General features: G+C 67.4%; 50 protein-coding genes and 1 tRNA gene (1 of these 51 only partly in view). 37 read left to right on the top strand and 14 right to left on the bottom strand.

Going from position 1 to position 57,671, the window contains the following annotated elements:
- From WEB06_18040 to WEB06_18020, 5 genes are all read left to right on the top strand, one after another.
- Window positions 1–318, top strand: part of the annotated coding region (locus tag WEB06_18040) for a branched-chain amino acid ABC transporter permease (protein ID MEX2557517.1) (this coding region is incomplete at its 5' end). The annotated region extends 174 nt beyond the left edge of the window; 318 of its 492 annotated nt are in view.
- Window positions 318–2,090, top strand: coding sequence for a branched-chain amino acid ABC transporter ATP-binding protein/permease (locus WEB06_18035; GenBank protein ID MEX2557516.1), 1,773 nt, complete (start codon window positions 318–320; stop codon window positions 2,088–2,090). The genes WEB06_18040 and WEB06_18035, both read left to right, overlap by 1 nt.
- Window positions 2,083–2,913, top strand: coding sequence for an ABC transporter ATP-binding protein (locus WEB06_18030; protein ID MEX2557515.1), 831 nt, complete (start codon window positions 2,083–2,085; stop codon window positions 2,911–2,913). Before WEB06_18035 ends, WEB06_18030 begins: the two co-directional genes overlap by 8 nt.
- A 118-nt stretch (window positions 2,914–3,031) precedes the next feature.
- On the top strand, window positions 3,032–4,261 hold the full coding sequence (locus WEB06_18025) for a hypothetical protein (GenBank protein ID MEX2557514.1): 1,230 nt from the start codon (window positions 3,032–3,034) through the stop codon (window positions 4,259–4,261).
- 52 nt (window positions 4,262–4,313) lie between these two features.
- Entirely contained in the window at window positions 4,314–4,580 is a 267-nt protein-coding gene (locus tag WEB06_18020) for a hypothetical protein (GenBank protein MEX2557513.1), read from the top strand.
- A 44-nt stretch (window positions 4,581–4,624) separates the two neighbouring features.
- Here the strand turns inward: WEB06_18020 and WEB06_18015 are convergent, their stop codons facing one another.
- Entirely contained in the window at window positions 4,625–6,904 is a 2,280-nt protein-coding gene (locus tag WEB06_18015; protein ID MEX2557512.1) for a DEAD/DEAH box helicase, read from the bottom strand.
- A 77-nt stretch (window positions 6,905–6,981) separates the two neighbouring features.
- On the opposite strand from WEB06_18015, the gene WEB06_18010 reads away from it, so the two are divergent.
- Window positions 6,982–7,605, top strand: a complete 624-nt coding sequence (locus WEB06_18010; protein ID MEX2557511.1) for a cation transporter — start codon at window positions 6,982–6,984, stop codon at window positions 7,603–7,605.
- Window positions 7,606–7,620: 15 nt separating this feature from the next.
- Here WEB06_18010 and WEB06_18005 read toward each other — a convergent pair whose 3' ends face one another.
- The 5 genes from WEB06_18005 to WEB06_17985 all read right to left on the bottom strand — a co-directional run bounded on the left by WEB06_18005 (window position 7,621) and on the right by WEB06_17985 (window position 14,665).
- The gene (locus WEB06_18005) at window positions 7,621–8,667 is read right to left on the bottom strand and encodes a TerC family protein (protein ID MEX2557510.1); all 1,047 of its coding nucleotides are present in this window, start codon (window positions 8,665–8,667) and stop codon (window positions 7,621–7,623) included.
- 160 nt (window positions 8,668–8,827) lie between these two features.
- A complete protein-coding gene (locus tag WEB06_18000; GenBank protein ID MEX2557509.1) occupies window positions 8,828–11,131 on the bottom strand; it encodes an ATP-binding protein in 2,304 nt (767 codons plus the stop codon).
- A gap of 6 nt (window positions 11,132–11,137) precedes the next feature.
- Complete coding sequence (locus WEB06_17995) at window positions 11,138–12,841, bottom strand: S8 family peptidase (GenBank protein ID MEX2557508.1); 1,704 nt, start codon at window positions 12,839–12,841, stop codon at window positions 11,138–11,140.
- Between the two features lie 211 nt (window positions 12,842–13,052).
- The gene (locus WEB06_17990; protein ID MEX2557507.1) at window positions 13,053–14,006 is read right to left on the bottom strand and encodes an LCP family protein; all 954 of its coding nucleotides are present in this window, start codon (window positions 14,004–14,006) and stop codon (window positions 13,053–13,055) included.
- Entirely contained in the window at window positions 14,003–14,665 is a 663-nt protein-coding gene (locus tag WEB06_17985; GenBank protein MEX2557506.1) for a hypothetical protein, read from the bottom strand. The genes WEB06_17990 and WEB06_17985 overlap by 4 nt, the downstream gene beginning before the upstream one ends.
- A 160-nt stretch (window positions 14,666–14,825) precedes the next feature.
- On the opposite strand from WEB06_17985, the gene WEB06_17980 reads away from it, so the two are divergent.
- Window positions 14,826–17,120 carry a sodium-translocating pyrophosphatase gene (locus WEB06_17980; protein MEX2557505.1) on the top strand — a complete coding sequence of 765 codons (2,295 nt, stop codon included), beginning with the start codon at window positions 14,826–14,828 and terminating at the stop codon, window positions 17,118–17,120.
- A 94-nt stretch (window positions 17,121–17,214) separates the two neighbouring features.
- Entirely contained in the window at window positions 17,215–17,589 is a 375-nt protein-coding gene (locus WEB06_17975) for an OB-fold nucleic acid binding domain-containing protein (protein MEX2557504.1), read from the top strand.
- Here the strand turns inward: WEB06_17975 and WEB06_17970 are convergent.
- From WEB06_17970 to WEB06_17955, 4 genes are read right to left on the bottom strand one after another with little or no spacing between them, the layout of a single operon-like run.
- Entirely contained in the window at window positions 17,586–18,272 is a 687-nt protein-coding gene (locus WEB06_17970; GenBank protein MEX2557503.1) for a TrkA family potassium uptake protein, read from the bottom strand. The genes WEB06_17975 and WEB06_17970 overlap by 4 nt on opposite strands.
- Entirely contained in the window at window positions 18,272–18,931 is a 660-nt protein-coding gene (locus WEB06_17965) for a TrkA family potassium uptake protein (GenBank protein MEX2557502.1), read from the bottom strand. Before WEB06_17965 ends, WEB06_17970 begins: the two co-directional genes overlap by 1 nt.
- Before the next feature lie 57 nt (window positions 18,932–18,988).
- A complete protein-coding gene (locus WEB06_17960) occupies window positions 18,989–21,313 on the bottom strand; it encodes an APC family permease (protein MEX2557501.1) in 2,325 nt (774 codons plus the stop codon).
- Window positions 21,310–21,483 carry a hypothetical protein gene (locus tag WEB06_17955; GenBank protein MEX2557500.1) on the bottom strand — a complete coding sequence of 58 codons (174 nt, stop codon included), beginning with the start codon at window positions 21,481–21,483 and terminating at the stop codon, window positions 21,310–21,312. Before WEB06_17955 ends, WEB06_17960 begins: the two co-directional genes overlap by 4 nt.
- Before the next feature lie 146 nt (window positions 21,484–21,629).
- Between WEB06_17955 and WEB06_17950 the strand changes: the two genes are divergently transcribed.
- Both WEB06_17950 and WEB06_17945 read left to right on the top strand, forming a co-directional pair.
- On the top strand, window positions 21,630–23,054 hold the full coding sequence (locus WEB06_17950; GenBank protein MEX2557499.1) for an ATP-binding protein: 1,425 nt from the start codon (window positions 21,630–21,632) through the stop codon (window positions 23,052–23,054).
- Window positions 23,051–23,740 (top strand): response regulator transcription factor, encoded by a 690-nt coding sequence (locus tag WEB06_17945; GenBank protein MEX2557498.1) that lies wholly within the window; start codon window positions 23,051–23,053, stop codon window positions 23,738–23,740. The genes WEB06_17950 and WEB06_17945 overlap by 4 nt, the downstream gene beginning before the upstream one ends.
- On the opposite strand, the gene WEB06_17940 is transcribed toward WEB06_17945, so the two are convergent.
- Window positions 23,733–26,012, bottom strand: coding sequence for an APC family permease (locus WEB06_17940; GenBank protein ID MEX2557497.1), 2,280 nt, complete (start codon window positions 26,010–26,012; stop codon window positions 23,733–23,735). The genes WEB06_17945 and WEB06_17940 overlap by 8 nt on opposite strands.
- A gap of 110 nt (window positions 26,013–26,122) precedes the next feature.
- Between WEB06_17940 and WEB06_17935 the strand changes: the two genes are divergently transcribed.
- Genes WEB06_17935 through WEB06_17925 form a run of 3 tightly spaced genes read left to right on the top strand, consistent with a single transcriptional unit; the run spans window position 26,123 to window position 29,020 of the window.
- Window positions 26,123–26,536, top strand: coding sequence for a secondary thiamine-phosphate synthase enzyme YjbQ (locus tag WEB06_17935; protein MEX2557496.1), 414 nt, complete (start codon window positions 26,123–26,125; stop codon window positions 26,534–26,536).
- A gap of 2 nt (window positions 26,537–26,538) precedes the next feature.
- Window positions 26,539–27,084, top strand: a complete 546-nt coding sequence (locus tag WEB06_17930; GenBank protein MEX2557495.1) for an HD domain-containing protein — start codon at window positions 26,539–26,541, stop codon at window positions 27,082–27,084.
- Window positions 27,085–27,139: 55 nt separating this feature from the next.
- A complete protein-coding gene (locus tag WEB06_17925; protein MEX2557494.1) occupies window positions 27,140–29,020 on the top strand; it encodes a hypothetical protein in 1,881 nt (626 codons plus the stop codon).
- Here the strand turns inward: WEB06_17925 and WEB06_17920 are convergent.
- The gene (locus WEB06_17920; protein ID MEX2557493.1) at window positions 28,920–29,540 is read right to left on the bottom strand and encodes a DedA family protein; all 621 of its coding nucleotides are present in this window, start codon (window positions 29,538–29,540) and stop codon (window positions 28,920–28,922) included. The genes WEB06_17925 and WEB06_17920 overlap by 101 nt on opposite strands.
- A 146-nt stretch (window positions 29,541–29,686) precedes the next feature.
- On the opposite strand from WEB06_17920, the gene topA reads away from it, so the two are divergent.
- The 5 genes from topA (at window position 29,687) to WEB06_17895 (ending at window position 35,901) form a co-directional block, all read left to right on the top strand.
- Entirely contained in the window at window positions 29,687–32,038 is a 2,352-nt protein-coding gene (gene topA, locus WEB06_17915) for a type I DNA topoisomerase (protein ID MEX2557492.1), read from the top strand.
- A gap of 45 nt (window positions 32,039–32,083) precedes the next feature.
- Window positions 32,084–34,147 (top strand): dTMP kinase, encoded by a 2,064-nt coding sequence (gene tmk, locus WEB06_17910; GenBank protein MEX2557491.1) that lies wholly within the window; start codon window positions 32,084–32,086, stop codon window positions 34,145–34,147.
- Complete coding sequence (holB, locus tag WEB06_17905; GenBank protein MEX2557490.1) at window positions 34,147–35,307, top strand: DNA polymerase III subunit delta'; 1,161 nt, start codon at window positions 34,147–34,149, stop codon at window positions 35,305–35,307. Before tmk ends, holB begins: the two co-directional genes overlap by 1 nt.
- A 55-nt stretch (window positions 35,308–35,362) precedes the next feature.
- On the top strand, window positions 35,363–35,836 hold the full coding sequence (locus WEB06_17900; protein MEX2557489.1) for a cyclic nucleotide-binding domain-containing protein: 474 nt from the start codon (window positions 35,363–35,365) through the stop codon (window positions 35,834–35,836).
- Window positions 35,827–35,901 (top strand) — tRNA-Thr (locus tag WEB06_17895). Before WEB06_17900 ends, WEB06_17895 begins: the two co-directional genes overlap by 10 nt.
- A 104-nt stretch (window positions 35,902–36,005) precedes the next feature.
- Here the strand turns inward: WEB06_17895 and WEB06_17890 are convergent.
- A complete protein-coding gene (locus WEB06_17890; GenBank protein ID MEX2557488.1) occupies window positions 36,006–36,275 on the bottom strand; it encodes a WhiB family transcriptional regulator in 270 nt (89 codons plus the stop codon).
- 221 nt (window positions 36,276–36,496) lie between these two features.
- On the opposite strand from WEB06_17890, the gene WEB06_17885 reads away from it, so the two are divergent.
- The 7 genes from WEB06_17885 to folE all read left to right on the top strand — a co-directional run bounded on the left by WEB06_17885 (window position 36,497) and on the right by folE (window position 42,883).
- Window positions 36,497–36,769, top strand: coding sequence for a hypothetical protein (locus WEB06_17885; GenBank protein ID MEX2557487.1), 273 nt, complete (start codon window positions 36,497–36,499; stop codon window positions 36,767–36,769).
- A gap of 47 nt (window positions 36,770–36,816) precedes the next feature.
- Entirely contained in the window at window positions 36,817–37,878 is a 1,062-nt protein-coding gene (locus WEB06_17880; GenBank protein ID MEX2557486.1) for a zinc-dependent metalloprotease, read from the top strand.
- A gap of 4 nt (window positions 37,879–37,882) precedes the next feature.
- Window positions 37,883–39,262, top strand: a complete 1,380-nt coding sequence (tilS, locus tag WEB06_17875) for a tRNA lysidine(34) synthetase TilS (protein MEX2557485.1) — start codon at window positions 37,883–37,885, stop codon at window positions 39,260–39,262.
- The gene (gene hpt, locus WEB06_17870) at window positions 39,259–39,807 is read left to right on the top strand and encodes a hypoxanthine phosphoribosyltransferase (protein MEX2557484.1); all 549 of its coding nucleotides are present in this window, start codon (window positions 39,259–39,261) and stop codon (window positions 39,805–39,807) included. The genes tilS and hpt overlap by 4 nt, the downstream gene beginning before the upstream one ends.
- A gap of 24 nt (window positions 39,808–39,831) precedes the next feature.
- Entirely contained in the window at window positions 39,832–40,101 is a 270-nt protein-coding gene (locus WEB06_17865; protein MEX2557483.1) for a hypothetical protein, read from the top strand.
- A gap of 254 nt (window positions 40,102–40,355) precedes the next feature.
- Complete coding sequence (gene ftsH, locus WEB06_17860; GenBank protein MEX2557482.1) at window positions 40,356–42,242, top strand: ATP-dependent zinc metalloprotease FtsH; 1,887 nt, start codon at window positions 40,356–40,358, stop codon at window positions 42,240–42,242.
- A complete protein-coding gene (gene folE, locus WEB06_17855; GenBank protein MEX2557481.1) occupies window positions 42,239–42,883 on the top strand; it encodes a GTP cyclohydrolase I FolE in 645 nt (214 codons plus the stop codon). The genes ftsH and folE overlap by 4 nt, the downstream gene beginning before the upstream one ends.
- Window positions 42,884–42,965: 82 nt before the next feature.
- Here folE and WEB06_17850 read toward each other — a convergent pair whose 3' ends face one another.
- On the bottom strand, window positions 42,966–44,138 hold the full coding sequence (locus WEB06_17850; GenBank protein MEX2557480.1) for a hypothetical protein: 1,173 nt from the start codon (window positions 44,136–44,138) through the stop codon (window positions 42,966–42,968).
- Window positions 44,139–44,202: 64 nt separating this feature from the next.
- Between WEB06_17850 and folP the strand changes: the two genes are divergently transcribed.
- The 12 genes from folP (at window position 44,203) to WEB06_17790 (ending at window position 57,598) form a co-directional block, all read left to right on the top strand.
- On the top strand, window positions 44,203–45,390 hold the full coding sequence (gene folP, locus WEB06_17845; GenBank protein MEX2557479.1) for a dihydropteroate synthase: 1,188 nt from the start codon (window positions 44,203–44,205) through the stop codon (window positions 45,388–45,390).
- 16 nt (window positions 45,391–45,406) lie between these two features.
- Window positions 45,407–45,808, top strand: a complete 402-nt coding sequence (gene folB / locus WEB06_17840) for a dihydroneopterin aldolase (protein ID MEX2557478.1) — start codon at window positions 45,407–45,409, stop codon at window positions 45,806–45,808.
- A 4-nt stretch (window positions 45,809–45,812) separates the two neighbouring features.
- A complete protein-coding gene (gene folK / locus WEB06_17835; protein MEX2557477.1) occupies window positions 45,813–46,310 on the top strand; it encodes a 2-amino-4-hydroxy-6-hydroxymethyldihydropteridine diphosphokinase in 498 nt (165 codons plus the stop codon).
- 141 nt (window positions 46,311–46,451) lie between these two features.
- Window positions 46,452–47,651, top strand: coding sequence for a hypothetical protein (locus WEB06_17830; GenBank protein ID MEX2557476.1), 1,200 nt, complete (start codon window positions 46,452–46,454; stop codon window positions 47,649–47,651).
- 194 nt (window positions 47,652–47,845) lie between these two features.
- On the top strand, window positions 47,846–48,946 hold the full coding sequence (locus tag WEB06_17825) for a hypothetical protein (GenBank protein MEX2557475.1): 1,101 nt from the start codon (window positions 47,846–47,848) through the stop codon (window positions 48,944–48,946).
- 601 nt (window positions 48,947–49,547) lie between these two features.
- The gene (locus tag WEB06_17820) at window positions 49,548–50,438 is read left to right on the top strand and encodes a Rossmann-like and DUF2520 domain-containing protein (GenBank protein MEX2557474.1); all 891 of its coding nucleotides are present in this window, start codon (window positions 49,548–49,550) and stop codon (window positions 50,436–50,438) included.
- Complete coding sequence (gene panC, locus WEB06_17815; protein ID MEX2557473.1) at window positions 50,435–51,349, top strand: pantoate--beta-alanine ligase; 915 nt, start codon at window positions 50,435–50,437, stop codon at window positions 51,347–51,349. The genes WEB06_17820 and panC overlap by 4 nt, the downstream gene beginning before the upstream one ends.
- A 2-nt stretch (window positions 51,350–51,351) precedes the next feature.
- Complete coding sequence (gene panD, locus WEB06_17810; GenBank protein MEX2557472.1) at window positions 51,352–51,747, top strand: aspartate 1-decarboxylase; 396 nt, start codon at window positions 51,352–51,354, stop codon at window positions 51,745–51,747.
- An 8-nt stretch (window positions 51,748–51,755) separates the two neighbouring features.
- Window positions 51,756–52,598: a carboxylating nicotinate-nucleotide diphosphorylase gene (gene nadC, locus WEB06_17805; GenBank protein ID MEX2557471.1), complete on the top strand. Its 843-nt coding sequence runs from the start codon at window positions 51,756–51,758 to the stop codon at window positions 52,596–52,598.
- The gene (locus tag WEB06_17800; GenBank protein ID MEX2557470.1) at window positions 52,582–53,352 is read left to right on the top strand and encodes a type III pantothenate kinase; all 771 of its coding nucleotides are present in this window, start codon (window positions 52,582–52,584) and stop codon (window positions 53,350–53,352) included. Before nadC ends, WEB06_17800 begins: the two co-directional genes overlap by 17 nt.
- A 40-nt stretch (window positions 53,353–53,392) precedes the next feature.
- Window positions 53,393–54,871, top strand: a complete 1,479-nt coding sequence (gene lysS / locus WEB06_17795; GenBank protein ID MEX2557469.1) for a lysine--tRNA ligase — start codon at window positions 53,393–53,395, stop codon at window positions 54,869–54,871.
- A 240-nt stretch (window positions 54,872–55,111) separates the two neighbouring features.
- Window positions 55,112–57,598, top strand: coding sequence for an ATP-dependent Clp protease ATP-binding subunit (locus tag WEB06_17790; protein ID MEX2557468.1), 2,487 nt, complete (start codon window positions 55,112–55,114; stop codon window positions 57,596–57,598).
- The last annotated feature ends 73 nt before the right edge of the window (window positions 57,599–57,671 follow it).

The raw sequence follows: 57,671 nt of genomic DNA, 5'->3' as shown, positions 1-57,671 counted from the left end.
CGCACCATGGTGATCGCCTTTGGGCTCTCGGCCGGGCTCGGAGCGCTCGCCGGGATCATGTTCTCGCCGCTGACGTTCGTGCAGGTTCAGCTGGGAGCGCTGTTCACGTTCAAAGGCCTCGCCGCCGCAGTGATCGGCGGGCTCGGTTCGGCCCGCGGCGCGTTCCTCGGCGGGCTCGTGCTCGGGCTCGTCGAGCAGGAGGCGTTGATCTATGTGCGCGCGGGTTACCGGGACGCGATCGCGTTCGGCGTCCTCATCCTCGTGCTCATGGTGCGGCCGGCCGGGATCATGGGGCGCGTCGTCGAGGAGCGGCACTGATGCGCGCCGACGCGCGACGCCGCCTGTGGTTCCTCGCGCTCCTCGCGCTTCCGCTCGTGCTGCGCGACGAGCTCACGCAGTTCGCCCTCGCGCGGGTGGGAACGTTCGCGGCTGCGGCCACCGGGCTGGCGCTCGTCAGCGGCGTCGCGGGACAGATCTCGCTCGGTCACGCCGGACTCATGGCGGCCGGCGCGTACACCTCGGCCGGGCTCGCGGTGCACGCCGGCTGGCCGTTCGCCGCGGCGTGGGCCGCAGGCACCGCGCTCGCGGCCGCCGTCGGCCTCGCGTTCGGCGTGCCCTCGCTCCGCGTGCGACGTCAGTACCTGGCGCTCGCGACGCTCGGCGGCGGGTTCATCATCTGGCAGATCATCCGGGAGACCGGATCGCTCACGGGAAGCGACTTCGGCCTGGCCGGCGTGCCGCCCCCGAGCGCGGCCGGCCACCCGTTCGGTCCGTTCGGTTCCGCCGTGCTCGCGATGGCTCTGCTCGCGTTCGCCTTGTTCGCCGCCGGAAACATCGAGCGATCCCGCGCCGGGCGTGCGTTCCGCGCGGTGCGCGACGGCGAGACCGGCGCCCAGGCGTCGGGCATCTCGATCTTCTCCGCGAAGCTGTCGGCGTTCGTCCTATCGGCCGGGATCGCCGGCGCGGCCGGCGCGCTCTTCGCCCATGCCGAGGGGTTCATCGCGCCGGGACAGTTCGACCCGCGCGTCTCCTTCACGCTCCTGCTCGCCGTCGTGCTCGGTGGGCTCACTTCTCCGTACGGGGGCGCGCTCGGCGTGCTCATGATCCTCGGTCCGTCGGAGCTGTTCCCTTCCGCGTTCGACTGGCTGGAGCAGTACCAGATCGTGGCGTGGGGACCGGTTGCGCTGCTCGTGGTGTTCCGGTGGCCGGACGGAGTGGCCGGCGTCGTCTCCGGGCTCGTCCGGAGGATGCGCGGGCGTTCGAGTTTCCGGGACGTACCGAGTGCGGCACCTGAACCACCGGTCCTTCGGGCGCCCGCCGAGCGAGCCGGTGAGCCGATGCTCGTCGTCCGGGGCCTCGGGAAGTCGTTCGGCGGGCTGCGCGCGCTCCACGACGTGTCGTTCCAGGTGCGCGCCGGCACGATCCACGCGCTCATCGGTCCGAACGGGAGCGGCAAGACGACGCTGCTCGATTGCGTGACCGGCCTGCTGCGGCCCGGCGACGGTGAGATCGCGCTCACCGGGCGCCGGCTCGACGGGCTGGCTCCGCACAAGGTCGCGGCGCTCGGGGTCGCGCGTACCTTCCAACAGGTCGCGCTGTTCGGCTCGATGACCGCGGAGGAGAACGTGCTCGTCGGCGCGCATCTCCGCATGCGCGGCGGCCTCCTCGTCGGAGCGGTGGGGTTGCCGACGGTGGGGGAGACGGACGCGATCCGAGAAGCGTGGTCCCTGCTCTCGACGGTCGGACTCGAGGGCAAGGAGCGCGACCCGGCGCGGGCGCTCTCCTACGGGCAGCGCAAGCGTCTGGAGCTGGCCCGCGCGCTGGCGCTCCATCCGCGGCTGCTGCTGCTCGACGAGCCGGCGGCCGGGCGCAACGAGCCGGAGATCCTGGAGCTCGGCCGCTTCCTGAAGCGACTCCGCGCCGCGGGGCTCACGATCCTGCTCGTCGAGCACCACATGAACTTCGTGCTGTCGCTCGCCGACACCGTGACGGTTCTCGACGAGGGTCGCGTCGTCGCCGAAGGACCTCCGGCGTCCGTGCGTACGGACCCGGCCGTCGTCGAGGCCTACCTTGGAGCGACCGGTGCCTAGCGCCGCACCGAAACGGAAGCGCGCGGCGCCCGAGCGCGTCGAAGCCGCCGCGCCCCCGGAGATGGTTGCCCTCCCGCCGTTCGAGCTCCTCCGCGTCGACGGGTTGCACGCCTCCTACGATGGGCTCACCGAGGTGCTGCACGGCGTCTCGATCGAGGTGCGCGAGCACGAGGTCGTCACGGTCCTCGGCTCGAACGGCGCCGGCAAGACCACGCTCGTCGCCGCGGTGATGGGCCTGGTGCCGCACGTACGCGGTCGCATCCGCTTCCAGGGGGAGGACATCACCGCCCTGCCGCCGCACGCCGTCGTCGGTCGCGGGATCATCGAGGTGCCGACCGGCCGGGAGGTGTTCCCCGACCAGACGGTCGAGGAGAACCTCCTCCTCGGCGCACACTCCTACCGCCGGGACCGCGCCCGCATGCGCCGCAACCTCGAGGACATGAAGCAGCGGTTCCCCGTGCTCGGCCGCCGGGCCGGCCAGCTCGCCGGCACGTTGTCGGGCGGCGAGCAGCAGATCCTGTCGATCGCGCGGGGCCTGATGGGACGTCCACGGTTGATGATCCTCGACGAGCCTTCGATGGGCCTCGCGCCGATCGTGGTCGGCCAGGTCTTCGAGCTCCTCCGCGAGCTGTGGCGGGAGGGCACGACGCTCCTCCTCATCGAGAAGCTGGCGCGCCTCGCGACCTCCATCAGCCATCGGCTCTACGTTCTCGAGCTCGGTTCGCTGACGCTCGAAGGGTCTGCGGCGGAGCTGGCCGGCGATCCCCGGGTCGAGGAGGCCTATCTCGGCCGCCGCGCGTGGGCCGAGGAGCTGGCCGACTGAATCGGGATGTTTCGGGGCGTATCGGAAGAGACGGGAGGGGGGAGAACCGCATAACCGTTCGGGTCGTCGAACGTTATACTCTGCGAGGCCCCCAAAACCCCTGGTCAATGTACTCATGATGACGCGAAAGACACGTATCGCGCGGACCGCAGCGGTGATCTTCGCCGCCGCGGTTGCTGTGTTCGTGGGTGTCATGCCGGCTACGGCCGACGTCAACACATCGAGCGTGAAGGTGACGGATCCGACCGATGACGAGGTCATCGACGGGTCGTTCGACTCCGACGGGACGCCCAGCGGGTTCAAGTTCACCCTCAAGGGCCAAGCCACGACCACATGCGAGCAGGGGTGGCAGACGATCAAGTTCACTATTACGGGGCCTTCTTCCGTGCCGGCTTTCTCTACGCTCTCATCCAGCGATCCGAGCTGGGCTGGAAGCCATCCGACCCAATGGAACACGCAGCCGCTCAAAAACGGGATCTATACGGTCAGACTCGATGTGACAGAGAAGACCACCACTAACCTCCTCGACAAGTGTCCCAGCGACAAACCGGGGTCAGGCAGCCACTCCGTCAAGGCGAAGGTCGCCAACCCCGCCGTGGCGCCGGAATGGTCCTCCGCCCCGGTCGCCGCATCCGACGGCTCGGCCAGCGTGACGCTGCGCTGGAAGAAGAACGCGGAGGACGACGTCCTCGAGTACCACATCCTGCGCAGCGGGCCCGACGGCCTCAAGATCGCGCCGGTGTCGGCGTCCAACCCGGTCGGGTCGGGCTGCTCGCCGCTGGAATCGAACGTCTACACATGTCAGGACAACGCGTTCCCCGAGGCATACACCGGCGATTACAACTACGGCGTCGTCGCGCTCCGTGAACGACCGGCGTACAACTCGAGCGAGGACGAAAAGATCGAATGCCAGATCTCGTCCAAGCCGTGTGTTGTGTCCAAAGGCAGCCAGATCCAAGGCGTCTCGCTGGTAGCACCCACGCCTACCCCAACCCCCACGGACCAGCCGAGCACACCACCGCCCGGAACGACTGCACCCGGAACTCCGTCGAGCAAGCCCGGCGCGAGCGGTGGTGGCAGCAGCGGCTCGGGCGCCCCGCGGGTACTTTCGTTCGGCAGCTCTGGCGGGTTCTACTCAGGCACCTACTCCGAGACGCTTCCGTACCAGCCGCGCACGATGATCCTCGGCGGCGGGAGCGCGACTTCCTCGCCGCAGGCCGACGGTTACCAAGGTGAGGTCGTGAGCGAGACGGCTCCTGATTTCCGTACCGTCATGTTGCCGGTGGCCGGCGGGCTCCTCGCGTTCCTCTCCGCAGCCCACGTCCGCAGGCTGCTGCTCCATCTCTAGCGCAGTGCCGGGCCTCCCGGCGCCGGCGCCGACCCCCCGTTAGGCTTGCGATATGGCCTTGGATTGCCGTTGCGGCGCTCCGTTGCTCGACGACCTCTCGCAAGGAGGCGTCACTCCTGTCGGCGGCGACCCGATCAGCTTCCGGCGTAACACGGACTACGTCGTGTGCGCGTCGTGCCATTCCGTGTACCGCATCGGCGACCTGCAAGCCGGCCGGACGCTCGAGGAATCCTTGATGGGCTCGCAGGAGGAGGGAGAGTCGCTCGTGGAGTCGCTCGAGCGCTTGCTCGACGGCGGTAGCGAGGACGAGTCCGGCTAGCCGACCCGCTCGAGCGCCAGCCGCACCGCGTCCTCCGGCGTCGCTCATCGTCGCGGTCCTGGATCGCCGAGCACCGCGGCGAGAAGCCGCCCCGCGCCGCCCTTGTCGAGGGGCTCGTTGCCGTTCCCACATTTCGGCGACTGCACGCAGGACGGGCAGCCACGCTCGCATCGGCACGCGCGGATCGCGTCGAGCGTCGCGCGGTGGTGGTCGGCGCCGGCATCGAACCCGCGTTCCGAGATCCCCGCACCGCCCGGGTATCCGTCGTAGATGAAGATGGTGCACAGGCCGGTGTCGGGATGCTCGGCCGTCGAGACGCCGCCGATGTCCCACCGGTCGCACATCGCGAACAACGGCAGGATCCCGATCTGCGCATGCTCGGCTGCATGCGCCGACCCGCCGACGTCGGCCGGCGCGATCCGCGCCGCTTGCAGAAGCTGTTCTGGAACCGTGTACCAAACCGAACGGGTCTCGAGCCGCATCTCGGGAAGATCGAGCGGGACGATATCGAGCACTTCGCCCGTGTACAGACGCTTCCGCACGTACGACACGACTTGGGACGTCACGTCGACGCTCCCATAGAAGAGGTCGGCCACGCCGACGCGGGCCTTCCGCTCGATCTCCAAGATCCGGATGTCGGTCACATCGCGGGCCTGCGTGTAGCAGTCGTCCTCCGTCGGCCGGACCAGCGCGACACGGGCGTCGAGATCCAGCTGCTCGACCAGGTACTGCCGGCCCTGATGCAGATAGATCGCTCCGCGATGGACCGCGAAATGCGAACGCGACTCATCGACCGTGCCGAGCAGCGCGCCGGTATCGGCGTCGGCGATCTGAACGATGCCGCCGGCCGACCGGATGTCGATCTCCTGCGCCGGCGAGCCACGCCCGGACCAGTAGTGCTTGGCGCCACGCTTGCGGAGCGTCCCTGCGGCCGTGCCGCGTTCTATCGCTTCGGGCAGGGCCGGGCCGTAGAACTCGGCGTCGCCATCGGCGAGCGGAAGCTCGTACGCGGCGCACCCGAGGTGCGGATCCAGGATGTTCGGGTTGGAGTGGTCGACGAGGGCCGACTCGTGGGTGCGCCCGAACAGCTCCTCGGGATGAGCGATCAGGTACTGATCGAGCGGGTCCTCCCCGGCGACCATGATCGCGAGCGAGTCCTGCCGTGTTCGCCCCGCGCGACCCGCTTGCTGGAACGTGCTCGCGACCGTCCCCGGGTAACCGGCCAGGATGCACGCGTCGAGGCCGCCGATGTCGATGCCGAGCTCGAGCGCGCTGGTGGCGGCGATGCCGAGCAGGTCGCCGTCGACGAGCGCTCGCTCGAGCGCGCGACGCTCCTCGGGAAGGTAGCCGGCCCGGTAGGCGGCGACGCGGTCGGCCAGATGAGGGCGCTCGCGCTCGAGACGCTCGCGGGCGAAGGAAGAGATCAGCTCGGCACTCTTGCGAGACTTGGCGAACGCGATCGTGCGGACGCCCTCGCCGACGAGCGTTGCAAGGAGCGCGGCCGCTTCCGCGTTCGGGCTGCGCCGCGCGCCGGAGGCTTCGTCGACCAGGGGCGGATTCCACAGGGCGAAATGCTTCTTCCCACGCGGGGACGCGTCGTCGGCGACGGCCTCGAACATGAGGCCGGTGAGCCGCTCCGCGAGCTCGGCGGGGTTGCCGATCGTCGCCGAAGCCGTGACGAACCGGGGCGACGCGCCGTAGCGGGCCGCGAGCCGGCGGAGCCGTCGCAAGACGTTGGCGACGTGCGAGCCGAAGATGCCTCTCAGGATGTGCATCTCGTCGACCGCGACGATGGATAGATGCTTCAAGAACGTCGCCCAGCGGTCGTGCGTGGGCAGGATCCCGTAGTGGAGCATGTCGGGGTTGGTGATGAGAAGGTTGGCATTGCGGCGCGCCCAGCCGCGTTCGGGCCCCGGCGTGTCGCCGTCGTAGACGGCGGCGCGGATCGCGGGAAGGGCGAACCCTCGGATCGCGCGGAGCTGGTCGTTCGCCAGCGCCTTCGTTGGAAACAGGTAGAGCGCCGTCGCTTTCGGATCGGCGGTGAGCCTCTCCATCGTCGCGAGCTGATACACGAGGCTCTTGCCGCTCGCCGTTCCCGTCGCGACGGCGACGTTGCGTCCGGCTCGGACGGCGCGAAGCCCCGCTGCCTGATGCTCCCAGAGCCCTTGGACGCCGAGCCGGCGCAGCCGGACCGACAGCTCCGGCGCCAGAATCAGATCTGCCGCAGCCGCCGGCTCGCGGGCGGGGATGGTCTCGAGATGGACGAGCTGCTCGCCACTCTCCGAGCGCGCGCGGAGCCGATCGAGCACGAGCAGAGCGTCCACTGAGGGCATCGTATCTCTCCAGCGACACGGCGCCGTGGCGTGCGATCGGCGCCCGTAGCCTGTGCGACAATCCGCGGGTGAGCCGGTCACCGGACATCGATCGCGATGCGCTGCTCCGTCGCGCGCTCGGGCTCGAGTACCTGACCGTCGGATGGAACGTCGTCGAAGGGGTCGTCTCGATCACGGCCGCCATGGCGGCCGGCAGCGTTGTCCTCCTCGGCTTCGGGATCGACAGCTTCATCGAGAGCGCCTCCGGAGGCGTCCTCGTCTGGCGCCTTCTCGCCGAGCGGCGCGCGAGCGACCCCGAGCGGGTCGACGCGATCGAGCTGCGCGCCCGGCGGCTGGTCGGCGCGTCGCTGTTCGCCCTCGCCGGGTACCTCGCCGTCGACGCGACGATCTCGCTTGTCCAGGAGGAGCGGCCCGAGGCGTCGGCGGTCGGCATCGCCGTGACGAGCCTCTCGCTCGCCGTCATGTGGTGGCTGGCGCGGGCCAAGCGCGATGCGGCGCGGCGACTCGGGAGTCGTGCCCTCATGGCCGACGCCTTCCAGACGACCGCCTGTTGGTGGCTGTCGCTCTTGGCGGTCGCCGGTCTGCTTGTGAACCAGGTGGCCGGCTGGTGGTGGGCCGATCCCGTCGCAGCGATCGGCGCCGCTTACTTCATCGGCCGCGAAGGTGTGCACGCCTGGCGCGGCGACGATTGACCCGCGCGGCGTCGTTCAGCGCGGATGCGGATCGGATCCCTCGTCGGCCGGCGCCGGGACCTCGGGGGCGTCCACACGCCGGGTCTCCTCGCGGTTGGTCGCCGCGATCGACGCCCAGATCGTGACGGTGAGGATCGCGGCGATCACGAGCAGGGAGATCCAGGTCGGGAAGTGGTAGACGTTCGCCAGCAGCATCTTGACCCCGACGAACGCCAGGATGACGCCCAGGCCGATGTTGAGGTACCGGAACCGCCCCGCCATTCCGGCCAGTAGGAAGTACAGCGCACGCAGCCCGAGGATGGCGAACGCGTTCGACGAGAAGACGATGAACGGCTCGCGGCTGACCGCGAGGATCGCCGGCACCGAGTCGACGGCGAAGATCACGTCGGTGCTCTCGACGACGATCAGGACGGCAAACAGCGGCGTCGCGAGCCGGCGACCGTCCTTCTTCGTGAACATCCGCTGTCCGTCGTACTCCGTGGTCGACGCGATGAAGCGGTGCACCAGCCGCAGGATCGGGTTGCGCTCCGGATGCACCTCGGCCTCGTCGTGCCGCGCGATCTTGAACGCGGTGAAGAGCAGGAACGCCCCGAAGACGTAAAGGATCCAGTCGAAGGCCTCGATCAGCGCGACGCCGGTGAAGATGAAGATGCCGCGCATCACGAGGGCGCCGAAGATGCCCCAGAAGAGGACACGGAACTGGTACTCACGTGGCACGGAGAAGTACGAGAAGATCACGACCCAGATGAAGACGTTGTCGACGGAGAGGCTCTTCTCGATCAGGTACCCCGCGAGGTACTCGCCGGCGGCCTGGCTGCCCTGCCACCACAGGATCACCCCGACGAAGGAGAGGCCGAGCGTGACCCAGACCGCGCTCTCGATCGCGGCCTCGCGGAAGGTGATTACGTGCGCCGTGCGGTGCACGATCAGGAGATCCGCGACGAGCAGCGCCGCTACGCCGGCGAGGAGTGCCGCCCAAACCCACAGCGGCACGTCGAAACTCGCGAACTGCTTGGCGGGCTCTGGCGCGGCTGATGCCCACGCCGCGAGCGTTTCAAGCATCAGCGTCGTCCTCGATCGCGAGCATCATCGAGGGGCAAGAGCTCTGGTCCAATCGCAGGGATCCCCCTGTGGCGACGGCGGCGTTAGGGATATTTCCCTCGTGGACGGATGATAGCAAGTCGGTACCTGGGTCCGGACGCGTTTCCGTCGTTAGGCGTCGCTACGACGCCGACGCGAGGGGGGCAGGCTCGTACTCGGGGACGAGAAGCAGCGTGAAGGTGGCGCCCCGGCCCGGCTCGCTGCACACCGATAGCTCGCCGCCGATCGCCCGAGCGAGCTGGCGGGCTATGTAGAGGCCGAGGCCCGTGCCGCCCTGGCTGCGCGTCATGTGATCGCCGAGGCGCTTGAAGCGCTCGAAGATGCGCTCCATCTCGTGCTCGGGGATGCCGGGTCCCCGGTCGGTGACCGAAACCTCGATGGCGTCGCGTGTTTCCGTCACCGCGACCTCTATCGGCCGGTCGGCCGGCGAGTACTTCATCGCGTTTGAAAGCAGATTGGTAAGGATCTGCTCGACCCAAACCTCATCTCCGCGCGTGAGATGGTGATCGGCGCTCGCGTGGAACACGATCTCGCGGTGTCCGTTCTCCGCACGGAAGTCCGCCACGGTCTTCTCCGCGACCGCGAGCACGTCGACGACGGCGTCACGCCGATCGGACAGCCCGCGTTCCACCTTCGAGACCTCGAGGATGTTCGTGATAAGGCGTTCGAGGCGCTCGGCGTGACGGAGGATCGCTTGTACGCCCTCCTCACGCTGCTGGGGTGAAAGATGCTCGCCGAGCTGAAGCAGAGTGACCGCCCAACCCTTGATCGGCGTGAGCGGAGTCCGAAGCTCATGCGAAACCGTCGCGACGAAGTCGTCCTTCAGCCGCTCGAGCTCGCGAGCCTCGGTCGCGTCACGGGCGACCACGATCAGCATGGATGGCCGGCCATCGGGGTCCGAGACGCGCGTGTACGAGCAGGACAGCCATCGGGTCTCTCCGGCGCGCGTGGTGATCTCGATGTCGGAAGCGAGCTCGTTCTCGTCATCGGCCCACCGCTCGAGCCAGACCGCCACACCCTCGGTGTCGCGCGGCGTCAGCGTGCCGAACAGCCGCGATCCGATCATCTCGGCGGCGCCGTGGCCGGTGATCCGTTCGAGGGCCAGGTTCCAGGTCTTGATCGTTCCGGCCGGCGAGATCGTGAGGATCCCGTCCGACGTGCGTCCCACGATGTCGGCCAGCTTCTGTCGTTCCTCGAGGATCGCGTCGAGCAGGCTGGCCTTGTTCATCCCGCGAGCGGCTTCGACGGCGAGCGCCTGGAGGACGGCCTCTTCCCCGCGCTCGAACCCCTCGAGGCCTTGGCGGTTGTAGAGGCAGAGGACGCCCAGCGTGCGCTCTCCGTCGAGCAGCGGGGCCGCGAGGCAGTCACGCCAGCCTTCGAGATCGAGCAGTGCCGCCGCGATCGGATCCGGCCCCGCCGCGTTCACGCGCACCACGCGGCGTCGCTCGGACAGCGCTGCGGCGAGCGTCTGCAGCTCCCAGGGCTCGTCGTATTCCCGATATCCATCGTGGTCCACGCGATGCACGGTGCGGATCCTTCCGCTGAAGAACAGGACGAGGTCGACCGCATCGCCGCCGAAGGACTGCCGGACCTCGCCGAGGAATCTGGGGATCGCGTCCCGCGGGTCGACGGGGGTTGCGAGCTCCAGGGTCGCGCGGTGGAGCCCTGCGAGGCGCTCCTGGTCCACAACGGCGGCCGCGTAGGCTTTCGACGCCCAGTGGAGCAGCGCCAGCGGAACGGAGAAGAGGAGGACCCCCGCCGTGCTCCATGTGTAGGTCGCGGCGAAGATGATCCCGAACGCCACGTTCAGGATCCATGTGATCCCCCATACCGGGACCAGCGGCGCGAAGCTACGGAGGACGTTCCGGATCGGCTCACGCTGAACGAGGTGCATCGCGTAGGTGAAGGTCACGATGTTCGTGACGATGACGACGGTGATGGCCACGATGAGGGCGAGCGTATTGGCCACATCGAGGCCGGCGCCGGTCGGCAGTAGGTTGAACACCATGCTTCCGAGAGCGGCCGCCGCGCTCCATTGCGCGACGTTGAACGACGCCTTGACGAACGCGTCGCGTCCGATGATGGCGGCCACCGCCTGAGCCATGCCGACGACCAAGACGAGAACGGGGGTCGGCAAGGTCAGGATCGCAGGCGCGAGCGCCGCCTCGAAGAGGGTGATCCCGTCGATGTGTCCTCGGTAGCGGAAGCGCATCATCAAGCGCTCGGCGGCGACGAGCAAGGCGAAGAGCGCGGCCGAGCCCGGCAAGGAGGTGTTGGCCGTGCCGGGCAGGTTCGTCGAGGCCAGTGCCGAAGCGATCGCGACCCCGAAGAGGATCCCGGTGAACAGGGCTATCCGGCTGGGGGACGACCTGCTCGGGTCGGCATCGCTCACCCGCGGCGCGAGCTCGTCAGTTTCGGCGCGCACCAGTCCTTACTCCCACGCGCCGTACCACGCCGAGCCGTGCCACGAGTTCCCGTGCCAGGAGTTCCCGTGCCATGAGTTCCCGTACCAGGTGCTGCCGTGCCAGGAGTTCCCGTGCCAGGAGTTCCCGTGCCAGGAGTTCCCGTGCCACGAGTTGCCGTACCATTGCGACAGGCTCCACGTGAGCGAGTTCCACGGCACCCCCGTGTAGACGATCGGGTTCCACAGGAGAAGCTGCAGGGTGAGCACGCCGTTGACAACGGTCTGCTCGGAGTCGTCGGCTTGCACCTCGACCGTGCCGCGACTCGCGTCCAGAGCGCCCATCCCGTTCGAGCGATCGAGCCCCGCGTTCGCCGTCCCAGACGGTGCGGAGAACGTGCCGGTGTAGGCGTCCACAACGCCGCTTCCGACGGCCATGGGGTCATCGGATGCAGCATCTCGGGCGGTCGACTTCATCGCGTACTTCACCCGGTCGGGGCTCCAGGTCGGGTTGCGCTGAAGCATCAGCGCGGCGACGCCCGAAACTGCGGCGGTCGCTTGCGACGTGCCGCTTCCCTTCCGGTACGAACCGTCGATGTAGTTCGGGAACTGGGTGTCGATCGCGCTCCCGGGAGCACGCAGGGAGACGATGTGTGACCCGGGGGCGACGACGTCGGGCTTGGCGATCCCATCGGAGCCCGTCGGCCCCCGCGAGCTGTAGTTCGGCAGCTCGTCGTCGCCGAGACCGTTCGTTCCCATGTCGTCGGTCGCGCCGACGGTGATCACCCACGGATCGTCCCCGGGCTTGGAGATCGTGCCGGCTTCGGGACCGAGGTTGCTCGCGGCCACCACGACGACGATCCCCGCGTCCCACGCCTTCTCGACCGCGTAGTTGAGCGGGTCGGTGCGGTAGGTCTGCGTACCGTTCGTGCCCAGCGAAAGGTTGAGGACCTTGATGTTGTACTCGCTCTTGAAGGAGACCACCCACTGGATCGCGGCAAGGAGCGTGCTCACGTCGGTCGAGCCGGACGCACCCGCGATCTTGACCGACAGGAGTTTCGCCTGAGGGGCGATGCCCTTCCACTTGCCTCCGGACGCGGCGCCGTTGCCGGCGATGATCCCAGCGATGAACGTCCCATGGCCGAAGGAGTCGTCGCATGTGGGTTCGCCGGAGAAGTTCTTGCATGAGCTCGTCCCGCCGAACAGCCCTCCGTCGCTCACGTCCACGACGCGGCCGGCGAGGTCGGCGACCTCGGTGATCCCGGTGTCGATTACGGCGACCGTGATACCGCTTCCGGAATAACCCGCGTTGTTCACGTCGTCGGCGCGAACGACCTTCCGGTAGACGGAGTTGGGCGTGGACGGGTTCCCGTTCTCGGCGACCGTGACCTTGCGATCCAGCGTCAGCGTGTAGATGCCCGCGACGCTCGCGATGTCGGCGATCTCGGAAGCCGGCACGACCGCGGCGAAGCCGTTCACGATCGGCAGGTCCTTCGTCACGATGCCGCCGGCACGCGTCACGGCGCGAACCGCTTCCCGCACCGCGCCGGGGCGAGCGCGCACGATCAGGTTGACGTCTCCGGTGGTGATGGATGTAAGCGCCGGGTCGAGCTCGACGGCGCCGCCCGAGCTCGATGAAGTCACCGGAGGCAGCGCCGGAGTAGCCGCGGCGAGCAGTCCTGCGAAGAGCAAGAAGACAAGCGCGGAGCGAGTGCGAAGTGCGGTGGCCGTCATCAGCCTCATCTCCCTGATCCGCTTCTGCGAACTTGCCACGCAGTATCTCGGGAGAAGTGCGGTGGGATGTATAGCCCGTGTGGGCCAAGTAGGTGGACTAATTCCAGCGTAGTCCCGTCACCGAAGTGCCTAGGCCTGCGCTCGGGAAATCCGTCTTTAATGGGACCTGAGTTATCGCGTGCAACGTTGAGGGGCGGCCGCGGCCGAGGTCTCAGCCGCTGGAGCCGAGCACACCGTCGTCGGCCACGTCGCGGTAGACGCGATACGAGCGTTCGTCCAGGAGCACGCTCGACCCGGCATCAGTAGTTCCGGTATCCGCGCGGGGGACGATGTTGGTGACGTCCTTCGGCGCGATCTGCAGCAGCACAAGCCCGAGCCGGAACGCGTCGACCAGCGGGATATCCATCTTCACGTTGCGGAAGATCGATCGCACGAACTCGAGGGTCTTGCTCGGATCCTTCGCGACGAGCGCGCGTGCTTTGGTTAGCCCGCCGATCATGACGAGGCCCTGGTTCTCCGAACGCGAGAGATCTCCGAGCGGCGCGTCCTTGCGATTGCGCGACATCGCCAGCGCTTCGGCGCCGCTCAGCGTCTGGGGACCCTTCTTGAGATTGGCGCGCGACGCCTTGTCGTTCATAGCGTAGGGCACGTTGACGGGGATCCCTCCAAGGTCGTTCACCATGTTCGCCAGATGCTCGAACCCGGCGAGCATGTAGTAGTCGAACTTGAACGTCGCCGGTCCTCCGTGGTCGCGGACGAGCCGCTCGACCGTGCTGACCATGCACTCGGCCCCACCGAAGAACAAGCCGCCGGTGATCTTGGTGTCCCTATTGAAGCAGGTCACCGGGACGTAGGAGTCGCGCGGGATCCCCACGATCGAAGCCTTCTTCAGCGTGGGCTCGATCGCGATGATATGGATCGAATCCGCTCGTCCGCTCTGGACCTTCCCGCCGCGCTTGTACTTGGGCGACCCCGCGTCGCTCCCGAGGGCGAGCACGAAGATCGGCTTGTCGAACGAAGGACGGTGCGAACCCGCGTGCGCCCGGTTGATCACGATCGGCTTTTCTTGGGACTGTGCGACGGTCACGCCGCCCACTGTTGTCCAGGCGAGCGCGGCCGCGAGCCCGAGTGCGCTCAGCACGATCAAGCTCCGGCTGCGGCTCATGAGGATGGGCTCGCGGTGGGGGACGGCGTCGGCGTGGTCTGGGTCTCCGTCGTGTCGTACGCGGAGATCTTCCAGCTCGACCCCACCTTCTGGAGGTAGTAGGTCGCCGCCTGGCTGATGGTCACCGCCGGGCCCGAGCGCTTCAAGATTCCGCGGCCTTCGAACTGCACCGATGCCACCGCGAACGTCGGCTTCTGCTTCGAGTCCCAGTAGATGCTCAAGGCGAACGAGTTACTGCCGAGGTCGACGCGTTTCAGCTCCGTGCGGGCTTCTCCGATCGTGAGCGCCGGCAGATCCCTCTGGAACGAGGCCCTCGCTTCCTCGACGAACAGCCCGGCGAGATCCTCGAAGGTTCCGTCGCCCCAGGCGCCCGGGTCGACGAACGCTTGCTGGTAGTACTCGTTGAACATCTCCGTAAGGCCGTCGATCTCACCTTGCTGGGAGCTCGCACCGGCCGCCTTCCCCTGGAAAACGTGCTTCACCTGGGCCGCGAACTCAAGCTTCGGGATCGGCGGCTCGTCGGACCCGCCGAGCGGTCCGCCGCCGCGCGTCAACAGCAAGACGACCACTACCGATGCACCCAACAACCCGAGCACTGTGAAGGTTCTGCGGCGGCGGTAGTTGGGACGACGCACGGAGAAAGACGCGCTTTCGGGCATGTGCGCGGGAGCCTAACGGTGGGGTTCGCGACCGGCAAGCACCCAGGTCAGCGCGCGTGCGAACGGGTTCCCATCCGCTTTGCCAGCCCCAAGGACGCGGGATAGCATCCTCCGGCACCTTTCCGAGGTTTACGGGCCCTTTCTCTTCGCAGGAGGTCATATGCCGGTCGTGCTTGCTCAGGAAGGCGGCAAGATCGAAGCCACCTTCCGAACGCTCGAGAACAACGCACTTTGGGTGATCCTCGGCATCTCGTTCCTCGCGCTCGCCGTGGCCTACGTCTTGGTGAAGGGCGTTCTCAAACACCCCGAGGGCACGCCCAAGATGATCGAGATCGCGAAGGCGATCCAGGAGGGTGCGAGCGCCTACCTCAACCGCCAGTTCCGCACCGTGGGCGTCTTCATCGGGCTGCTTTTCATCTTCCTGTTCTTCGTTCTGCCGGTTCCGAATGATGCGGAGCACTCCGAGTTCGCGCTGCGGTTCGGTCGATCGGTCGCGTTCATCATCGGTGCCGGCTTCAGTGCGCTGACCGGGTTCATCGGCATGTCGCTGGCCGTCCGCGCGAACGTCCGCGTCGCCAACGCAGCCCGCGAGTCGGGACTGCGCCGCGCACTCACCATCGCGTTCCGTGCCGGCGGCGTCGCCGGGATGTTCACCGTCGGGCTCGGGCTGCTGGGCGCTACGGTCGTGCTCCTCATCTACAAGGCCGACGCGGCGCAGGTTCTGGTCGGGTTCGGCTTTGGCGGCGCGCTTCTCGCCATGTTCATGCGGGTCGGCGGAGGCATCTTCACCAAGGCGGCAGACGTCGGCGCCGACCTGGTCGGCAAGGTCGAGAAGGGCATCCCCGAGGACGACCCTCGCAACGCTGCGACGATCGCCGACAACGTCGGCGACAACGTCGGCGACTGCGCAGGGATGGCGGCCGATCTCTTCGAGTCGTATGAGGTGACGCTGGTCGCGTCGATCATCCTCGGGGCCGCCGCGTTCACGACGTCGGGTCCCGACGGCACCAAGTTCGCGATCCTCGGCGTCATGTTCCCGCTGTTCGTCCGCGCGATCGGCGTCATCACCTCGATCATCGGCATCTACATGGTGCGCCCGCGCTCCGAGGAGGAGCACGGGATGAAGGCGATCAACCGGGGGTTCTTCGCCTCGGCGTTGCTGAGCGCGGGCGCGACGTTCGTCGTGGCCAAGCTCTACGTCAAGACCGACGCGCATCCGAACGGCGACCTGAGGGTGTTCTGGGCGGTCGTCATCGGCTTGCTCCTGTCGAGCGTGATCCAGGTCCTCACCGAGCACTACACCTCGACCACGCGCAAGCCGGTGCAAGAGATCGCCGACGCATCGCAGACCGGCCCGGCCACCACCATCCTGTCCGGTTTCTCGGTCGGGATGGAGTCCACCGTGTGGGCGCTCCTGGCGGTCGCCGGCGCGATCATCGGCGCTTTCGCGTTGGGCGACACCATTTCCGAGCGTCTGTACTTCATCTCGCTGACCGGCATGGGGATGCTCACCACCGTCGGCGTGATCGTGTCGATGGATACCTACGGCCCGATCTCGGACAACGCCCAGGGGATCGCGGAGATGTCGGGAGAGTTCGAGGGCCGGCCGGCCGAGATCCTGACCGGCCTCGACGCCGTGGGGAACTCGACCAAGGCGATCACCAAGGGGATGGCCATCGCGACGGCGGTCATCGCCGCCACATCGCTGTTCGGTTCGTTCCGCGAGATCTTGATCGAGAACGATGCATGGCCGGGAGGCATCCGCATCGATCAGCCGGACGTGCTCGTCGGGCTGCTGATCGGAGGCGCGGTTGCCTTCCTGTTCGCGTCCCTCGCGATCCGTGCCGTCGGGCGCGCAGCCAGTCAGGTCGTCGTCGAGGTGCGCAAGCAGTTCCGCGACCACCCCGGCATCATGGATTACACCGAGAAACCCGATTACGCGGCCGTCGTGGACATCTGCACCAAGACGTCTCTCCGGGAGCTGATGACGCCGGGCCTGCTCGCGGTGATCACGCCGATCGTCGTCGGGTTCGCGTTGCAGGCCGAGGCGCTCGGTGCCTACCTGGCCGGCGTCATCCTGTCGGGGCAGCTGCTCGCCGTGATGCTCTCCAACGCCGGAGGCGCGTGGGACAACGCCAAGAAGCTCGTGGAGGAAGGCCTCTACGGCGGGAAGGGCTCCGAGTCGCACAAGGCGACCGTCATCGGCGACACGGTCGGCGACCCGTTCAAGGACACCGCGGGTCCGGCGCTCAACCCGCTGATCAAGGTCATGAACCTGGTGGCGCTGCTCATCGTGCCGATGATCGTGACCAACAGCGACAACGACGGTCTGCGGATCGTCGTGCCGATCGTGGGGGTCATCATCCTCGGGCTGGCGATCACGTACTCGAAGCGGCAGAAGGTCGAGAAGCTCGTGCCGAGCGAGGCGGAGGCTGCCGCGGCGACGGCTAAGTAGCGCCGGCGAGCGCTATCCCTGTGGCTTTCCCCACAGGCACCCGAAGGCTCGCCCGTGCAGGAATCCTCATCCTTCCTAGGTAACAATGACGACCATGGGGCTTTTCAAGAAGGCATTCGGCCGCTTCGCTCAAGACGAGGGGGAGCGCAGAGCCGAGTCGATCCGGGAGTGGGCCGCGAGCATCCCGGGCGCGACGCCGATCGCCGGGGCGAAGCCGCGGACGGTAGCGCGTGTGGCCGGGGTCGTCGAGGGGATACGCGTGCGGCCGCGCGAAGGGGTCCCGGCGATCGAGGCGGTGGTGACCGACGGGTCGGGCACCGTCACCGCCGTGTGGCTCGGCAGACGGATGCTCCCCGGTCTCACGCTCGGGTGCCGTCTCATCCTGGAGGGGCGCCTCGGCGGCGAGCCGGCGGCGATGCAGGTCATGAATCCGCGGTACGAGTTCGCGGGGAGCCCCGAGCCCCACTAAGGGTTCGAACCGTTGGGAGGCGGCCCGCCGGTCAGCGCCGCTCGGAGCCCTTCCTCGGAGTCTTGCGAGGTGATGGCGAGGATCTCGTCGCCTGCGACGAGCGGTGTCTCGAGCTCGGGGATGATCACGTGGCCGTCACGTACGACGGCGATCAGTTGCGTGTCGTGCGGGAGTCGCAGGTCGAACACGTGTTTCCCGGCCAGCGGCGACTCCGGTGGCATCGTCAGCTCTACGAGGCGGACCTTGCCATGCTCGAGGCTGAGCAGCTCGACGAGTCCCCCGACCGTGACCGCCTCCTCGACCAGCGAGGTGAGGATGTGCGGCGGGCTCATCGAGATGTCCACGCCCCACGACTCGGTGAACAGCCACCGGTTCTTCGGATGGTTCACGCGCGCGACGACACGCGGGACGGCGAACTCCTGCTTCGCGAGCAGCGAGATGACGAGGTTGTCCTCGTCGTCGCCGGTCGCCGCGACGAGCACGTCGGCGCGGGCCAGGTCCGCCTTGTCGAGCACCCACGGCTCGCACGCGTCGCCGTGGATCCAGTTGGCGTCCACGGTTGCCTTCGCCTTCTGGTAGACGTCGCTCGATTGCTCGATGACGGTGACGTCGTGTCCGCGCGTCGTGAGGTCGGCGGCGAGGAAACGGCCGACGTTCCCAGCGCCCGCGACGACGACTCGCATCAGTGGTCCTCCTGCTTCTTCAGTCTTGAACGCAGCTCGTCGAGCGCGTCCCGCCGCACGATCACGTGCGCGACGTCGCCTTGCTGGAACGTGAGGTCGTCGGTCGGGATGATCGCGCCGCCCATCCGGTCGACCGCGACGACCATCGCCCGGCCCGGCGAGCCGAGCGCCGAGACCGGCGTCCCGGCGAGCTCCCCGGGGATCTCGAGGCGGAGGATCACCATGTCGCCGTCGCCGATCGCCAGCTCCGTGTGCTCGATGCCGTGGAAGACCTGGTCGTAGATCTCGGCGGAAGCCCACTGGACGGTCGCGACGGTGGGGATGCCGATCCGCCGGTAGATCTCCGCCCGTCGTGGGTCGTATATCCGCGCGACGACCTTGTCGACGTTGTAGTGCTCGCGCGCGATCCGGGCCGACACGATGTTGGAGTTGTCGCCGTTGGTCACCGCGATGAAGGCGCCGGCCTCCTTGATCCCGGCCGCCTCGAGGGTGTCCCGGTCGAACCCCATCCCGACGAGGGTCTGGCCCTCGAAGCCGGGAGGGAGGCGCTCGAAGGCGTGGGGGTTCTTGTCGATGACCGACACGGTGTGACCCTGCCGCGAGAGCGACACGGTGAGGTCGGAACCGACCCGTCCACAGCCTGCGATGACGACGTGCATACGGCCGGGAACCTTACTCCGGAGCACGCGACGGCGAAACCTGCTCGGGCAACCGTCCTACTGCAGGTGGAACGGCACGCTCGTCACGACGACCCCCGGCTCGAACAGCAGGGCGCCCTTGATCCCCAGCGCGGTTTGGTTGTGCAGGAACTGGTGGTACCACTTCGACACGACGAACTCCGGCAGGATCACCGTGACGACCGTGTCGGACGAGCCGGCCCGGATCTGCCGGACGAGCCGGACGAGCGGCTGCGTCACCTCGCGGTAGGGAGAGTCGAGCACCTCGAGCGGCGTGTCCACCGCGACGCTCGACCATTCACGCATGATCTTGTCGGTTTCCTCGTCGTCGATGTTGAATGTGACCGCGCGCAGCTCGGTCGGCCGGATGGACCGGGCGTATCCGAGCGCTCGCAGGGTTGCGTTGTGGACCCCCGACACCAGCACGATCGCCGCGTTGCGCGTGGGCGCGATCGGACCCGATCTTCCCTCTCCGTCGGCGACCGTCGTCACGTCGGTCACCACGACCTGCGGCTCGAATAGCAGGGAGGCCTTGAGCATCAACTCCCGGCGTGTACGCAGGAAATGCTGGAGTCCGTTGCGGTGGATCCTTTCGGGGAGGACGACGGTGATGTACTCGTCGTCGCTTTGCCGCAGAGCGCGTACCCGCTCGCGGACGACGTCGGCGAGGTCGCCCCCGGCCTCGAGCGCTTCGAGCGGCACGGCGATCCGCCGCTCGGCCCATGCCGCGCGCACCGCCGCGGCGGTGCCGTTCTCCGCGACGTGCAAGGCCCGGACCTCGAGGGGGCGAAGGGCTCGCGCGTACCCCAGCGCGCGCATCGCGGCTTCGTCGACCTGCGGTACCAGCACGATGACCCGTGTGCCGATCGCTTGCCGAGGGCGCCCCTCGAGAACCCGGAGCTGCTCTTTGACCGACTGGTAGTGGCGATGGATCGCCTTGAACAGCATCACGATAAACGGCACCGCGGTGATGATGATCCATGCGCCGCCGAGGAACTTCGTGGTCGCCACGACGATGAGCACCAGGCCGGTCGTGATCGCGCCCACGGTGTTGACGGCTGCCTTCCGTTTCCACGCCGGCGGCCGCATCCGACGCCAGCGGATCACCATGCCGGTCTGCGACAGCGTGAAGCTCGTGAACACTCCGATGACGTAGAGCTGTATGAGCCGGGTCACTTCGGCGTCGTAGATCACCACCAGAACAGACGCGAAGACCGCGAGCAGGATGACGCCGTTCGAGAACACCAGCCGGTCACCGCGGTTGATGAACTGCCGGGGCATGAACCGGTCCTTCGCCAAGATGGAGGAGAGGCGGGGGAAGTCCTGGTAGGCGGTGTTGGCGGCCAGCACGAGCACGAGCGCCGTCGTGATCTGGAGCGCGACGAAACCTACCCCTCCTCCGAACACGGCTTCTCCGATCTGCGCGAGCACCGACTTCTCTTCGACGGGGTGGCCGAGCAGCTTCGTGAGGCGATGTGCGGTCTCGGCGTTTAGCGGCCGCACGTGCGTGAGGTTGGCGAACATCGTGATCCCGATGAACATCGTGATCGCCACTACACCCAGCACCGCGAGCGTCCTGGCAGCGTTGCGTGCTTGCGGCCGGCGGAACGCGGTCACTCCGTCGGCTATCGCCTCGACGCCGGTGAGCGCCGTGGATCCCGAGGAGAACGCCTTCAGCACGACGAAGAGGCTCAGGGAGTGCACGACCGGGAACGCCTGATCGCCGAGGCCGCGGGTCGCTTCCGCGATCTCTGCCTGCGGACACTCCGAGGCGAGACATCGCCCGGCGCCGACGATCAACGTCATAAGCACCGAGCCGATGAACGCGTAGGTCGGGACGGCGAACAAGGTTCCCGACTCCTTCACGCCGCGCAGGTTCATGATCGTGACGAACGCGATGAACCCGAGCGCGAGCGCGACCCTATGGTGCAGCAATCCGGGGATGAGCGAGGCGACGGCGAAGGCCCCGGCGGCGACGCTCACCGCGACGGTCAGGATGTAGTCGGTGAGCAGGGCGCCCGCGGCGATCAGGCCGGGGGTGACGCCGATGTTCTCCTTGGTGACGATGTAGGAGCCTCCGCCTTTCGGGTAGGCCATCACCGTCTGCCGGTACGACGTGATCACGATGATCATCAACGTGGCCACCGCCGCCGCGATCGGGATCGACCTCGTGAGCGCGCCCGTCCCCGCCGTGATCAGCACGAGGAGGATCTCTTCGGTCGCGTATGCGTTGGACGACAACGCGTCGGACGCGAATACGGGCAACGCGAGGACCTTCGGAAGGAGCTGGTGCCCTGCCTCTTCGGTGGCGAGTCGCCGCCCGAGTAGTGCCCTCTTGATCGCCGACCCGGATGACGTCGTCATGTACGAGGCCGCTCGCGCGGGCGTTCCAGCTCGGTCAAACCCTTCGTGAGGATCCGGAGGGTGCGTTCCTGGAGCCGGAATCGCGTCCAGGCACGCAGTGCGCGCACCAGAACAACGCCGGCCGTTCCGGCGAGGAACGCCGCTGCGACTATCTTGTCCAACTCGGCCATCGCGGCCTCCTTCCGATGACAGCATCGGACGAGGACCGTCAACGACCCGTCAGGAAACCGGGCAGGGGTGTAAAGAAATCGTCAATCCTCGGCGCCGGGCCGGGGCTCCGCTTGTTTCGTCCACAGGACGACCCCATCCTGTAGGTGTGAAGCGCTACGATCCCGGTTCCGCGGCGCGAGCCGCCGCCGCACTGCTCGGGCCCGCGGCAGCTACCGGACTCGGGCTGGCGATCGGGGCGGAGCGCACGACCGCGGCGGCGCTCGCCTACATCCTCGCGGTACTCGGTGTGGCCGCCATCGCCGGGCTCGTTCCCGGCATCGTCGCCTCCGTGCTCAGCTTCCTCGGCCTGAACTTCTTCTTCACCCCACCCCGCAGGACGTTCTCGGTGGCCAAGACCGACGACCTGATCGCGCTCGCCGTGTTCATCTCGGTCGGGATCGTCGTGAGCGGCTTGGTCGCGCTCGAGCGGAGTCAGCGCTTGAGGGCCGAGCGCCGTGAGCTGGAGTCTCGCAGCCTTTACGCGATCTCGAGTCGCATGCTCGGCGAAGGCGACCTCGACGAGGCGCTGGCGGATCTCGCATCGGCGTTGCGGCGGCTGCTGGGACTCGCACGATGCGAGGTGCACGTAGCCGGAGCGGACGGCGCGACGGTGGTCGCCGACGGCGAGTCGGGCGGCGGAGCCGTAGTTCGGATCCCGCTTTCCGCCGCTCGCGGCGAGCTCGGCATGTTGCTCCTCGAGCCGGGCTCATCGCCCCTCGGCGAGGCGGAGCATCGTGTCGCGGCGATCTTCGCCCGGCAGACGGCCGCCGCGATCGAGCGGCGAGACCTCGAGCGAGAGGCTCGCGAGGCACGACTGAGCATCGAGACGAACCGCCTCAGACGAGCGATCCTTTCCGCGGTGAGTCACGACTTCCGGACGCCGCTCGCTTCGATAAAGGCTGCGGTGACCGCCCTGATCCCGGGGCGAGGATCCGGGCCCGTGGTGCCGTTGGCGTCGGAGGATGCGACCGAGCTCCTGAACACCGCGCTCGAGGAGACGGAGCGGCTCGAGCGGCTGGTTGCGAACCTTCTCGACCTCACGCGGATCCGCTCGGGCGCTCTCGCGCCCGAGCGCGTTGTGGTTTCCCTCGATGAGATACTCGAGGACGTACTGGCGGGGTTGCGCTCGACGCTGGCGGATCGCCCGCTCTCGATCAGCGTGCGGCCGGACGTGCCGCCCCTGGAAGTCGATCCCATCCAAGTAGGTCAGGTCTTGCGTAACGTCGTGGAGAACGCGACGAAGTTCGCCCCGGCGCGTTCCGAGATCAAAGTCACCGCGTCTCGATGGCATGGCTCGGTCGAGGTGCGGATCAGCGATCGAGGTCCCGGCATCGAACCCGAGTCGAGGGACAAGGTCTTCGACGAGTTCTATCGTGCCGGCGACGGCCGGGCCGCCGGAACGGGACTCGGGCTCGCGGTCGCACGCGCGCTCGTGCGGGCGAACGGAGGGGAGATCTGGATCGAAGGAGCGCCAGGGGGCGGAGCGACCGTGGCGATCCGCCTCCCGGCCGCAGGGGGGACGCCGACGTGACGCGGGTGCTGGTCGTCGACGACGAGCCGCAGATCGCCCGGGCCTTGCGCGTGGCGCTCTCCGCGCGGGGCTACGACGTCGACACGGCCGGCAACGGCGAGACCGCGCTGGAGCGTCATGCCTCGAACCCCGCCGACGTGATCGTGCTGGACCTGGGTCTTCCCGGCATCGACGGCGTCGAGGTGACGCGACGGCTCCGCGGCTGGTCGCAGGTGCCGATCATCGTCCTGTCGGTACGCGACGCGCAGGACGACAAGGTTGCCGCGCTCGACGCCGGGGCCGACGACTACCTCACCAAGCCGTTCGGGATGGACGAGCTGCTCGCGCGGATCCGAGCGGCGCTCCGCCGCATCCCCGAGGCAAGCCCGGGGCCCGCGACCCTGACCTTCGGCTCGATCGACATCGACCTGGCCAAGCGGCTCGTCCGCAAGGACGGCGAGGCGCTGCACCTGACGCCGACCGAGTACGACCTGCTCGAGGCGCTCGTCAGGAATCCGGGGAAGCTGCTCACCCACCGATGGCTCTTGTCGAAGGTGTGGGGCGGGGCCTACGGGGGGGAGAGCCACTACGTCCGGGTCTACGTCGCCCAGCTCCGGAGGAAGCTCGAGGATGAGCCGTCGCGGCCTCGCTGGATCCTCACCGAGCCCGGTCTCGGCTATCGCTGGGCCGAAGAGTCCGTCACATGAGGTGATACGGCACGCTCGTCACCACGACGCCGGGCTCGAAGAGCATCACGCGCTTGATCGACAACGCCGTCTGATTGTGCAAGAACTGGTGATACCACTTCGACACGACGAACTCGGGCACGATGACGGTGACGACCGTGTCCGGGCCGGCAGCCCGGATCTGCCGGATCATCCTCACGAGCGGCTCGGTCACTTCGCGATAGGGAGAATCGACGACCTCGAGCGGGATGTCGACGGCCGCCTGGCCCCAAGCACGCATCATCTTCTCGGTCTCTTCCTCCTCGACGTTGAACGTGACGGCTCGTAGCTCGGTCGGTCGGATCGCCTTTGCGTACGAGATGGCTCGTAGCGTCGCGTTGTGCACGGCCGAGACCAGCACGATGGCCACGTTGCGAGTCGGTGCGATCGGACCCGAGATCGCGGCCGACGAAGCGTTGTCCTCGATGATGCTCGGCACGTCGGTGACGACCACCATCGGCTCGAACAGCATGGCGGCCTTGAGCATGAGCTCGCGGCGCTGCCGAAGCAGACGGCCGAACCGGCGAAGATGGAGCCGTTCGGGGATGACGAGCGTCACGAACTCATCTTCACCTCGGCGGATCTCGCGGATGTGCCGGCGGATCGCCTCGATCTGGTCGTCGTCGTCCTCGACCACGTCGAGGGGCACGGTGAGCCTCCGCGCGACCCATTCCGTTCTCGCGGCGTCGGCGGCGGACGATGAGTCGGCGACGACGAGCGCTCGCACCTCGAGCGGACGCAGGGCGCGCGCGTAGCCGAGCGCGCGCATCGCGGCCTCGTCCACCACGCCGATGAGCACGACCGCGCGTGTGCCGGTGGGCATCGGCAGCCGAACCTCGTCCGCACGTAGCTGGGTCGCGACGGAGGCGTAGTGGCGGTTGATCCCGCGGAAGAGCATGACGATCAGCGGGACGACGACGACCATGATCCAGGCGCCCTGTGTGAATTTGGTAGAGATCACCACGATGCAGACGATGCCGGTCGTGATCGCGCCGGCTGCGTTCATCGCCGCCTGCCGTCGCCATCCCGGTGGCCGCAGTCGCCGCCAGCGAAGCACCATCCCGGTCTGGGAGAGCGTGAACGTCACGAAGACGCCCCCCACGTAAAGCGGGATCAGCCGGGTCACGTCGGCGTCGTAGATGACGATCAGGAGTGCGGCCAGCGCGGAAAGCATGAGGATCCCGTTCGAGAACACCAGCCGGTCGCCGCGGTTGATGAACTGCCTCGGCATGAACCGGTCTCGAGCCAGGATCGAAGATAGCCTCGGGAAGTCCTGGTACGCGGTGTTCGCCGCAAGGATGAGGATCAACGCGGTGGTGATCTGAACGGCGCCGAATCCGATGCCACCGCCGAAGGTTGCGTTCGCGACCTGTGCCACGACGGACTTCTCGCCGGTCGGGCGCGCGTGCATCTGGTTGGCGAGGAACGTGATGCCGATGAACATCGAGATAGAAAGCACCGCGAGGATGGCAAGGGTGGCGGCCGCATTCGCCGCCTGCTCCGAAGGCTTCCGTCCACGGAACGCGGCGACGCCGTCGGCGATCGCCTCGACCCCCGTGAGCGCGGTGGCACCGGACGAGAAAGCCTTCAGGATCAGGAAAAGCCCGACGGCCTGTGTCGTTGCGGCGTGCTCGCCGGTGACGGCGACGCGCGGGCACGTCCCGACCGTGCAGCGAAAGACGCCGATCCCGATCATGACGAAGATCGAAGTGATGAACGCATAGGTCGGCGCCGCGAACAGCGTCCCCGACTCCTTCGCTCCTCGCAGGTTCATGAGCATGATCACCGCGAGGAACGTCAACGCCATGGCGACGCGGTGGTCGTTCAGCGGCTCGACGAGCGAGGCGACGGCGAAAGCGCCGGCGGCCATGGACACGGCCGCCGTAAGCACGTAAGCGAGCTGGATGGACGCGGCGGCGACGAGGCTTGGGATCGTGCCCACGTTGTCTTTGGTCACGATGTAGGAGCCGCCGCCGCGCGGGTAGGCGCGGACGGTCTGGCGATAGGACGTCACGACGATGAGCATGAGACCGGACACCGCCAGGGCGATGGGAAGCGACCAGCCGAGGGCCATCGGCCCCGCCAGGATCAGCACGTGCATGATCTCCTCGGTGGCGTACGCGTTCGAGGACAGCGCGTCCGACGCGAAAACCGGCAAGGCAACCAGCTTGGGGAGGAGCTGGTGGCCGGCCTGATCGCTGGCGAGGGGACGGCCGAACAGGAATCGCTTGAACGTGCGACCGACGTTCGGCATCTATGCGGCTGGGCCGACGATCGTCTTCATCGAGCCTGCATGATGCGGCCCGTCGGACGGGGAGGCCAATCGCTTATCATCGGCCGCCGGAAACAGGAGGTGTGTTCCCCATGAGATCCCATTCCGAATACCTCACGTTCAACACCAAGGAAACCCGCGAGTATCTGAACATCACCGACCAGGTCGCCGAGGCCGTCTCCAAGAGCGCCGTGAAAGAAGGACTCTGTCTCGTCTCCGCCATGCATATCACCGCCGGCGTCTACGTCAACGACGACGAGCCGGGCTTCCGGTCCGACCTGACCGACATGCTGGAGCGGATCGCGCCCGAGGGCGCCGACTACCGGCACCACGAGACCGGCGAGACCAACGGCGACGCGCATCTCAAGAACATGCTGACCGGCTTCCAGGTCGTTCTCCCGATCACCAAAGGAGCGCTCGACCTCGGCCCTTGGCAGCAGGTTTTCTACGCGGAGTTCGACGGCCGGCGGCGGAAGCGTGTCGTGGTCAAGGTGATCGGGGAGTAACGATGGACATCCAGGAGGCTCGTGCGCTGGTGCAAGAGAAGACCACCAAAGACATCACCGCCCGGCACTTGATCTCCGTCGAAGGAGTGATGCGCCGGCTCGCTCAGCACTTCGGCGAGGGCGAGCACCGGTGGGCGCTGACAGGGCTCTTCCACGACCTCGACCAGGACGTTACGGCCGACGATCCCGAGCGCCACGCCAACCTGGCTGCGTCGTGGCTCCGCGAGCGCGACGTCGACGCCGCCGTCGTCAACGCCGTCCTGGCCCACGCGCACGCCGAGTATCGGACCGACCTCATGTCGCAGGCTGTGGTCGCCGCGGACGCCGTCGCCGGGTTGCTCGTTGCCGCGGCGCTGGTCCGGCCCGAGAAGGCGGTGGGGATGAAGGTGTCCAGCGTGAAGAAGAAATATAAGGAGTCTTCCTTCGCGCCGGGCGTGAACCGCGAGGAGATCGCCGCGTGTACCGAGCTCGGATTGGAGATGGACACCTTCATCGGGCTCGGCATCGAAGGCCTGCAGCTGGTCGCGGCCGACATCGGCCTGGCCTGAGCGCTCCGCCCGAACGTCCCCAGCGCCCGAGCCCGCTCCGCGTATCGTGGGTCGGATGGCCTCCAAACGCGCGGCGATCCCTGCGATCGCGCTGCTTGTAGCAAGTGCGGTCGGCGTCCTCGGAAGTGTCCGTGGAGTCGGCGCTCAAACCCCGCCGGATGCCGCGCCGAGGAGGGCGGCATTCGTCGTCCTTCCCGAGACCGAGGCGCTGAGCGTTTTCGCATCGCGCCCATTCCAAGTAGGGCTGGGCGTCTTTCCGCCGAGCCGCGATCCGGTTCGTTTCATCCGTGAGGTCGGTTACGGGTCTCCGAGCCAGGAGCCCGACGCAGATGACCAGCCACCGAGCCTTCCGCAGGCGCTGCGCTCGGACAGGGTGCAAGTGTTCCCCCCTGGGCTCGAAGGCCGTCGGGAGGTGATCGAGGCGATCGAAGCTGCGTTCGAGCCCGGTTTCAACCCTTCCTTCGGGGGCGACCGGAGGCTCGAGGTCTACTCGCTCTCCAGCGCGACAACGATGGACAGGATCATCGGCATCACGGATGGACCGGTCATCGTGCTCGGCGTCGGCGACCGAAGCCCGGTTCGCATCGGGATCTGCGAGAGAGCCTGCTTAGAGCGGGGACGGTCGTCGCCGCCGGGCGTCTTGAAGGGAGGTATCACGCGGCGGCCCGGCATCGTGACGCCTTACGACCTCGGCGTAACCATCCTCGATCGACTCGGCGTCTCGCCGATACCAGAAGGCTTCATCGGAGAGCCGCTCACGAGCGAGCCGGATCCGGATGCGCTGCAGCGAGTCGATTCGCTCGCGAGCAGGCTCGAGCGTGACGACTCGTTCGCGCCCGGGCTCGCAGCCTCAGCCGTTGGGACGGGCGGGCTGCTCGTGATCTTCGCATGGCTCCTGCGCAAGCTGAGTCGCACCACGCTTGCGATGCGTCTCGCGCAAGCAGCGGTGTTCGTGCTCCCCGGCTGGGTGCTCGCGGAGTTCATCCCGAGCTCCGCCTGGGGGGTGCGCGCGATACCTATCTTCGTCGGAGCCCTGCTCGGCGCGGCGATCGATCCGCGTGACCCCGTCCGAACGATGGCTCGTGTCGGGTTCGGCTCGGCCTTCGGCTTCGCCGTCCTCGTCGCGATTGCGCCGCTCAACCCCGGCAGTGAGCCGGGGTTGTCGATCTGGGGGAACCCCCTGGTTTCCTGGCGGTTCTTCGGAGCGCAGAACGTTCAGGCGGCGATCATCGCGTCGGGCATGGTCGTATGGGGTGTGCTCGCAGGACTCGCGGCGCGGGTCCTCGCCGTCGTCGCCCTCGGCGCGGCGATCGTCGTGGGAGCGCCGGCGATCGGCGCGAACTTCGTGGGCGTACTCACCTTCGTCTTGGGTGCGGCCGTTGCGATCACCGCGCTCGTGCGACGTCGCGCGAGCTTGGGGCAACTGCTGGCCTCGGGAGCGCTCGCGGTCGGCGCGTTCGTCCTCGCACTCCTGGCAGACGCGGGTTCCCCGGTCTCGCACGGCGGACGCGCCGCCCGGCGGATCTCGAGCGACGGCTGGGCTGCGGCCCGGGATCTCATCGAAGGCCGCCTGCGGCTCAACGTCGAGCTCATCCGCGACTTCTCCGGTGGCTGGATCTTCGTGACACTCCTGCTCGTGACGCTCGCAGCGCTGATCGCGTGGGGGCTTCGAACCGAGCAAGGCCCGCTGCGGGCTCGGGTCGCGGTGCTCGCCGGCGCGCTCATGGCGCTCGCGTCGATGGTGCTAGAGGACTCCGGCTTCTACTCGGGGGCGGTCCTCTGGTTCGTCGCGGCCGACGCGTGGCTGCTCGTGTCGCTGGCGCCGGGCCTCGGGGTCATTCCGCCGGTGGGTGACGTTCCGCTCGCCGGCGTCGGATCAGATACGCGGCCCCCGCAACCAGGATCAGCCCGGCGATCACGTAGCTCGCCAGATTGAACTCACCGACGATCGCGTTCCAGTTCTCCCCGAGCAGGTAGCCGACCGCCGTCAGGGCGAAGACCCACGGCAAGAAGCCGAGGGCCGAGAACACCGTGAACCGCCCGAGGGGCATCCGCTCGATCCCCGCCGGAAGCGAGATGAACGCACGCACCATCGGGATCAGGCGGCCGAACAGAACCGCCTTGGTCCCGTGCTTTCCCCACCAGAGCTCGACCTTGTCCAGATCTGCGGGCTTGACGCCGACGTACTTGCCGTAGCGGTCGAGGGGGGCGCGACCGAGCTTCCATCCGACCCCGTACCAGAACCACGAACCGACCACGTTTCCCAGCACGCCGGCGAGCGCCACAGCGAAGAAATTGAGCTGTATCGCGTCGAGCGGCCGGTCGGGGGATGCGAGGAACCCGGCGAACGGCATCGTCACCTCGGAGGGGATCGGCGGGAAGACCGTTTCTGCGAGCATCAGGAGGAAAACGGCAAGGTAGCCGTGCTTCGCGAACCCCTCGACGAACGCTTCCATGGCTCGGGAATGATATCCGCGCGAGCGTCGTTATCTGCCCTGGTCGCGGCCCCAGCAGTTGACAGGGCGCGGATGCGGCGCTACAAGCCCGGCCCCGGAAGGGTCTATACGCATCTCCCCCGTACCCACCTCCTCTCGGAGAGTTGATGGCGAAGAACATCGTCGTAGTCGAATCGCCGACCAAGGCGAAGACCATCGGCAAGTACTTGGGCCCGGACTATCACGTCGTGGCCTCGATGGGTCACGTCCGGGACCTGCCGAAGTCGACCAAAACCGGGCTGGGCGTCGAGGTCAACGGCGGCGTCAAGATGGACTATCACGTCATCACGAAGGCGAAGAAGTTCATCTCCGACCTGCGTAAGGAGGCCAAGGACGCGCCGACCGTCTTCCTCGCGACCGACCACGACCGCGAGGGGGAGGCGATCGCCTGGCACATCGCCGACGCCGCGAAGCTGGCGCCCGAACGCGCGCGTCGTGTGACCTTCACCGAGATCACGCAGACGGCGATCCGCGAGGCTTTCGCCAACCCGCGCGACATCGACGACAACTTGGTCAACGCGCAGCAAGCCCGGCGCGCGGTGGACCGTATCGTCGGCTATCGCATCTCTCCCATCCTGTGGCGCAAGGTCCGCAGCGGAATCTCCGCGGGTCGCGTCCAGTCGGCGGCGCTGCGTCTCGTCGTGGATCGCGAGCGCGAGATCCAGGCGTTCGAGCCGCGCGAGTACTGGACGATCGAGGCGCTGCTCGCCACCGACAAGGGCGAGACATTCACGGCGCGTTACCCGTACCTCGAGAAGGAGAAGTTCGAGCTTCCCGAGGAAGCAACGGCGCAAGCGGTCGTCGACGAGGTCCGCGACGCGTCGTGGGGCGTCGCGCAGGTCAAGCGCCAGGAACGCCGCCGGAACCCCGCGCCTCCGTTCATCACCTCTACGCTCCAGCAGGAAGCCTCGCGCAAGCTCGGCTTCTCGGCGAAGCGGACGATGGTCGTCGCCCAGCAGCTCTACGAAGGCGTCGAGATCGGCACCGAGGGATCGGTCGGCTTGATCACGTACATGCGAACCGACTCGCCGCAGGTTGCGGATCAGGCCCTCACCGAGATCTCCGAAGTCGTCCGGGATCGCTTCGGCAAGGAGTACGCGCTCGACAAGCCGCGCCGCTTCAAGTCGAAGCAGTCGCGGGCGCAGGAGGCGCACGAAGCCATCCGGCCCACGTCCGCGCTGCGTGACCCCGACTCGGTCGCGAGCTACCTCGAGAAGGATCAGGTCCGGCTATACACCCTTATCTGGCAGCGTGCCGTCGCGTCCCAGATGGCGCAAGCGATCTTCGACGCCGTGTCGGTCGACGTTTCGGCCGGCGAACGGACCTTCCGCGCGAGCGGGCAGACGGTCCGCTTCGACGGCTTCATGCGCGTGTACAGCGAGGGCCGCGACGATCCGACGCCCGAAGAGGAGCAGGAGGGAGCGCTGCCCAACCTCGAAGAAGGCCAGTCGCTCGCGCTCAACGAGCTGACCCCCTCGCAGCACTTCACCGAGCCGCCGCCGCGCTTCACCGAGGCGTCTCTCGTGAAAGCCCTCGAGGAGCTCGGCATCGGCCGGCCGTCGACCTACGCGCAGATCATGTCGACGCTGCACGACCGCAAGTACGTGGAGTCCGATCGGAAACGGCTGGTTCCGACCGAGCTCGGCATCGTCGTGTGCGACTTCCTGTCCGACGTCTACCCGAAGGTCGTCGACCTCGGGTTCACCGTTGAGATGGAACAGGAGCTCGACAAGATCGCAGAGGGCGAACTCGACTGGGAGCCGGTCGTCCGCACCTTCTTCAACGAGGTCTCCGAGATCGCGGAGCGGGCCGAAGAGAAGGCCGAACGTCCGATGGAGACCACCGACATCGTCTGCCCGGAGTGCGGCGCGGAGACCGGTGCGAAGATGAAGAAGACGTGGGGTCGCTACGGCTGGTTCCTATCGTGCGAGCGGTTCCCCGATTGCAAGGCCAGGATGGCGGTCGAGGAAGCGGGAGGCGACGGGAAGCCGGGTCGTCCCGAGCCCGAGCAGACCGACATCCCGTGCCCGATCTGCGGCAAGCCGATGCTCAAGCGAGTGGGACGGTTCGGAGCCTTCCTCGGATGCCCGGACTATCCGAAGTGCAAGGGAACGAAGAATCTCGACGAGGTCGAAGGCCCCGAGATCGTCTGCCCGAAATGCAAGGAAGGCCGTGTCGTCCGCAAGCGGACGAAGCGGAAGCGGACGTTCTGGTCGTGCAACCGCTATCCCGATTGCGATTACGCGATCTGGGAGCCGCCGATCGGGGCGTGCCCGGAGTGCAAAGGCCCGGTCGTGGCCGACGCCGAGTCGGGCGCGAAATGCTTGGCTTGCGAGCGCACGTTCGAGCGCGAGGCGATCGAGGCGGCGACCGCCGACGCCCTCGAAAAAACCCGCGTCGGGGCGGCTCCTTCCGCCGAAAGCGCGGCCTCCTCAGAGACGCCTGGCTCGGAAACCTGAGTGCTACCCTGACCGCAGGGGCGAGGGGCCCCGGCGGACAGGAGGATCCAAGCCATAGCCGAGAAGCGCTCGACGCAGCACGAACTCGTCCCGCCGAGTGAGAAGCCTTCTTCCCTTCTCTCGCTGCTGAAGCGCCGCTACTTCCGCCGGTTATGGGCGGTCACGACCGTTTCGAGCCTGGGGGACTGGCTCGGCGTCTTCGCCCTGACGATCTTCGTCCAGAACCTCTCCGAAGGGAACGCGGAGTTCGCGGTCGGCGGCGTGCTCCTCTTCCGCGTCGTGCCGGGATTGTTCTTCGGACCGTTCGCTGGGGTGCTCGCCGACCGCTTCGACCGGCGGCGCTTGATGATCACGGCCGACCTCATGCGGGCCGGACTGATCGCTTCGCTGCCGTGGATCCGCCACCTCTGGGCGCTGTTCCTGGTGTCCGCGGTGATGGAGATGCTCACGCTGCTGTGGTCCCCGGCGAAGGAGGCGACGCTCCCCAACCTGGTCGAGCGGCACGAGCTGATGACGGCGAACCAACTCTCGCTGATCACTACTTACGGAACGTTCCCGCTCGCGGGCGCGCTCGTCGCCGGCCTCGGCGGGCTGGCGGGCGTGCTCGGCAGCAACATAAGCGCCTTCAGCGTGTTGAAGGAGCATCCGACGTCGCTCGCGTTCTTCGTCGATGCCCTGACGTTCCTCTTCTCCGCCGCGATGGTCGCCACGTTCCCGGCGCACCTCATGAAAGCCAAGCGCGCGCTGACCGAAACGTTCGACGCGGCCCATGCCTTCCGCGATTTCGCGGAGGGTTTGCGGTTCGTCCGCTCCGACCGGACCGTACGCACGCTCGTCACGGGCGCATGGATCGCCTTCACCGGCGGGGGAGCGGTTATCGCCCTCGGCCCGATCTTCGCCTCACGGATCGTGGACGGCTCCAAGGCGGCCGCACAGACGGCGTGGGGCGCGCTGATCGTCGCCGTCGGCATCGGGCTCGTCGGCGGCATGATCACGGCCGGCGCGATCGCGCGACGGGTGGCTCGCGAGCGCATCTTCCCATTGGGGCTGATCCTCTCAGGCTTCTCGGTGATCATCGTCTCGTCGATGACGTCGATTACTCCGGCGATCGCTGCGACGCTCTTCGTCGGGTTCGGCGCCGGCGTCGCGTGGGTCACGATCTTCACGCTGCTCCAAGAGCGCGTCGAGGACCGGCTCCGCGGCCGCACCTTCGCGACGCTGTACACCGGGATCATGCTGTCGCTGTTCGTGGCGCTCGGCGGCTGGCCGCTGCTCGCCGGGGCGATCGGCAATCACACCGTTCACGCCGGCGGATACATCATCGACCTGGCAGGCGTACGCGTCGTGATGTGGGCGGGCGGCGGGTTCCTGATGCTGGCGGGGATCACCGCGATCCGCGCTATGCGACCGAAGGCCATCATCGGGAAGGTTCGCGGTCGCATCAAGGGTCTACAGTTCCACCCTCGCCCGATCTCCGGGGGCGAGCGCCGCGGCCTGTTCTTCGCTTTCGAGGGCGTCGAGGGCTGCGGGAAATCGACGCAGGTGAAGCTCTTGTATGAAGTGCTCGAAGCCCAAGGAAGGAAGGTTGTCGTGACGCGCGAGCCCGGCGGCACGCGCATAGCCGAGCGCATCCGTCACGTGGTGCTCGACCCCGACTGCAAAGAGATGGATCCGAAGACCGAAGCCTTGCTGTATGCGGCCAGTCGCGCCCAGCACGTCTCGGAGGTGATCCGGCCGGCGCTCGAGGTCGGATCGATCGTGCTTTGCGACCGTTACCTCGACTCGTCGCTGGCGTATCAGGGGATCGCCCGCGGCTTGGGTGAGGACGACGTCATGCGGCTGAACGCGTGGGCGACCGACGAGATGCTTCCGGATCTCGTGCTGCTGCTCCACCTCGACGCGGAGCTCGGCCTCGCGCGAACGAAAGGCGACCCCGACCGCATGGAGCAGGAGGACGTCGCGTTCCATCGCAAGGTCGGCGAGGCGTACCTCCACCTCGCGCGGTCGTTCCCGAGCCGCTTCGCCGTCATCGACGCGGCAGGCTCGATCGAAGAGGTGCAGCGTCAGGTCAGAACGGCGATCCTCCCATTCATGCGGGAAGGCATCTGATGGCGAGCAAGCCCGAACGCGCACCGCTTCCGCAGATGTGGTCGCGGCTCGTCGGGCAAGAGGCCGCGGTCGCCGCGCTCGGCGAGGCGCTCTCCTCGGGCAGCCCCGGTCACGCATGGCTCTTCGTCGGGCCCGAGGGGGTCGGTCGCCGGCCGGCGGCGCTCGCGTTCGCCGCCGCGCTGAACTGTCCCTCCGGCGGCGTCGGATGCGGCGAGTGTTCGTCGTGCGCGAAGGTGCTTCGCTGGGCGCACCCGGACGTGCATCTGATCGTCCCCGAGGGTCAGCAGATCCTCGTCGACCAGATCCGGGGCTCGACGACCGACCGGGGGGTGATCCCCGAAGCTCACCGGACGGCCATCGAAGGCTCCGCGAAGGTCTTCGTGATCGAGGACGCGTCGCAGATGAACCCGCACGCCGCGAACTCGTTGCTGAAGGTGCTCGAGGAGCCGCCGGCCGGGGTGGTGTTCCTCCTCGTGACGGCGGACGCCCAAGGGCTGCCCGAGACCGTGGTGTCGCGGTGCCGGCGGATCGACTTCGTACCGCTCGGACCTCAGGCGATCCGCCGGGTGCTCGTGGAGCAGCACAACCTCGACGCCGAGCGCGCCGCGTGGGCCGCCCGCGTCGGCGGCAACCTCGCCCGGGCGTTGCGGCTCGCCTTCGACCCCGAGGCGGGGACGCGAAGGCTCGCGCACCTGGGCCTTCTCGCGCGACTCGCGTCGGCGGAGCTCTCCGAAGCGATCCGCGCTGCCGAAGAGATACGAGCCGAAGCCGAAGACGCAGCCGCAGCGCTGCGGAAGCAGCACGAGCGCGAGCTCGAGGATCTGGCCGAGCTCATCGGCGACGGACGCGGAACCGCGTCGCAGCGCAAGCGGCTCGCCGACCGGCAGAAGCGCGAGGCGCGGCGCGCGGAGCTCGACACGTATCTCTACACGCTCGACGATCTCGCGACCGCCTACCGCGACCGCTTGATCGGCGCCGTCGGCGCCGGCGAGGAACTCATGGTCGACGACGCGGCGCCGCGCCTGCGGTCGGATCCGTCTTCCGCGCTCCGTGCGCTCGAACTCATCGAGCGCACGCGACTGGCGATCGAACGCAACGCCGCTCCGCGGCTCGCGCTCGAGGCGCTGTTCGCGGGGCTCGGCGCGTTCCCCGTTCACTGACGCGCCGATCAAAGGACTTTCCCCGGTCGCGTCGAACCTTTACCGTGGAGGCACGATGGCGGAAAGGCGACTCATCCGGCTCGATCCGAACGACACCGCGCGGGCGCTCGCGAGGGTGCCGTTGTTCGCGGGTTGCTCCGGCGAGGACCTTCGCGACATCGCATCGCTCGCGCATCTGTTGAGCTTCGAGGACGGCGCCGTGATCGTTCCCGAAGGCGAGGAAGGTCTGGGCTTCTATCTGTTGCTCTCCGGTGCGGCCGTCGTCTTGCAGGAGGGTGCGGAGGTGAATCGCATCGGATCGGGCCAGTTCTTCGGTGAGATCGCGTTGCTCGAGGGGACCCCTCGGACCGCGTCGGTCGTCGCGACGGAGCGGACGGTGTGCCTCGGGATCTTGCGGAGCGACTTCCGCCCGCTCCTCGTTCGGCAGCCTCGGATCGCGTTACGGATCCTCGAGGAGGAAGCGCGACGGATCGATCCGGGGGCCGCAAAATCGCGTGCTACCATGGCCCCCGTTTCTCCGCCGGAGTAGCTCAGGGGCAGAGCAGCCGCCTCGTAAGCGGCAGGTCGGGAGTTCAAATCTCCCCTCCGGCTCCACCCAGCATCCAACCCTCGGGTCGCGCCTACGCGCATGCTTTTGACGGTGGTGAGGATCAGCGCGCCGCCCTTCGGGCGGGTTATGGAGAACTAGTCTCAGGTTGCTAGCCGGCGCGCTGGAGCGCTTCGGCGAGCACGCGCTGCGCGACGCCGCGACGGAACATCTCCTGGCGTTCGCGCTCCGTGACCCCGCCCCAGACACCGTAACGCTCCCGGTTCTGCAGCGAGAACGCGAGGCAGTCCGTCTTCACGGCGCACGCGGTGCAGATCTCCCTCGCGCGCCACGCCTCGTCGTCTGAGATCGGGAAGAAAACCTCGGGGTCGACGCCGCGACAGGAACCATCTTCCTGCCACGTCATTCGAGCCTCGTTCATGGGAACTCCTCCTCTGGGTGCTAGCTAGAGTTTAACACCGCGGTTGCAATAGTTAAACCCTCGAAACGGCCTGTTTTTCGGGGGATCACGCGTTTCCCGAGTGATTCGTGCCCTCGTTCCACCGGCTGTGCGGTCGTGCACGCCGCGCGTGGCCCCCGACCAGGCTCGTGCGTTCGGGAACACCAGGAGCCCGGAAGGGGCTGTGGTAGCATTTCGGCGCTTTGGCGGGCTCATTCGTTCGGTGTTTCGGGGTCGCGGTCGTCACGTTTGTGCTGACGGCCGGTCCGGCGTTCGCCCAGAGCCCCTCGCCCACCGGAACGCCGAGCTTGCTGCCCAACCCGGCACCGTCGAAGTCGTGGACGTTCTACATGGCCATCGCAACCATCGCGATCGCGTCGCTCACACTGATCCTCACCATCGTGGGCTATCTGGTGCAGGCTCCCGGATTCCGCCGAACCGAGCGCCCGGCCGGACCGCCGCAGGCCTCTTCCTGAGCGAGCCTCCACGAGCTCCTCCCCCACGCGGTAGCGTGTGACCCGGTATGCCGCCCGCAGAGGTCGCCGACTGGGGACTTGCTTCCCGCGTTGCGCGCGCGGTCGCAGGCACCGGCCCTGAGGTATCCGCCGCCGATCGAGCCAAGGTTCGCGGCGACTTCGGGGAGTTCGTTCGCGTCGCCGACGGATTGGTCACGGAATTCACCGGCTTACGTCCCGGAGAGCCGGCCGGCGCGCCCGTCGTGGTCGACCGGGCCGGCTGGATCAACGCCAACGTCGAGGGCTTCCGCGCGATGCTGCACCCGCTCGCGGAGCGCTTCGGCGGGATGAAGGCCGGCGGGCGGCTCGGCCGGAGCGCGATCGGCTTCCAGGTGGGGCTGCTGCTCGGTTATCTCTCCCAGAAGGTTCTCGGTCAGTACGACCTGCTGCTCGCGACCGGAGGCGCAGGCAAGGTGTACTTCGTCGGCCCGAACATCGTGGCTGCAGAGCGTCGCTGGCGGTTCCACCCCGAGGATTTCCGTCTCTGGATCGCGCTCCACGAAGTAACGCACCGCACCCAGTTCGTGGCCGTCCCATGGCTCCGCGACCACGTCGCCGGGCTCATCGAGAGATACCTCTCGACGGCGGAGCTCGATGCCAAACGCGTCCGCGAAGCGATCGAAAACGTCCGCTCGCTCATCGCGAAGGGCCCGCAAGCGTGGAAGAGCGCGAATCTCCTGACCCTTTTCTTGTCGCCGGCCCAGCGGGAGGTCGTTGCATCCATGCAGTCGCTCATGACCGTCGTCGAGGGACACGGCAACTTCGTCATGGATCGCGTCGGCGCGGAACACATCGCGACGTTCGCCGAGATGAAAGAGGCGCTGACGGCGAAACGTCAGAACACGAACATGGCGGAGCGTACGCTGCAGCGGGCGATGGGCCTCGACATGAAGTACGCCCAGTACTCACAGGGCGAGACGTTCGTGTCGGCCGTGGAGGCCTCCGCGGGGATGCGCGGAGTGAACCTGGTTTGGGAGCGAGCCGAGAACCTGCCGACGCTCGATGAGCTGACCGATGTACAGGCTTGGCTCGCGCGCGTCCTCCGCGAGCAACCGCCCTCCCAGAGCTGAGCTCGTGAACGAGCCGCGTGCGGTCCGCGAGATCGTCGCCCGCGTCCGTTCGACGATCGCTCAGCGCGGGATGCTCAAAGGGGGAGAGACGGTCGTTGTGGCCGTCAGCGGAGGTCCCGACTCCCTCTGTCTGCTCCACGCGCTCGCCCGCCTTCGGCCGGCGCTCGATCTGGAGCTGCACGTCGCCCATTTCGACCACCGCCTGCGCGAGGCGTCCGCCGCCGACGCAACGTTCGTCGGGCGAGCCGCCGCGCGGCTCGGCCTTCCGGCGACGGTTCGCGCCGCCGACGCGAGCTTCGTCCCGAAGGGTCGCTCGCCCGAGGAAGCCGCTCGCGACCGCCGCTATGCCTTCCTGGAAGAGGTGGCCGACTCGCTGGGGGAGGCCACGATCGCGACGGGGCACACGCTCGACGACCAGGCCGAGACCGTCCTGATGCGCGTGCTGGCCGGCACGGGGACACACGGGCTCGGCGGTATCCCACCGGTGCGCGGCCGTGTGATCAGGCCCCTGATCGCCTTGCGACGCGACGACACCGAACGTTTCTGTCGCGCGCTGCGGCTGAGACCCCGGCGCGACCCGACCAACACCGACACCGCGTTCACCCGGAACGCCGTCCGCGCCGAGCTGCTGCCGTTCCTCATCGAACGGTTCAACGTGCGGACGCCCGAGGCGCTCGCGCGGCTCGCCGATCTGGCCCGGGACGAAGACGCGCTCCTCGACGAGCTGGCGGCCGAGGCGCTCGAGCCCGAGATCGTCCCGGGCGGCGGGCTGCGCTTCCCCGTCGACCGGCTCCTCGCCCTCCCGGTCGCGCTGCAGCGTCGAGTCGTGCGGCGCGCGGTCTCGCTCGATGCCGAGCACACCGACCGCGTCCTGCGGCTTTGCCGGGAAGGGTCGACCGGTGACCAGGTCCGACTGCCGTCACCCTTGAATGCGACCCTTTCCTATGGTTCCCTGCTCGTCGGGCGCGCGACGCCCGATCCGGAACCCTCCGGGCCGGTCACGGTCGCGCTCCCCGGCGTCACCGACCTTCCCCCCTGGTCGATGCGCATGCGAACGTGGATCGAGACTCAGCCGCCGCGGGCGTGGCCCGACGGCCGGCGGGTCTGCGTCCTCGACGCGGCGCGGACCCGCCCGCCGATCGTCGCGCGCTCTCCGCGACGCGGCGACCGGTTCCGTCCGCTCGGCATGCGCGGAGACAAAAGGCTCGGGGACTTCTTCACCGACGCGAAGGTGCCGCGCTCCGAGCGTGATCGGGTCCCCCTGATCACCTCCGGCGCCGACATCGTGTGGGTGGTGGGACACCGGCCGGACGACCGGTTCAAGGTCACCGCCGGAACGCGACGGTTCCTGTGGCTCGAGGTCGAGCAGGAGGGGGAGAAGTGACGGAGCTCAACGCGGACATCGATCGGATCCTCGTAACGGACGACGAGATCCAGTCGAAGGTGGGCGAGCTCGGCAAGCAGATATCCGAGGACTACCGCGGTCGCGACCTGCTCCTCGTCGGCGTCCTGAAGGGCGCCTTCATGCTGATGAGCGATCTCGCCCGGCACATCACGATCCCGCTCGAGCTGGATTTCATGGCCGTCTCGTCCTACGGGTCGGCGACCAAGACGAGCGGTGTCGTGCGCATCATGAAGGACCTCGACCTCGACATCTCGGGACGTGACGTGCTGATCGTCGAGGACATCATCGACTCAGGCCTTACGCTGTCGTATCTCATGAAGAACCTCAAAGGCCGCCGTCCCGCGACGCTCGAAGTGTGCGCGCTCCTGTCGAAACCCGAGGTCCAGAAGGTGGAGCTCGACGTCCGGTATCACGGTTTCGCCCTGCCGCCGGTGTTCGTGGTCGGCTACGGCCTCGACTACGGCGAGCGTTACCGGAATCTGAGCTACGTGGGTACACTCAAGCCCCACCTTTACGAAGACTGAAGACTAAGGGGCTGAGCAGGGCAGATGGCAAGGATGTTCCGAGCGACCCTCGAGATGACCATGCACAACAAGAGCCCGTACGCGCGGGTCCCGATCGCCGCCGAAGTCGTGAGTGACCTGGGCCTCAGGCCGGGGGACACGCTTCGTGCATCGATGAGAGGCCAGGAGTTCACCGGCAAGGTGCATGGTTCGCTCCGCACGCCCGGATTGCTTGTTCCGATGGACGTCGTGCAGTCGCTCGGCTTGCGCGAGGGGCAGGGCGTCCGGATCACCGTTCTCGGCCGGGCCGGCTGAGGGCGAGCGCTCAGGCCACCCTCAGCTTCGCCCGATAGAGACTGCGAGGAATGTCGTGCGTCTGCGGAGCGTTTAACCTGCTCAGGGAGCCGGAGCGTCGACGGGGGCCGGACCGCGGTGCTAGCCTGACCCTTCCGCGGCTCATGCGACCTTCGCCGGTGTTCGAACTACGTTAGAGTTCCCCACAAGGGAGAAAGCAAGGATCCATGCCACCGCTTCGCACAGGGAAGGCTCCGCAGCAGCCTCAGACGCCGATGGGGCGTCTTTTCCGTGGCCCCGCCGTCTACCTGATCCTCGTACTCATCGTCCTCTGGGCGATCCTGTCGTACTTCGGCGGCACACAAGACAAGCCGCTGACGCTGGATCAGTTCACCGACGCGGTTCGCGACGGCCGCATCAAAACCGCGACGATCCTCGACCGGGACAAACGTGTAGAGGGCGAGTTCACCGACGACAAGCCCTACAGCGTGACGTACCCGACCGACTACGCCGACGACATCACGAACCTGCTCCAGGAGCGTGACGACATCGAGCTCAAGGTCGACACGCAGAGCACGTCGCCGATCCTGTCGATCATCTTCCAGCTCTTACCGTTCTTGCTGATCATCTTGCTGTTCTTCTTCTTCATGAACCAGATGCAGGGCGGCGGCAACCGCGTCATGTCGTTCGGCAAGGCGAAAGCGCGTCTGGTCACCAAGGACATGCCCAAGGTCACCTTCAAGGATGTCGCCGGCGTCGATGAGGCCGTCGAGGAGCTCGTCGAGGTCAAGGACTTCCTCGAGAACCCCGCCAAGTTCCAGGCGGTTGGCGCGAAGATCCCGAAGGGCGTCCTGCTGTACGGGCCGCCGGGCTCGGGCAAGACGCTGCTCGCAAGGGCCGTGGCCGGCGAGGCGGGGGTTCCGTTCTTCTCGATCTCCGGCTCGGACTTCGTCGAGATGTTCGTCGGCGTCGGTGCAGCCCGCGTCCGCGACCTGTTCGAGCAGGCGAAGCAGAACGCGCCCTCCATCGTGTTCGTGGACGAGATCGACGCCGTCGGCCGCCAGCGCGGCGCCGGTCTCGGCGGCGGCCACGACGAGCGCGAACAGACGCTGAACCAGCTGCTCGTCGAGATGGACGGCTTCGACGCGAAGACCGGCGTCATCATGATCGCGGCGACCAACCGGCCCGACATCCTGGACCCGGCGCTCCTCCGCCCGGGACGCTTCGACCGGCAGATCGTGGTCGACCGGCCGGACCTGAAGGGCCGCCTCGCGATCCTCGAGGTCCACGCCCGCGGTAAGCCGATCATCGCCGGCGCCGAGCTCGAGGTGCTTGCTCGCCGCACGCCCGGATTCACCGGCGCCGACCTCGCGAACGTCATGAACGAGGCGGCGCTGCTGACCGCGCGCGGCGGCAAGAAAGAGATCGGGATGCACGAGCTGGAGGAGTCGATCGACCGTGTCGTCGCCGGGCCGGAGCGCAAGTCGCGTGTCATCTCCGACAAGGAGAAGCGCGTCATCGCATACCACGAGGCCGGACACGCCCTGGTCGGCCACGCGCTGCCGAACGCGGACCCGGTCCACAAGATCTCGATCATCCCCCGCGGTCGCGCGCTCGGGTACACGCTCTCGCTGCCGACGGAGGACAAGTTCCTCGTCACGCGCAGCGAGATGATCGACGACCTCGCCATGTTCCTCGGCGGACGCGTCGCTGAGGAGATGGTGTTCGACGACCCGACCACGGGCGCGCAGGACGATATCGACCGGGCCACCAAGATGGCGCGGCAGATGGTCACCGAGTACGGGATGAGCGACAAGCTCGGCCCGCTCACGCTCGGCCAGAAGGAAGGGCAGGTCTTCCTCGGTCGCGACTTCTCGTCGCACGCCGACTACTCGGACACGATCGCGTTCGAGATCGACAAGGAGATCCGCCGCCTGATCGACGAAGCACACGCCGAAGCGCTCGAGATCCTCACCCAGTACCGTCCCGCGCTCGATGACATCGTCGATGCGCTGCTCGAGAAGGAAACGATCGAGAAGGAAGAGCTGAAGCGCCTCCTCGCTCCGGTGACGAAGCGGCCGGCCCGGAGCCCGAACGGCAAGGCGGTCCGCGGCGGCGCGGCGGCACCCGCGCGTCGCAGCGTCAAGCGCAACGGCAAGTGACGACCTGGAACCCGCGGGTCGTCGTCGACGCTTCTGAGGCGCTCGCGGAAGAACCCGATCGAGCTTCGTCGAAGGTCGATCGCGCGCGCGTCGAGGCTGCGGTGCGCGAGCTTCTGATCGCGATCGGGGACGATCCGTCGCGCGAGGGGCTCGTCGAGACGCCGCGCCGCGTCGCCGAGGCCTACGCGGACCTTTTCGCCGGGATGTCGATCGATCCCGCGTCGGTCGTCGAGCCGCTCGCCGACGAGCGCGGCACCGGGCTGATCTTGGTGCGCGACATCGCGTTCACCTCGATCTGCGAGCACCACCTTCTGCCTTTCTCGGGAAGAGCTTCGGTCGGTTACGTGCCGGGCGCCGACGGGCGCATCACGGGCCTCTCGAAGCTGGCGCGCGTCGTCGAGGTTCTGGCACGCCGTCCTCAGGTGCAGGAACGGCTCGTTCGTCAGGTGGCCGACGCGCTCGAAGCAGCGCTGGCGCCGTCTGCCGTGGCGGTCGTGGTCGAAGCCGAGCATGGGTGCATGACGATGCGAGGCGTCCGGAAGCCGGGCTCGACGGTGCTCACCACAGAGTTCCGGGGCCTGTTCGCGAACGATCTCGCCGCCCGCGCCGAGGTTCTTTCGCTCGCACGCGCCGGCGCTTAGACATGCTTCTCTCGGAAGTGACTGTCATGACAGACATGACTGTCATGTCTGTCGCTCCGGGAGAAGGTGGGTTCGGCGCGGATCAGTAACCGGCGGCGCACCCGGCGACCGTGACGTCGGTCGCGAATGCGAGATGGTCCGACGGCCAGAGGTACGTTCCGTCGTCCTGCAGAGCCGGCGTGTCCGCGATCCGCTCACTGTCTTCGATGTCGAGGCCGCACGACCCGGCACGTGCGAACACGTAGTCGATCCGCGTCGTCGCTGTCGCTACGGGGGTCTCGGTCACGATGTCCTGATCCGACGAGCAGCCCGAGAGGTCCTGGCCCGGCGCGCACGCCGACCCGGGATGCACGAACGCGTATGAGTCCGTCCATCCGGCCGAGGTGATAAGGCCGACGCCCGGCGGCTGATCGGTCGTCTCCAGGTTGCAGTCACAGGCGATGAACCGGCGGGCCGGCTCGCCGTTCTGCACGGTCATCTGCTCCGAGAACGCGAGCACGGCCGCGGCGTGCGTGAACTTGGATACTTCGCTCAGCGGGGTCAGGTGGTGCGCGAAGTGGGTCGCGATGATGTCGGTGAGACCGCCCGGTGTGTCGATGCGTGCCCACAAGGCGATCCGATGATCGAAGATCGCGGTGAGGTTGCACGTCGGGATCTCAGCCGGAGGGCACAGCACGTACTCACCTGGGAAGCGCAGCGGTAGGCGTCGCGCTTCCGCCGCGACGATGGGGTACCGGGACAGAACGGCGGCGCCTTCCTTGAACGAACCGTACTTGTCCGACGCCATCGACGCGATCACGTCCGTGACCGGCCCGCCGCCGCCCTCGGCGATGTCGGGCTCCACCGGGAGATGCGGGTTCGAGAGGTGCCAGCACCAGTACCACGCCTGGCCGGTGATATCCGCGAGCCTGTCGGCGAGCCGCTCGGCGACGTTGCCGGGCGCGTGTCCAACGGGAGCCTCGGTCTCCGACACCTCTTGCATGCCGACCAAGTCGAGGCCCTCGGCGGCGATCTCTTGCGCCTGAAGCTCGAGCCGCCCTTCGAACGTCGAGTGCGTCGGATAAGACGGGGTTTCCTCGAGCCCGTGAAGGACGTTGAAGGTCGCCACCCGCAAGGTCGCGACCGGGGGCGCTTCGGCCCCCGCGGCCGTCCCGCACTTCGGTCCGGCGAGCGAGATGAGAGCGCCGCCCCGCATCGGGGCCATCGAAAGGACAAGCGAGGCGGCGGCGGCAACCCAGAGCATCCTCGAGCGCATGAACCAGCGTTCGCCGCGCCGGATGCTCAGTCCTGCCTGAGGGGTCGGTGTTAGGCTCGGACTTGTGAAGCTGGACGCCCGTGTCCTGGCCGCCTCGACGGTCCGGGACATCGCGGGGGCGTTGCCCGGACTCGGAGGACACGACGTCGGCGTCCTCGCCGGCTCTCATCCCAGCCGCGTCCTGATCGTCGACGGTCTTGCCGAGCAAGAGGCCGCCCGCGCGAGCGCGGTCATCACCGGCGCCGGCGGGAGCGTGGTTCTTAAAGACGGACGGCTTGTCTGGAGCGCCGACCCGCGCGTGCAAGCCGCGATCCTGGACCGCCTGCGACAAGAGCCCGCGCTGGTTGCCTTCAGCGGCGCGGTATCACACGCGCTCGCCCGCTGGAGCGAGCCGGCACACGACCTCGCGTTGCCCGATGGACGCGTCCTGCCGCTGAGCCAGCGCGTGCACCTCATGGGGATCGTGAACGTGACCCCGGATTCGTTCTCCGACGGCGGCCGCTTCTACGAAGCCGGGGACGCGATCGATCATGGGCTCCGGCTCGCCGACGAGGGCGCCGACATCCTCGACGTCGGCGGCGAGTCCACGCGGCCCGGCGCCGATCCCGTCTCCGCCGACGATGAATCCGGCCGCGTCGTCCCGGTCGTCGACGCGCTCGCGGCCAAGACCGGCCTCCCCGTGAGTGTCGACACGTCCAAGGCCGTCGTCGCGCAGGCGGCGCTCGATGCCGGCGCGCAGATGGTGAACGACGTAGCAGCCGGGCGATTCGACGCTGCGCTGCTGCCGCTCGTCGCCGAGCGCGAGGCTCCGATCGTTCTGATGCACATGCTCGGCGAGCCTCGCACGATGCAGAAGGATCCGCGGTACGCCGACGTGGTAGGCGAGATCGCGGCGTTCCTGGAGGAACGGGCCGCGGCGGCGATCGACGCCGGTGTCGGACGGGAGCGCATCGTCGTGGACCCCGGCTTCGGCTTCGGGAAGACGCGCGAGCACAACCTGGTCTTGCTGCAGCGCCTGCGCGAGCTTCGCTGTCTCGGTTTCCCGGTTCTCGCCGGAACGTCCCGCAAGTCGTTCATCGGGGCGACGCTCGGGGATCTCCCGGTGGGGGAGCGGCTCGAGGGTACGGCGGCGACGGTCGCGCTGGCGGTGATGGGCGGGGCGAGCCTCGTTCGGGTCCACGACGTGCGCGAGATGGCCCGTGTGGTGAGAATGGTGGAAGCGGTCCTGGCCGCGAGGGAGGCCCCGGTCTAGGGGGGTGAGGAGAGCGATGGACGAGCAGGGCACCGACCTCGTCGAGATCCGAGGATTGAAGCTGCGGGGCCGTCACGGCGTTACCGACGAAGAGCGGCAGGCCGAGCAGCCGATCATCGTCAGCCTCGCCGCACGGCTCGATTCACGACCCGCGGCGATGCTCGACGATCTCGCGTCGACGCTCGACTACGAAGAGGCCGTGCGCTTAATCTCCAAGATCGTGACAGGTGAGTCCTACGCGCTCCTTGAGACGCTCGCCGATCGCATCGCCCGTTCCATCCTCGGGAACACTCGGGTGCTCGACGTTTGGGTTCGCGTCGCGAAGCCGCAAGCTCCGCTCCCCGAGGAGGTCGATGAGGTTGCCGTTGAGGTCAGCAGGTCCCGGGACGACCTCGGGCCCCCGGATCTGCGACGATAAGACGATGCGCGCGTTCATCGGACTCGGCTCGAACCTCGGGGATCGCGCAGATCATCTGCGCACCGCCGTCAAAGCGCTCGCGGCGACGCCGGGTATCGACGTCGTTCAGCTCTCAGGCATCTACGAGACGGAGCCGGTGGGCGGCCCGCCGGCCCAGGATGACTACCTCAACGCCGTCGTCGAGATCAACACTTTGCTCGGCCATCGCGCGCTCTTCGAGGCGTGTATGACCATCGAGCACGCGCTCGGTCGCGAACGGTCTACGGAGGAGCGGTGGGGTCCCAGAGCGATCGATCTCGATCTGCTCGCGATGGGCGACATCGTCGTCAGCGACCCCGATCTCGAGATCCCGCACCCCCGATTGGCTGAACGTGCATTCGTTCTCGTTCCCTGGTCCGAGATCGCTCCGTACATCACCGTGCCGGGCCTCGGGAAGGTCCACGAGCTGGAGGAACGCCTGCTGGTGACCCATACGGTGCGGCCCGCAGGCTCCCTGGCCTGATACGGCACGCCCTCGAATCGCTCGAAAGCACCCTTTTCAGCCAGATGTGCAGGAGTTTATACTGCTAATGGAGGATTACCCGCTTTGCACCGTGGGGTAGAAGGATTTTGGCCGTGGTCCAGATCGAGGGGGGGGAAAGACATGCGCAAGAAGCTGCTTCTGCTGCTTCTCGTCCTGGTGACCTTCACATTCGTCATTGGGACTGTCGCGTCGGCGCCCGCGCAGGATGTCCCGCGCGAGTGTTCCGACGGGATCGACAACGACGGCGACGGCCGGACCGATCATCCCGATGATCCGGACTGCGATAACGACGACGACGATTCCGAGCGCGAAGCCCAGTGCGACGACGGGATCGACAACGACGGCGATGGGGACACCGACTTCCCCGACGACGAGAACTGTAAGGACGACGACGACAACTCCGAGGCGCCGGCGTGCCGTGACGGTGAGGACAACGACGGCGACGACCGCCGTGACTTCCCGGAGGACCCGGGCTGCGAAGACGACGACGATGACGACGAGCGTGAGCCGCAGTGCGACGACGGGATCGACAACGACGGCGATGGGGACACCGACTTCCCCGCCGACGAGAACTGCAAGGACGACGACGACAACTCCGAGGCGCCGGCGTGCCGTGACGGTGAGGACAACGACGGCGACGACCGCCGTGACTTCCCGGAGGACCCGGGCTGCGAAGACGACGACGATGACGACGAGCGTGAGCCGCAGTGCGACGACGGGATCGACAACGACGGCGACGGTCTGACCGACTTCCCCAACGACCCGGATTGCACGGACGACGACGATAACAGCGAGGCTCCGCACAACCGCAACCCGGAGTGCTCGGACGGGATCGACAACGACGGCGACGGGCAGACCGATTTCCCGAACGATCCGGACTGCGATGACGCCGATGACGACTCCGAAGCTGGTGTCGTCGAGCCGGAGTGTTCGGATGGTATCGACAACGACGGCGACGGGCAGACCGATTTCCCGAACGATCCGGACTGCGACGACGCGAATGACGACACCGAGTTGGGCGGCGGCGATCCGGAGTGTTCGGATGGTGTCGACAATGACGGTGACGGGTTCACCGACTTCCCGGACGACCCGGACTGCGACGACGCGAACGACGACACCGAAGCTGGGCCCGTCACGTGCGGTGATCCGGATGGTGACGGCGTCGATCACTCGGCGTTCGCTCCGGATGCGAACGAGATCGGCCCGCTGTCTGCGCCGATCCACGACCTCGACCAGGCGCTGCCGTCTCCGGTTGGAGGCGACCAGGGGGTAGTCACCGAGGTGAACTGCGCGGTGGTTGCCGGGATCCTCGGTCTGTAGCGGGCAAACAACGAAGTCGATGGAGGGTCCCGAAAGGGGCCCTCCATCCTTTCGTCTCGACCCGTAAGCCCTTCCGGCTTTGGCCAAATCCGGCATAAGAGCGCCGGGCATGCCCCGAGTACGTCGGATGCATGATTTACCGAGTTGTCGGCTTTGGTATGGAGTGTCTACGACGAGCCGTAGGGGAGGGAACCATGCGCAAGTTCTTCATGGTGCTTCTGGTCCTGCTGACCGCCACCTTCGTGGTTGGTGTTGCCGTCATCGCGCCGGCCCAGGAAATGCCCCAGTGTTCCGACGGCATCGATAACGACGACGACAAGGCCGTCGATTTCCCCGACGATCGAGATTGCACGAGTGCAGACGACAACACCGAGTCGGGAACGAACGAACCGCAATGCTCGGACGGGATCGACAACGATGAGGACGGCGACACCGACTTCCCCGACGACGAGAACTGCTCCGACGACGACGACAACAACGAGCATCTCGCCCCCTGTGAGGACGGGCTCGACAACGACAATGACCGGATGATCGACCTCGACGATCCCGGATGCTCAAACAAGGACGACAACAACGAGGGCACCGACAACGAGTGCCAGGACGAGCTCGACAACGATCGCGACGGGTTGATCGACTTCCCGGCCGATCCGGGGTGCTCGAGCCCAGACGACCCCGACGAGAGCGATCGCGGGAATCACATCCCGGAGTGTTCGGACGAGATCGATAACGACGGGGATGGATTGATCGACTTCCCTGATGATCCCCAATGCACCGACGAGGACGACAACAGCGAGGCCCCGCACAATCGGACGAAGGAGTGCTCCGACGAGGTCAACAACGATCCCGAGGAGGACGAGCTCATCGACGAGGCGGACCCCGGCTGCCACTCTGACCTCGACGCCGCCAACCCCGACTCCTACGATCCGAACGACAACGATGAGTCGGACAACGTCATCGTCGATGGCTGGCAGTGCTCAGACGGAGACGACAACGATGGGGATACATTCGTCGATGACGCCGATCCCGGCTGTCACACAGACGAAGACGCCACGAACCCCGATTCCTATGATCCGACGGACAATGACGAGACCAATGTCGAGCCGCCGAAGACCTGCGGTGATCCAGATGGCGACGGCGTCGATCACTCGGCGTTCGCTCCTGATGCGGACGAGATCGGCCCGCTGTCTGCGCCGATCCACGACCTCGATCAGGCGCTGCCGTCTCCCGTCGGAGGCGACCAGGGGGTAGTCACCGAGGTGAACTGCGCGGTGGTTGCCGGGATCCTCGGCCTGTAGCCGCACAAGGATCCGAAGCTCAGTGGAGGGCCCCGAAAGGGGCCCTCCATCATGCGTCTCCGGATCCCATTGACTCTTCCTTTCGCCGGGTGGACTCTGGCATGGTGAGCAAGTTGCTCAAACGACGGGCGACAAGAGTGGTGCTGTTTGTCGCGATGATGCTTTACCGTGTTGGTCTCCGCGCAGACGGCTTACGCGTGTAGTTACTCGCCGCTCCCGCCCGAAGGGGCCGTACAGCAACGTGATGGCGCGTTCGTTGGGAAACTCATCTCAAGCCGGCCGAATGGGGGCGGCGGATCGAAAATGTCACCTACACGTTCCTCGTGGAATGGGTCGTCAAGGGTTCGATTGGAAGGAGGGTCGAAGTTGTCAGTGGCCGCGGTGGCGGCGACTGCGGACTCGGAGATCAGCTTAGTGATCGGGTCGGACTTGTCGTCGAGAGAACGTCGTGCCCCTGCTGGCATTTGGGTACCAGCTCAGGGGTCACCTTCGCTCGACGAGGCGGAGGCCGGCCGGAGTTCAGGGGAAGTAACCTTGATAAACTCGTCGGGTAAGGCCGCACGAACGGTACCCATCTGGGACCGGAACGGAGGGCCACAGGTTGAACGAACCTTCGCGCCCCTCTTCGGGAGGGGCATATCCGTCTGAGCTCCCCGGCGCGCCCTTAGACGTCGCCATCGTCGGCGCCGGCCGGGTCGGTTGCTCGATCGGCCGCGCGCTCCTTGCCGCCGGACACCGTGTCGTCGCGGCGACGGTTGCTCACCCCGACTCGGCGAAGCGCGTGCTCGACGCTCTTGGACACGTGCCGCTCGTCGGCCCGGAGGACGCCGCGCTCTCCGCGAGCGTCGTCGTGTGCGCGGTCCCCGACGACGCGCTCGCCGATGCGGCCTCGCGCGTCGCGGCCGGGATGCAGCCCGGCGGCGTGGTCGTCCACACGAGCGGCATCTCCGGAGCGGACGTCCTGACGGCGTGCGGGCCCAACGTGGCCGCGATCCACCCGGCTCAGACGATCCCCGAGCCTACGACCGACCTCGCCGGCGTCTTTTTCGGCGTCACCGCACCCGAGCACATGAAGTCCTGGGCGGCGTGGTTCGTCGGCGAGCTCGGCGGAACGCCCGTGGACATCCCCGAGGGATCGCGCGTCCTCTACCACGCGGCGCTCGCGATGGCATCCAACTTCACGGTCGCGATCGCCGGCGATGCCGCCGATCTTCTCGGCGATCGCGCGATGCTCGCGCCGCTGATCGCACAGTCGGTCGAGAACGTGGCCAGACTCGGCGCCGACCAGGCGCTGACGGGTCCGATCGTGCGCGGCGATGCGGGGACGGTGCGTAAGCATCTCGCGGCGCTGACCGTGGGTGCACCAAAGCTGATCGAGTCGTACGTCGCAAACGCGCGGCGAACGCTCGACCGGGCAGTGAGCAGCGGCCGGCTCGACGCCGCGACAGCCCGCGCGGTGGCCGAGGCGCTCGAGGAAGCGCTCGTTCGATGACTCGTCCGAAGGTCGTGGAACGGATCGCCGAGCTCCGGAGCCTGCTCGACGAAGCCCGCGCGCGTAACCGGCGGATCGGATTCGTGCCCACGATGGGATTCCTCCACGAAGGCCACGCGAGCCTCATGCGCCGGGCGCGGGAGGAGAACGACATCGTGCTCGTCAGCATCTTCGTGAACCCATTGCAGTTCGGACCGAGCGAGGACTTCGACGCCTACCCGCGCGACCTGGAAAAGGATCTGGACCTCTGTGAAGCGGCGGACGTCGATCTGGTCTTCCATCCGCCGGTCGAGGAGATGTATCGCGAGCCGACGACCCTGACCGTGACGGTCGGCGCGATCGGCGACATCCTCGAAGGCAAGACCCGGCCCGGCCACTTCGACGGCGTCGCCACGGTCGTGACCAAGCTCTTCAACATCGCGGGCGCGTGCCGCGCCTACTTCGGCGAGAAGGACGCGCAGCAGCTCGTCGTGATCCGGCGGCTGGCCCGCCAGCTCGATTTCCCCGTCGAGGTGATCGGCTGCCCGACGGTGCGCGAGGCAGATGGGCTCGCCATGTCCAGCCGGAACACCTACCTGAACGGCGAAGATCGGGTGGCCGCGGCCGTTCTCAAGCGGGCCCTCGACGAGGGTGTTCGCCTGATCGGAGCGGGCCACGGCTCCGCGGACGCGATCTCCCAGGCCATGGCCCGCGTGATAGGCGAAGAACCGCTCGCCAAGCTCGACTACACGGCGTGCGTGGATCCGGACACCCTGGCCGAACCGGCAGAAGTGGGGGGTCCGGTCCTCCTGGCGGTCGCCGCTTGGGTGGGGAATGCTCGTTTGATAGATAATGTGACCGTAAGCCCGGCGCCCGACGCAGGCGCCCGGACGGGGACCCCGAAAGCCGGGGCCTCGATCAGGAAAGGGTGAACATGGACCGCACGATGCTCAAGTCGAAGATCCACCGTGCGACGGTGACCGACGCCAACATCGAGTACGTGGGCTCGATCACGCTCGACACGGATCTCATGAAGGCCGCCGATATCCTCCCGTACGAGAAGGTCCACGTCGTCGACGTCGACAACGGCGCGCGGCTCGAGACGTACGCGATCGAGGGGCCGGCCGGGTCGGGGGTCGTCGAGATGAACGGCGCCGCGGCGCGCCTGATCAACGCCGGCGACAAGATCATCGTGATGTCGTACGCGCAGCTGTCCGACGCGGAGGCGCGCAACCTGCATCCGACCGTCGTGATGGTGGACGAGCGCAACCGTCCCACGTCGATCTCCGACGAGATCCTCGCCGGCGAGGTCTTCCTGGCCGCCGAGTAGGGATCGCCTTGATCGACGACCCGATCCACGAAGCCGTTCACCTGGCGATCGCAGAGGACCTCGCCGAGGCTTCGGATCTCACCACCGAGGCGATCGTCCCTGAAAGGGTGCGAGGCTTCGCGCGGCTGGTTGCCGAACAGGACGCGGTCCTCGCCGGCTCCGAGCCCTGCACGCGGAGCTTCATCGAGCTGGACCACGACGCGACCGTTGGATGGAGCGCGAAGGACGGCGACCGCGTGCGACCCGGCGACGTCGTGGCTACGGTCGAGGGAATGTTACGCGGGATCCTCACCGCCGAGCGCGCCGCGTTGAACTTCGTGCAGAGGCTCTCAGGCGTCGCGACCCTTACCGACGCCTTCGTACAGCGCGCCGGCGGGGTGGAGATCCGCGACACGCGCAAGACCACTCCGGGCCTTCGGTTCCTCGAGAAAGCTGCCGTACGTGCCGGCGGGGGAGCGAACCACCGCATGGGACTCAGCGACGCTTACCTGATCAAGGACAACCACATCGCAGTGGCCGGATCGGTGACCGAGGCGATCGCGAGGGCGAGGGCCGCTCACCCTTCGCTCTGGATCGAGATCGAGTGCGACACGCTCGAGCAGGTGCATCAAGCGATCGAAGCCGGCGCGCACGAGCTTCTCCTCGACAACATGGACCTCGCCACCTTGACGGAGGCCGTGCGTCTCGCCGAGGGCCGCGCGAAAACTGAAGCCTCGGGAGGCGTCACGCTCTCCACGATCGGCGATATCGCGCGGACCGGCGTCGGTTCGATCTCGGTCGGAGCCCTGACCCACTCGGCCCCCGCCGTCGATTTCAGCCTGGAGGTAGACGGCGATGCTCCTCGGGGTTGACGTCGGGAACACCCAAACCACGATCGGCATGTTCGAGCGCGCCGAGCTCGAGCAGCACTGGCGCATCTCGTCCGATCCCGACCGCACCGCCGACGAGCTGGCGCTGATCATCCAGGGCTTGCTCAGCCAGGTCGGCCTTTCGTTCACGCGCCAGATCACCGGGGTCGTCATCTCGAGCGTGGTCCCGCGCATGACGCAGGCGATGCGGGAGATGGTCGAACGTTACTTCCGGTTCCCGGCGATCATCGTCGAGCCGGGGGTGAAGACCGGGATGCCGATCCTCACCGACAACCCGAAAGAGGTCGGCGCCGACCGCATCGTCAACGCCGTAGCCGCGTTCGAATCGTACGGCGGCCCGTGCATCGTCGTGGATTTCGGGACCGCCACGACGTTCGACGCGGTGAGCGTCAAAGGGGAGTACCTCGGCGGCTCGATCGCGCCCGGCGTCGAGATCTCGACCAACGCCCTCGTCAACGCCGGCGCACAGCTCCGCCGCGTCGAATACACGCCACCCCGCAGCGTCATCGGCAAGACCACCGTCGAGGCGATCCAGTCCGGCGTCCTCTACGGCTTCGCGGGACAGGTCGACGCGATCGTCGAGCGGATGGCGAAAGAGCTCGGCGGCAAGGTCGAGGTCGTCGCGACCGGCGGGCTCGCCCCGGTGATCATGCCGGAGACCGTGACGATCGATCATCATGAGCCCTGGCTGACGCTGCAGGGCCTGCGCATCATCTACGACCGCAACACAGAGTAACGGCGGGCCCGATAGGGCTCCTGGTGTAGCCTTCCCCGCGATGGCGGACCGGCTCGAAGACCTGGAGCAACAGCGCATCGCCAAGGTCGAAGCGCTGCGCGTGAGCGGCATCGACCCGTACCCCGTCCGCTTCGATCGCTCGCACACCGCGGCCGAGATCCACGCCGCGCACGACGGGATCGAGCCCGGCGCCGCGACCGGCGAACGGGTCGCCGTCGCCGGCCGCCTCATGCTCAACCGCCGTCAAGGGAAGCTCTCGTTCGGGGTGCTGCGCGACGCGTCCGGGGAGATCCAGCTGTTCGTCGAGCAGGCCCGGCTCGGAGACGCGTCCTACGAGCTGTTCCAGGATATGGACCTCGGCGATTGGGTCGGCGCGCACGGCGAGGTCGTGAAGACCAAGCGCGGGGAGGTCTCGGTCCGGATAGAAAGCTTCATGCTGCTCGCCAAGGCGATCCGTCCCCTCCCCGAGAAGTGGCACGGCCTCCGCGACGTCGAGCAGCGGTACCGGCAGCGCTATCTCGATCTCCTCATGAACCCGGCGTCGCGCCGGATCGTCGAGATCCGCTCGCGAGCCGTCGACGAGATGCGATCCTTCCTTCGCGCGCGCGGCTTCATGGAGGTCGAGACGCCGATGCTTCAGCCGACACCCGGGGGCGCGCTCGCGAAGCCGTTCGTCACGCACATGAACGCGCTCGACCTCGACCTGTATCTGCGCATCGCGCCGGAGCTGTACCTCAAGCGGCTGATCGTCGGCGGCCTGGAGCGCGTCTTCGAGATCAACCGCAACTTCCGCAACGAGGGCACGAGCGTGAAGTACAACCCCGAGTTCACGATGCTCGAGGCGTATCAAGCCTTCGCCGACTACGACGACATGATGCCGTTGCTCGAGGAGATGATCGGTCACGTCGCGCAGACGGTGCTGGGCACGACCGACCACACCTACCAGGGGAGGCCGATGCCGCTCGCCGCGCCGTTCCCGCGTCGACGGCTCATCGAGCTCGCTTCCGAAGCGATCGGCGAGAAGCTGGACCTCGACATGTCCCCGGCCGACGTGGGCAAGATCGCCGATGCGCACGGCGTGCCGGTCGATCCCGGGTGGGGAACCGGGAAGGTCGTCGTCGAGATCTACGAGAAGCATGTCGAGCCCAACCTGTTCGAGCCGACGTTCGTGCTCGACTTCCCGCGCGAGACCTCGCCGCTGGCCCGGCCGCATCGGGACGATCCGCGCTTCACCGAGCACTTCGACCTGGTGATCGCCGGGATGGAGGTCGGGCCCGCGTACAGCGAGCTGACCGATCCGGTGGACCAAAGAGCTCGCTTCGAGGCTCAGGCGCGAGCCCACGCGGCCGGCGACGAGGAAGCGATGGTCGTGGATGAGGATTTCCTGAGAGCCCTCGAATACGGGATGCCGCCCACCGGCGGGCTCGGGTTCGGCGTCGATCGGTTCACGATGATCCTGGCCGATGTCCCAAGCATCAGGGAGGTAATCCTTTTCCCGCTCCTGCGGCCGGAGTCATAACGCGTCCGGCTCGTACCGCTGTCCTGGGCCTGTAGTCCTGGGAATGTCCGGATCGGACTTTTCGTTGATCGGGATTCCAGGCCGGAAGCGGTCCGGGAACGTCCAGGACGGCTCGTGAGTCGTACTAGTAGATGCATGGAAGTGTTGGGCCGGAGGGAATAGGACTTGAAACCGTTCCAGAACCTCCGCTCCCGGACGATATAATCCTCACAAGGTCGTCGCGCTGAAAGGATAGAAGCAGTGTTCGAGCGCTTTACCGACCGGGCACGTCGCGTCGTCGTTCTCGCGCAAGAAGAAGCGCGGATGCTCAACCACAACTACATCGGAACCGAGCACATCCTGCTCGGGCTGATCCACGAAGGCGAAGGCGTCGCCGCCAAGGCGCTGGAATCACTTGGCATCTCCCTCGAGGCGGTCCGGAGTCAGGTCGAAGAGATCATCGGTCAGGGACAGACGCCTCCCACCGGTCACATCCCGTTCACGCCGAGGGCCAAGAAGGTTCTCGAGCTGTCGCTCCGCGAAGCGCTGCAGCTCGGTCACAACTACATCGGCACCGAGCACATCCTCCTCGGCCTGATCCGCGAGGGCGAGGGCGTCGCCGCGCAGGTGCTCGTGAAGCTCGGCGCAGACTTGAACAAGGTCCGGCAGCAGGTCATCCAGCTGCTGTCGGGCTACGCAGGCGGCAAGGGAGAGCCCGGGCAGGCCGGCGGCGAGCAAGCGCCGACCGGTTCGCTCGTGCTCGACCAGTTCGGCCGCAACCTCACGCAGCTCGCGCGCGAGACCAAGCTCGACCCGGTCATCGGCCGCGACAAGGAGATCGAGCGCGTGATGCAGGTGCTGTCGCGCCGAACCAAGAACAACCCCGTCCTCATCGGCGAGCCCGGCGTCGGCAAGACCGCGATCGTCGAAGGCCTCGCGCAGAAGATCGTCAAGGGCGAGGTTCCCGAGACGCTCAAGGGCAAGCAGATCTACACGCTCGACCTCGGCGCGTTGGTCGCGGGTTCCCGTTACCGCGGCGACTTCGAGGAGCGCCTCAAGAAGGTCCTGAAGGAGATCCGCACCCGCGGCGACATCGTGCTGTTCATCGACGAGCTCCACACGCTCGTCGGCGCCGGCGCGGCCGAGGGCGCGATCGACGCGGCGAGCATCCTCAAGCCGATGCTCGCGCGCGGCGAGCTCCAGACGATCGGCGCGACGACCCTCGAGGAGTACCGCAAGCACCTCGAGAAGGACGCCGCGCTCGAGCGCCGCTTCCAGCCGATCCAGGTCGCCGAGCCGTCGGTCGCGCACACGATCGAGATCCTCAAGGGGCTCCGCGACCGCTACGAGTCGCACCACCGCGTCACGATCACCGACGATGCCGTCGTCGCGGCGGCCAACCTGGCCGACCGCTACATCAGCGACCGGTTCCTGCCCGACAAGGCGATCGACCTCATCGACGAGGCCGGCAGTCGCATGCGGATCCGCCGCATGACGGCCCCGCCGGACCTCCGCGAGTTCGACGAGCGGATCGCGAACGTCCGCCGGGACAAGGAGTCGGCGATCGACGCCCAGGACTTCGAGAAGGCCGCGCGGCTGCGCGACTCCGAGAAGACCCTGCTCGGCGAGAAGGCGACGCGCGAGAAGGAGTGGAAGGCCGGCGAGCTCGACGTGCTGGCGGAGGTGACCGAGGAAGAGATCGCGGAGGTCCTCGCGATCTGGACAGGCATCCCCGTCTACAAGCTCACCGAGGAAGAGACGGCCAAGCTCATCCGCATGGAGGATGAGCTCCACCGGCGCATCGTGAATCAGACCGAATCGGTGAAGGCGGTGTCGCAGGCGATCCGTCGCACGCGCGCCGGCCTCAAGGACCCGAAGCGTCCGTCCGGCTCGTTCATCTTCCTCGGCCCCTCGGGCGTGGGGAAGACCGAGCTCGCCAAGACGCTCGCCGAGTTCCTGTTCGGCGACGAGGCCTCGCTGATCCAGCTCGACATGAGCGAGTACATGGAGAAGCACACCGTGTCTCGTCTGATCGGCTCTCCGCCGGGCTACGTCGGCTACGAGGAGGGCGGCCAGCTCACCGAGGCCGTGCGTCGCAAGCCGTTCTCGGTCGTGCTCTTCGATGAGATCGAGAAGGCGCACCCGGACGTGTTCAACACGTTGCTCCAGATCCTGGAGGACGGGCGTCTGACCGACGCTCAGGGTCGCGCGGTGGACTTCAAGAACACCGTGATCATCATGACGTCGAACCTCGGGACGCGTGACCTCGAGAAGTCGCGGGGCGTCGGGTTCTCGATGACACCGGACGACGGCATGGACTACGACAAGATGCGCGACCGGGTGATGGAAGAGCTTAAGCGCAACTTCCGTCCGGAGTTCCTCAACCGCATCGACGAGATCATCGTCTTCCACGCGCTCACGCGCGAGCACGTCAAGGAGATCGTGGATCTCATGATGAAGCGCGTGACCGAGCAGCTGAAGGCGAAGGACATCGAGATCGTCCTGACCGATCAAGCGAAGGACCTGATCGCCGAGAAGGGCTACGACCCGACCCTGGGCGCGAGGCCGCTCCGTCGCACGATCCAGCGGCTGATCGAGGACCCGCTGTCCGAGAAGCTGCTCTGGAAGGAGTTCGGCGCGGCGACGACGATCGTCGTCGACGTGCTCGGCGACGAGCTGGTCTTCCAGACGGCGCCGAAGTCGCCGGACGCTCCGCCGGTCGAGCTCGCAGGACAGCAGGAAAGCTAAGCTCTAGCGCAACGCTCTCTTCAACGATCGTCCTCCCGGCACGATCCGAGATCAGTGTCCAGGGCGGAAATCG

The organism is Actinomycetota bacterium (genome assembly GCA_040905475.1).
Taxonomy (GTDB): Bacteria; Actinomycetota; AC-67; order AC-67; family AC-67; genus DATFGK01.
This window is presented reverse-complemented; position numbering and strand designations above follow the sequence as displayed.

Coding starts and splice junctions, on each gene's coding strand:
- WEB06_18035 (MEX2557516.1), top strand. CDS start 318: ATGCGCGCCGACGCGCGACGCCGCCTGTGGTTCCTCGCGCTCCTCGCG.
- WEB06_18025 (MEX2557514.1), top strand. CDS start 3,032: ATGACGCGAAAGACACGTATCGCGCGGACCGCAGCGGTGATCTTCGCC.
- WEB06_18020 (MEX2557513.1), top strand. CDS start 4,314: ATGGCCTTGGATTGCCGTTGCGGCGCTCCGTTGCTCGACGACCTCTCG.
- WEB06_18005 (MEX2557510.1), bottom strand. CDS start 8,667: ATGCTTGAAACGCTCGCGGCGTGGGCATCAGCCGCGCCAGAGCCCGCC.
- WEB06_17995 (MEX2557508.1), bottom strand. CDS start 12,841: ATGACGGCCACCGCACTTCGCACTCGCTCCGCGCTTGTCTTCTTGCTC.
- WEB06_17990 (MEX2557507.1), bottom strand. CDS start 14,006: ATGAGCCGCAGCCGGAGCTTGATCGTGCTGAGCGCACTCGGGCTCGCG.
- WEB06_17985 (MEX2557506.1), bottom strand. CDS start 14,665: ATGCCCGAAAGCGCGTCTTTCTCCGTGCGTCGTCCCAACTACCGCCGC.
- WEB06_17980 (MEX2557505.1), top strand. CDS start 14,826: ATGCCGGTCGTGCTTGCTCAGGAAGGCGGCAAGATCGAAGCCACCTTC.
- WEB06_17975 (MEX2557504.1), top strand. CDS start 17,215: ATGGGGCTTTTCAAGAAGGCATTCGGCCGCTTCGCTCAAGACGAGGGG.
- WEB06_17970 (MEX2557503.1), bottom strand. CDS start 18,272: ATGCGAGTCGTCGTCGCGGGCGCTGGGAACGTCGGCCGTTTCCTCGCC.
- WEB06_17965 (MEX2557502.1), bottom strand. CDS start 18,931: ATGCACGTCGTCATCGCAGGCTGTGGACGGGTCGGTTCCGACCTCACC.
- WEB06_17960 (MEX2557501.1), bottom strand. CDS start 21,313: ATGACGACGTCATCCGGGTCGGCGATCAAGAGGGCACTACTCGGGCGG.
- WEB06_17955 (MEX2557500.1), bottom strand. CDS start 21,483: ATGGCCGAGTTGGACAAGATAGTCGCAGCGGCGTTCCTCGCCGGAACG.
- WEB06_17940 (MEX2557497.1), bottom strand. CDS start 26,012: ATGCCGAACGTCGGTCGCACGTTCAAGCGATTCCTGTTCGGCCGTCCC.
- WEB06_17935 (MEX2557496.1), top strand. CDS start 26,123: ATGAGATCCCATTCCGAATACCTCACGTTCAACACCAAGGAAACCCGC.
- WEB06_17930 (MEX2557495.1), top strand. CDS start 26,539: ATGGACATCCAGGAGGCTCGTGCGCTGGTGCAAGAGAAGACCACCAAA.
- WEB06_17925 (MEX2557494.1), top strand. CDS start 27,140: ATGGCCTCCAAACGCGCGGCGATCCCTGCGATCGCGCTGCTTGTAGCA.
- WEB06_17920 (MEX2557493.1), bottom strand. CDS start 29,540: ATGGAAGCGTTCGTCGAGGGGTTCGCGAAGCACGGCTACCTTGCCGTT.
- topA (MEX2557492.1), top strand. CDS start 29,687: ATGGCGAAGAACATCGTCGTAGTCGAATCGCCGACCAAGGCGAAGACC.
- holB (MEX2557490.1), top strand. CDS start 34,147: ATGGCGAGCAAGCCCGAACGCGCACCGCTTCCGCAGATGTGGTCGCGG.
- WEB06_17900 (MEX2557489.1), top strand. CDS start 35,363: ATGGCGGAAAGGCGACTCATCCGGCTCGATCCGAACGACACCGCGCGG.
- WEB06_17890 (MEX2557488.1), bottom strand. CDS start 36,275: ATGAACGAGGCTCGAATGACGTGGCAGGAAGATGGTTCCTGTCGCGGC.
- WEB06_17880 (MEX2557486.1), top strand. CDS start 36,817: ATGCCGCCCGCAGAGGTCGCCGACTGGGGACTTGCTTCCCGCGTTGCG.
- WEB06_17865 (MEX2557483.1), top strand. CDS start 39,832: ATGGCAAGGATGTTCCGAGCGACCCTCGAGATGACCATGCACAACAAG.
- ftsH (MEX2557482.1), top strand. CDS start 40,356: ATGGGGCGTCTTTTCCGTGGCCCCGCCGTCTACCTGATCCTCGTACTC.
- WEB06_17850 (MEX2557480.1), bottom strand. CDS start 44,138: ATGCGCTCGAGGATGCTCTGGGTTGCCGCCGCCGCCTCGCTTGTCCTT.
- folB (MEX2557478.1), top strand. CDS start 45,407: ATGGACGAGCAGGGCACCGACCTCGTCGAGATCCGAGGATTGAAGCTG.
- folK (MEX2557477.1), top strand. CDS start 45,813: ATGCGCGCGTTCATCGGACTCGGCTCGAACCTCGGGGATCGCGCAGAT.
- WEB06_17830 (MEX2557476.1), top strand. CDS start 46,452: ATGCGCAAGAAGCTGCTTCTGCTGCTTCTCGTCCTGGTGACCTTCACA.
- WEB06_17825 (MEX2557475.1), top strand. CDS start 47,846: ATGCGCAAGTTCTTCATGGTGCTTCTGGTCCTGCTGACCGCCACCTTC.
- panC (MEX2557473.1), top strand. CDS start 50,435: ATGACTCGTCCGAAGGTCGTGGAACGGATCGCCGAGCTCCGGAGCCTG.
- panD (MEX2557472.1), top strand. CDS start 51,352: ATGGACCGCACGATGCTCAAGTCGAAGATCCACCGTGCGACGGTGACC.
- WEB06_17800 (MEX2557470.1), top strand. CDS start 52,582: ATGCTCCTCGGGGTTGACGTCGGGAACACCCAAACCACGATCGGCATG.
- lysS (MEX2557469.1), top strand. CDS start 53,393: ATGGCGGACCGGCTCGAAGACCTGGAGCAACAGCGCATCGCCAAGGTC.